The 56,530-nt window shown below is 71.9% G+C and carries 50 protein-coding genes (1 of these 50 cut by a window edge); 22 read left to right on the top strand and 28 right to left on the bottom strand.

Annotation, left to right across the window (positions count from 1 at the left end; genetic code table 11):
- Positions 1 to 879, top strand: partial view of a S66 peptidase family protein gene (locus Pme01_RS23520; RefSeq protein ID WP_168117887.1) — the 3' portion only. The gene continues 96 nt to the left of window position 1, outside the view; only the last 879 of its 975 coding nucleotides appear in the window; the start codon falls outside the window, past its left edge; its stop codon occupies positions 877 to 879.
- A 74-nt stretch (positions 880 to 953) separates the two neighbouring features.
- Here the strand turns inward: Pme01_RS23520 and Pme01_RS23515 are convergent, their stop codons facing one another.
- The 5 genes from Pme01_RS23515 to Pme01_RS23495 all read right to left on the bottom strand — a co-directional run bounded on the left by Pme01_RS23515 (position 954) and on the right by Pme01_RS23495 (position 4,751).
- Positions 954 to 1,361: a hypothetical protein gene (locus Pme01_RS23515; protein ID WP_168117886.1), complete on the bottom strand. Its 408-nt coding sequence runs from the start codon at positions 1,359 to 1,361 to the stop codon at positions 954 to 956.
- Between the two features lie 81 nt (positions 1,362 to 1,442).
- Complete coding sequence (locus Pme01_RS23510) at positions 1,443 to 2,177, bottom strand: class III extradiol ring-cleavage dioxygenase family protein (protein ID WP_168117885.1); 735 nt, start codon at positions 2,175 to 2,177, stop codon at positions 1,443 to 1,445.
- Between the two features lie 28 nt (positions 2,178 to 2,205).
- Positions 2,206 to 3,093 (bottom strand): dihydropteroate synthase, encoded by an 888-nt coding sequence (gene folP, locus Pme01_RS23505; RefSeq protein WP_203935825.1) that lies wholly within the window; start codon positions 3,091 to 3,093, stop codon positions 2,206 to 2,208.
- Positions 3,090 to 4,052, bottom strand: coding sequence for a glucosyl-3-phosphoglycerate synthase (locus tag Pme01_RS23500; protein WP_168117884.1), 963 nt, complete (start codon positions 4,050 to 4,052; stop codon positions 3,090 to 3,092). Before Pme01_RS23500 ends, folP begins: the two co-directional genes overlap by 4 nt.
- Before the next feature lie 186 nt (positions 4,053 to 4,238).
- Positions 4,239 to 4,751, bottom strand: coding sequence for a glycosyltransferase family protein (locus Pme01_RS23495; RefSeq protein ID WP_168117883.1), 513 nt, complete (start codon positions 4,749 to 4,751; stop codon positions 4,239 to 4,241).
- A gap of 42 nt (positions 4,752 to 4,793) precedes the next feature.
- Between Pme01_RS23495 and Pme01_RS23490 the strand changes: the two genes are divergently transcribed.
- From Pme01_RS23490 to Pme01_RS23480, 3 genes are read left to right on the top strand one after another with little or no spacing between them, the layout of a single operon-like run.
- On the top strand, positions 4,794 to 6,722 hold the full coding sequence (locus tag Pme01_RS23490; RefSeq protein WP_203935824.1) for an N-acetylmuramoyl-L-alanine amidase: 1,929 nt from the start codon (positions 4,794 to 4,796) through the stop codon (positions 6,720 to 6,722).
- A gap of 31 nt (positions 6,723 to 6,753) precedes the next feature.
- Positions 6,754 to 8,334 carry an FAD-binding oxidoreductase gene (locus Pme01_RS23485; RefSeq protein ID WP_168117882.1) on the top strand — a complete coding sequence of 527 codons (1,581 nt, stop codon included), beginning with the start codon at positions 6,754 to 6,756 and terminating at the stop codon, positions 8,332 to 8,334.
- A gap of 5 nt (positions 8,335 to 8,339) precedes the next feature.
- Positions 8,340 to 9,332: a hypothetical protein gene (locus Pme01_RS23480; RefSeq protein ID WP_168117881.1), complete on the top strand. Its 993-nt coding sequence runs from the start codon at positions 8,340 to 8,342 to the stop codon at positions 9,330 to 9,332.
- Positions 9,333 to 9,365: 33 nt separating this feature from the next.
- Here the strand turns inward: Pme01_RS23480 and Pme01_RS23475 are convergent, their stop codons facing one another.
- Complete coding sequence (locus tag Pme01_RS23475; protein ID WP_239088413.1) at positions 9,366 to 10,325, bottom strand: M15 family metallopeptidase; 960 nt, start codon at positions 10,323 to 10,325, stop codon at positions 9,366 to 9,368.
- A 165-nt stretch (positions 10,326 to 10,490) separates the two neighbouring features.
- On the opposite strand from Pme01_RS23475, the gene Pme01_RS23470 reads away from it, so the two are divergent.
- Positions 10,491 to 11,741, top strand: coding sequence for an FUSC family protein (locus tag Pme01_RS23470; RefSeq protein ID WP_168117880.1), 1,251 nt, complete (start codon positions 10,491 to 10,493; stop codon positions 11,739 to 11,741).
- A 44-nt stretch (positions 11,742 to 11,785) separates the two neighbouring features.
- On the opposite strand, the gene Pme01_RS23465 is transcribed toward Pme01_RS23470, so the two are convergent.
- The 8 genes from Pme01_RS23465 to Pme01_RS23430 form a co-directional block, all read right to left on the bottom strand.
- Positions 11,786 to 12,883: an MSMEG_0565 family glycosyltransferase gene (locus Pme01_RS23465; RefSeq protein ID WP_239088412.1), complete on the bottom strand. Its 1,098-nt coding sequence runs from the start codon at positions 12,881 to 12,883 to the stop codon at positions 11,786 to 11,788.
- Complete coding sequence (locus Pme01_RS23460) at positions 12,880 to 13,713, bottom strand: carbon-nitrogen hydrolase family protein (RefSeq protein ID WP_168117879.1); 834 nt, start codon at positions 13,711 to 13,713, stop codon at positions 12,880 to 12,882. The genes Pme01_RS23465 and Pme01_RS23460 overlap by 4 nt, the downstream gene beginning before the upstream one ends.
- Before the next feature lie 7 nt (positions 13,714 to 13,720).
- The gene (locus Pme01_RS23455) at positions 13,721 to 14,563 is read right to left on the bottom strand and encodes a carbon-nitrogen hydrolase family protein (RefSeq protein ID WP_168117878.1); all 843 of its coding nucleotides are present in this window, start codon (positions 14,561 to 14,563) and stop codon (positions 13,721 to 13,723) included.
- Positions 14,560 to 15,951 (bottom strand): MSMEG_0567/sll0787 family protein, encoded by a 1,392-nt coding sequence (locus Pme01_RS23450; protein WP_168117877.1) that lies wholly within the window; start codon positions 15,949 to 15,951, stop codon positions 14,560 to 14,562. Before Pme01_RS23450 ends, Pme01_RS23455 begins: the two co-directional genes overlap by 4 nt.
- 5 nt (positions 15,952 to 15,956) lie before the next feature.
- Positions 15,957 to 17,048: an MSMEG_0568 family radical SAM protein gene (locus Pme01_RS23445; RefSeq protein WP_203935823.1), complete on the bottom strand. Its 1,092-nt coding sequence runs from the start codon at positions 17,046 to 17,048 to the stop codon at positions 15,957 to 15,959.
- 11 nt (positions 17,049 to 17,059) lie between these two features.
- A complete protein-coding gene (locus tag Pme01_RS23440) occupies positions 17,060 to 17,572 on the bottom strand; it encodes an MSMEG_0572/Sll0783 family nitrogen starvation response protein (RefSeq protein ID WP_168117876.1) in 513 nt (170 codons plus the stop codon).
- 46 nt (positions 17,573 to 17,618) lie between these two features.
- Complete coding sequence (locus Pme01_RS23435) at positions 17,619 to 18,461, bottom strand: amidohydrolase family protein (protein ID WP_239088411.1); 843 nt, start codon at positions 18,459 to 18,461, stop codon at positions 17,619 to 17,621.
- A gap of 118 nt (positions 18,462 to 18,579) precedes the next feature.
- Entirely contained in the window at positions 18,580 to 19,938 is a 1,359-nt protein-coding gene (locus tag Pme01_RS23430) for an MSMEG_0569 family flavin-dependent oxidoreductase (protein WP_239088410.1), read from the bottom strand.
- Between the two features lie 342 nt (positions 19,939 to 20,280).
- On the opposite strand from Pme01_RS23430, the gene Pme01_RS23425 reads away from it, so the two are divergent.
- The 4 genes from Pme01_RS23425 to Pme01_RS23410 are packed head-to-tail and all read left to right on the top strand — an operon-like array spanning position 20,281 to position 24,922.
- On the top strand, positions 20,281 to 21,126 hold the full coding sequence (locus tag Pme01_RS23425; protein ID WP_168117875.1) for an SCO2525 family SAM-dependent methyltransferase: 846 nt from the start codon (positions 20,281 to 20,283) through the stop codon (positions 21,124 to 21,126).
- Between the two features lie 41 nt (positions 21,127 to 21,167).
- The gene (locus Pme01_RS23420; RefSeq protein WP_168117874.1) at positions 21,168 to 23,006 is read left to right on the top strand and encodes an SCO2524 family protein; all 1,839 of its coding nucleotides are present in this window, start codon (positions 21,168 to 21,170) and stop codon (positions 23,004 to 23,006) included.
- Positions 23,007 to 23,924, top strand: coding sequence for an SCO2523 family variant P-loop protein (locus Pme01_RS23415; protein ID WP_168117873.1), 918 nt, complete (start codon positions 23,007 to 23,009; stop codon positions 23,922 to 23,924).
- A complete protein-coding gene (locus Pme01_RS23410; RefSeq protein WP_239088409.1) occupies positions 23,921 to 24,922 on the top strand; it encodes an SCO2522 family protein in 1,002 nt (333 codons plus the stop codon). Before Pme01_RS23415 ends, Pme01_RS23410 begins: the two co-directional genes overlap by 4 nt.
- Here Pme01_RS23410 and Pme01_RS23405 read toward each other — a convergent pair.
- Together Pme01_RS23405 and Pme01_RS23400 are read right to left on the bottom strand one after the other, a co-directional pair.
- Positions 24,885 to 25,868, bottom strand: a complete 984-nt coding sequence (locus Pme01_RS23405) for a phosphatidylserine/phosphatidylglycerophosphate/cardiolipin synthase family protein (RefSeq protein ID WP_168117872.1) — start codon at positions 25,866 to 25,868, stop codon at positions 24,885 to 24,887. The genes Pme01_RS23410 and Pme01_RS23405 overlap by 38 nt on opposite strands.
- Positions 25,865 to 26,824 (bottom strand): SCO2521 family protein, encoded by a 960-nt coding sequence (locus Pme01_RS23400; protein WP_168117871.1) that lies wholly within the window; start codon positions 26,822 to 26,824, stop codon positions 25,865 to 25,867. The genes Pme01_RS23405 and Pme01_RS23400 overlap by 4 nt, the downstream gene beginning before the upstream one ends.
- Positions 26,825 to 26,934: 110 nt before the next feature.
- Between Pme01_RS23400 and Pme01_RS23395 the strand changes: the two genes are divergently transcribed.
- Together Pme01_RS23395 and Pme01_RS23390 are read left to right on the top strand one after the other, a co-directional pair.
- Positions 26,935 to 27,894 (top strand): FAD-dependent oxidoreductase, encoded by a 960-nt coding sequence (locus Pme01_RS23395; protein WP_168117870.1) that lies wholly within the window; start codon positions 26,935 to 26,937, stop codon positions 27,892 to 27,894.
- 55 nt (positions 27,895 to 27,949) lie between these two features.
- Positions 27,950 to 28,282, top strand: coding sequence for a putative quinol monooxygenase (locus Pme01_RS23390; protein ID WP_168117869.1), 333 nt, complete (start codon positions 27,950 to 27,952; stop codon positions 28,280 to 28,282).
- 10 nt (positions 28,283 to 28,292) lie between these two features.
- Here Pme01_RS23390 and Pme01_RS23385 read toward each other — a convergent pair whose 3' ends face one another.
- The 6 genes from Pme01_RS23385 to Pme01_RS23360 all read right to left on the bottom strand — a co-directional run bounded on the left by Pme01_RS23385 (position 28,293) and on the right by Pme01_RS23360 (position 35,143).
- Positions 28,293 to 29,030 carry a carbonic anhydrase gene (locus tag Pme01_RS23385; RefSeq protein ID WP_168117868.1) on the bottom strand — a complete coding sequence of 246 codons (738 nt, stop codon included), beginning with the start codon at positions 29,028 to 29,030 and terminating at the stop codon, positions 28,293 to 28,295.
- A gap of 121 nt (positions 29,031 to 29,151) precedes the next feature.
- Positions 29,152 to 29,826 carry a class F sortase gene (locus tag Pme01_RS23380; RefSeq protein ID WP_203935822.1) on the bottom strand — a complete coding sequence of 225 codons (675 nt, stop codon included), beginning with the start codon at positions 29,824 to 29,826 and terminating at the stop codon, positions 29,152 to 29,154.
- On the bottom strand, positions 29,816 to 29,968 hold the full coding sequence (locus Pme01_RS23375; RefSeq protein WP_168116469.1) for a hypothetical protein: 153 nt from the start codon (positions 29,966 to 29,968) through the stop codon (positions 29,816 to 29,818). The genes Pme01_RS23380 and Pme01_RS23375 overlap by 11 nt, the downstream gene beginning before the upstream one ends.
- Positions 29,969 to 30,585: 617 nt before the next feature.
- A complete protein-coding gene (locus Pme01_RS23370; RefSeq protein ID WP_168116470.1) occupies positions 30,586 to 32,772 on the bottom strand; it encodes a discoidin domain-containing protein in 2,187 nt (728 codons plus the stop codon).
- A 340-nt stretch (positions 32,773 to 33,112) separates the two neighbouring features.
- Positions 33,113 to 33,979, bottom strand: coding sequence for an alpha/beta hydrolase family protein (locus Pme01_RS23365; protein WP_168116471.1), 867 nt, complete (start codon positions 33,977 to 33,979; stop codon positions 33,113 to 33,115).
- Between the two features lie 195 nt (positions 33,980 to 34,174).
- Positions 34,175 to 35,143, bottom strand: a complete 969-nt coding sequence (locus Pme01_RS23360) for an esterase/lipase family protein (RefSeq protein WP_168116472.1) — start codon at positions 35,141 to 35,143, stop codon at positions 34,175 to 34,177.
- 389 nt (positions 35,144 to 35,532) lie between these two features.
- Here Pme01_RS23360 and Pme01_RS23355 point away from each other — a divergent pair, with 389 nt between their 5' ends.
- On the top strand, positions 35,533 to 36,822 hold the full coding sequence (locus Pme01_RS23355; protein WP_168116473.1) for a helix-turn-helix domain-containing protein: 1,290 nt from the start codon (positions 35,533 to 35,535) through the stop codon (positions 36,820 to 36,822).
- A 16-nt stretch (positions 36,823 to 36,838) separates the two neighbouring features.
- On the opposite strand, the gene Pme01_RS23350 is transcribed toward Pme01_RS23355, so the two are convergent.
- On the bottom strand, positions 36,839 to 38,278 hold the full coding sequence (locus tag Pme01_RS23350) for an aldehyde dehydrogenase family protein (RefSeq protein WP_168116474.1): 1,440 nt from the start codon (positions 38,276 to 38,278) through the stop codon (positions 36,839 to 36,841).
- Between the two features lie 109 nt (positions 38,279 to 38,387).
- On the opposite strand from Pme01_RS23350, the gene Pme01_RS23345 reads away from it, so the two are divergent.
- The 4 genes from Pme01_RS23345 (at position 38,388) to Pme01_RS23330 (ending at position 44,012) form a co-directional block, all read left to right on the top strand.
- The gene (locus Pme01_RS23345) at positions 38,388 to 39,575 is read left to right on the top strand and encodes a thiolase family protein (protein ID WP_168116475.1); all 1,188 of its coding nucleotides are present in this window, start codon (positions 38,388 to 38,390) and stop codon (positions 39,573 to 39,575) included.
- Positions 39,576 to 39,604: 29 nt separating this feature from the next.
- A complete protein-coding gene (gene fabG / locus Pme01_RS23340; protein WP_168116476.1) occupies positions 39,605 to 40,366 on the top strand; it encodes a 3-oxoacyl-ACP reductase FabG in 762 nt (253 codons plus the stop codon).
- 48 nt (positions 40,367 to 40,414) lie between these two features.
- Entirely contained in the window at positions 40,415 to 41,095 is a 681-nt protein-coding gene (locus tag Pme01_RS23335; RefSeq protein WP_308441107.1) for a 4'-phosphopantetheinyl transferase family protein, read from the top strand.
- A gap of 127 nt (positions 41,096 to 41,222) precedes the next feature.
- A complete protein-coding gene (locus Pme01_RS23330; protein ID WP_168116477.1) occupies positions 41,223 to 44,012 on the top strand; it encodes a helix-turn-helix transcriptional regulator in 2,790 nt (929 codons plus the stop codon).
- Positions 44,013 to 44,054: 42 nt separating this feature from the next.
- Here Pme01_RS23330 and Pme01_RS23325 read toward each other — a convergent pair whose 3' ends face one another.
- The 3 genes from Pme01_RS23325 to bluB all read right to left on the bottom strand — a co-directional run bounded on the left by Pme01_RS23325 (position 44,055) and on the right by bluB (position 48,366).
- The gene (locus tag Pme01_RS23325) at positions 44,055 to 44,717 is read right to left on the bottom strand and encodes an esterase/lipase family protein (protein ID WP_168116478.1); all 663 of its coding nucleotides are present in this window, start codon (positions 44,715 to 44,717) and stop codon (positions 44,055 to 44,057) included.
- A gap of 167 nt (positions 44,718 to 44,884) precedes the next feature.
- Complete coding sequence (locus Pme01_RS23320) at positions 44,885 to 46,366, bottom strand: NCS2 family permease (protein ID WP_168116479.1); 1,482 nt, start codon at positions 46,364 to 46,366, stop codon at positions 44,885 to 44,887.
- Between the two features lie 251 nt (positions 46,367 to 46,617).
- Positions 46,618 to 48,366 carry a 5,6-dimethylbenzimidazole synthase gene (gene bluB, locus Pme01_RS23315; RefSeq protein WP_203935821.1) on the bottom strand — a complete coding sequence of 583 codons (1,749 nt, stop codon included), beginning with the start codon at positions 48,364 to 48,366 and terminating at the stop codon, positions 46,618 to 46,620.
- Between the two features lie 142 nt (positions 48,367 to 48,508).
- Between bluB and Pme01_RS23310 the strand changes: the two genes are divergently transcribed.
- From Pme01_RS23310 to Pme01_RS23295, 4 genes are read left to right on the top strand one after another with little or no spacing between them, the layout of a single operon-like run.
- Positions 48,509 to 49,438 (top strand): ABC transporter ATP-binding protein, encoded by a 930-nt coding sequence (locus Pme01_RS23310; RefSeq protein WP_239088416.1) that lies wholly within the window; start codon positions 48,509 to 48,511, stop codon positions 49,436 to 49,438.
- 43 nt (positions 49,439 to 49,481) lie between these two features.
- Positions 49,482 to 50,330, top strand: a complete 849-nt coding sequence (locus tag Pme01_RS23305; RefSeq protein ID WP_373315514.1) for an ABC transporter permease subunit — start codon at positions 49,482 to 49,484, stop codon at positions 50,328 to 50,330.
- Positions 50,327 to 51,292 (top strand): ABC transporter ATP-binding protein, encoded by a 966-nt coding sequence (locus Pme01_RS23300; protein ID WP_168116481.1) that lies wholly within the window; start codon positions 50,327 to 50,329, stop codon positions 51,290 to 51,292. The genes Pme01_RS23305 and Pme01_RS23300 overlap by 4 nt, the downstream gene beginning before the upstream one ends.
- On the top strand, positions 51,289 to 52,005 hold the full coding sequence (locus Pme01_RS23295) for an ABC transporter permease subunit (protein ID WP_168116482.1): 717 nt from the start codon (positions 51,289 to 51,291) through the stop codon (positions 52,003 to 52,005). The genes Pme01_RS23300 and Pme01_RS23295 overlap by 4 nt, the downstream gene beginning before the upstream one ends.
- A gap of 16 nt (positions 52,006 to 52,021) precedes the next feature.
- Here Pme01_RS23295 and Pme01_RS23290 read toward each other — a convergent pair whose 3' ends face one another.
- Positions 52,022 to 53,083 (bottom strand): YihY/virulence factor BrkB family protein, encoded by a 1,062-nt coding sequence (locus tag Pme01_RS23290; protein ID WP_168116483.1) that lies wholly within the window; start codon positions 53,081 to 53,083, stop codon positions 52,022 to 52,024.
- 262 nt (positions 53,084 to 53,345) lie between these two features.
- Here Pme01_RS23290 and Pme01_RS23285 point away from each other — a divergent pair, with 262 nt between their 5' ends.
- Positions 53,346 to 54,314 carry an acetylxylan esterase gene (locus tag Pme01_RS23285; RefSeq protein ID WP_168116484.1) on the top strand — a complete coding sequence of 323 codons (969 nt, stop codon included), beginning with the start codon at positions 53,346 to 53,348 and terminating at the stop codon, positions 54,312 to 54,314.
- A 3-nt stretch (positions 54,315 to 54,317) separates the two neighbouring features.
- Here the strand turns inward: Pme01_RS23285 and Pme01_RS23280 are convergent, their stop codons facing one another.
- Entirely contained in the window at positions 54,318 to 55,607 is a 1,290-nt protein-coding gene (locus Pme01_RS23280; protein WP_168116485.1) for a sulfite oxidase, read from the bottom strand.
- Positions 55,608 to 55,776: 169 nt separating this feature from the next.
- Between Pme01_RS23280 and Pme01_RS23275 the strand changes: the two genes are divergently transcribed.
- Positions 55,777 to 56,013, top strand: coding sequence for a hypothetical protein (locus Pme01_RS23275; RefSeq protein ID WP_168116486.1), 237 nt, complete (start codon positions 55,777 to 55,779; stop codon positions 56,011 to 56,013).
- Positions 56,014 to 56,530: the final 517 nt, after the last annotated feature.

The raw sequence follows: 56,530 nt of genomic DNA, 5'->3' as shown, positions 1-56,530 counted from the left end.
GCCAACCCGGACCGGCTGCCCGACGGCCTGGAGGCGCTGCGCTTCGCCGGGCTCGAACCGGTGGTGTACCCGTCGTCCTACGACCGGGGCAGCGTCCGCCACTACCTCGCGGGAAGCGACGAGCTCCGGGCGGCGGAGCTGCGCTCGGCGCTGCTCGACGAGTCCATTGCCGGGATCATCTTCGCCAGGGGCGGCTACGGGGCCCAGCGCACCCTGGAGGCGATGGACTGGAGCGGGCTGGAGCGCGTACCACCGAAGATCCTGGCGGGCTACTCCGACGTCACCGCCATCCTCGAGGCCGTACAGGTCAAGCTGGGCTGGTCGTCACTGATGAGCGCGATGGTGTCCTGCGCGGAGTTCGCCGAGTCGTACACCTTCGCCTCGATGCTGCGCTGTCTCATGTGGCCGGAGCGGGTGCGGGAGTTGCACTACCCCGAGGCGGTGACGGTGGCGGGCGGGGTCGCGCGGGGCGTGACGCTCGGCGGCAACCTGACGCTGCTGTCCTCCTCGCTGGGCACCGACACCTGCGTGCCGGCCCGGGGCGGGATCCTGCTGGTCGAGGACGAGCAGGAGGAGGACTACAAGGTCGACCGGATGCTCACCCAGCTGCGGCGCTCCGGCTATCTGGACGGGGTCGCCGCCGTCATCGCCGGTACCTGGAACAACTGCGGCACGGTCGAGCAGATCCATCCGGTACTCACCGACCGGCTCGGTGACCTGGGAGTGCCGGTGATCGCGTGGGCGAACATCGGGCACGGCGGCCGCTTCCAGAGCTTCCCGATCGGGGTACGGGCCGAGCTGGACGCCGACGCCCGGACGCTGCGGTTCGAGGAGCCCCCGCTGGTGCCGTCCGCTGCGGAGCCGCTCAGCAGGCCTTGACCCAGGAGCACTCCCGTCGAGCCCCGGGCACGCAGTATCACCGTCAGGCCGGAGGACGCTGACCGGTAACCGCGCTAGCTGTTCGTCGGGGCCGGCGTGTCCGGAGTGGCCGGCGAGCCCGTATCGGGTGGGGCCTGCGACTCCGTTGGGTTCGTCGGGGGCGGCGGCGTGTCCTGGCCGGTCGGCGTGTCCGTCGGAGCCGTCGTGTCCGGAGCTGACTGGGCGTCGGACGGGGCGTCCGACGGCTGGGGCGGCAGCGGCAGCAACGGCCCCGCGGGCGGGTAGGCGGGCGCCGGGGGCGTCGTCGGGCTCGCGCTACCCGTGATGGGCGTACGGTTCGGGTCCTGCTGGGTGGCCGCGCGCACCATCATGGTGCCGGCGCCGGTGAGGGCAACGACCAGGACGATCCCGATGATCGAGTTCTTGGGCGTCCAGGCGGCCCGCAGGGCAGCCATCCGGCGGTGGTACGGGGAAGTCACCATCGGGCCCCCTCGTCGACGGCCGCGCATCGGAGGCCTCGTGCCCCCGGGCACCCGACCGGAGTCTGCCCGCGTCAGCGCCGCTTAACCCCGCAGGATCTTGGGCACCTGGTGGGCCTGTCGCCCCGCTACCCGCCCAAGATCGCCGACCGTCGCGACGAGGTACCCCACGCCGAACGGGGCGTCGGCGTACCGGACCTTCGTACTCATCCGGCGGTCGCCGAACGCCGCGCCGAGAACCTGGAGCGCGGGCCAGCCGGTCGCCATCAACTCCCGGGCCAGGGCCCGGTCCAGTGCCTGCAGCGTGGCCAGGTCGCCGGTGGAGACCGCGCGTTGGATCTCGGCGTCGAACGGGGCGGCGCGCTCGTCGAGGTACCCCGGCGCCCTGAGGGTTCGGCGCGCGGTGCCGTCGGCCATGACGAGCAGGCCGACCCGCGGCGCGGCCGCGTCGATCTCGGCCGCGACCCGGTGATAGCCGGACAGCGGCTCGTCGGGGCCGACCGAGCGCAGCAGGCGTGGCCCGCGGTAGCCGACCTCGTCGAGCAGCAGCGCGCCCATTCCGACCGCGAGCGGGGCCGGCCGCGCGACCCCCGGCCCGGGCGGTCCGCCGTACCCGGAGAGGTCCAGCCGGGCGTCGGTGGGCCAGGTCTCGGTACGGTCAGCGGCTCCGACCACCGCGATCACGTCGGGCGCGCTCGCCGTCAGCATCGCCACCGCCGCCGAACAGGCCTCGCGTAGCTCGGCGGCCGCCGGGTCGGCGCCGGACAGCTCACGGACCAGGAGCGGGGGGCTCGGGCACAGGGCGGCGGAAAGGATCATCGAGTCAGGCTCCGTTGCGGTACGGGGTTCACGCCAGCCCGCGGACGGTGCGGGCCGGCGGGCTCTCCTGGCGGATGGCCGAGACCATGTCCAGGGTCTGGCGGGTCTCGCGGACGTGGTGGACCCGGAACACCCGGGCGCCGAGCCAGGCGCAGACGGACGTCGCCGCCAGCGTTCCGACGAGTCGCTCGCCGAGCGGGGCGTCGAGGGTCTCGCCCACGAAGTCCTTGTTGGACAACGAGACGAGCACCGGCCAGTTGGTCGCCACCATCTCGTCGAGGCGACGGGTGACCTCGAGCGAGTGCCAGGTGTTCTTGCCGAAGTCGTGGGCAGGGTCGATCAGGATCCGGGACGGGTCGACCCCCGCGGCGACGGCGCGGCGGGCCAGGGCGAGCGTCCGGTCGAGCACGTCGGCCATCACGTCGTCGTACGCCACCCGGAACGGCCGGGTACGGGGCGGCAGGCCACCGGCGTGGGCGCACAGCAGCGCCGCCCCGTACTCGGCCGCTACCTCCGCCAGCCGGTCGTCCCAACCGCCCCAGGTGTCGTTGAGCAGGTCCGCACCGACGGCGCAGACCTCCCGGGCGACCTCGTGCCGCCAGGTGTCCACGCTGATGACAATGTCGGGGTACGCCTCCCGGACGGCCGCCACGAACGGAACCGTCCGGCGGATCTCCTCGGCGACGTCGACCTCGGCGCCCGGAGCGGCCGGCACCCCACCGATGTCGAGGATGTCGGCGCCGTCGGCCACGACCGCGTGTACGCGCTCCATCGCCGCGTCCTCGCGCCAGGTCGCGCCGCGGTCGTAGAACGAGTCCGGCGTGCGGTTGACGATCGCCATGACCAGGCGCCGGTGCACGTCGAACGAGTGGCGGCCGAGTCGGAGCACGCCCGGCTCGCGGGGGCCATCGCTCATTCGGGTTTCCCATCCTCAGCACGCGCGATGCCGACGGCCGGCGGTCGCTCGGACACCGGTACGGGACGGGCCTGCGGCGTCACCCAGTCCCCGTCCTGGCGGAACTGCTGGAGCTGCGGGGCGGTCAGCGCGGCACCGGGCCGGTCCCGCCGGGACTCCGCCACGGCCAGCACCTCGGCGGCCGTGAGCGCGAGATCGTGGTCGCTGCGGTGTCGGTGGGCGCGGGCGCCGAGGTGGACCTGCGCGATCGCGTCGAGACCGTACCCGGAAGCGGTGTCCACCAACGTGGACAGCTCGACCCCGTAGCCGACCGGGATGCTCAGCGACTCCATCAGGCTGCGCCGGGCCGCCCACTCCCCGGCGAGCGGCTGGACCACTCCGGTCAGCTCCGGCCAGTACAGGCTCAGCAGCGGGCGGGCGACGAGCTCGGTCACCCGGCCGCCGTCCGGTGAGGTGGTGCCGTCGCTGCCGGTACGGAGCCGGGTGTAGGCGGCCCGGACCAGCAGCGTCCCGGGGTCGGTGAGTAGCGGCCCGAGCAGGCCGGTGACGAAGTGCGGACCCCAGCCGGTGAGGTCGGCGTCGACGAAGACCAGCAGGTCACCGCTGGTGACGAAGAGCGACTTCCAGAGCGCCTCGCCCTTGCCGTGATGGTTGCCCTGCTCCGGTGCGATGTCGCCGGCCCGGTACACGGTCGCGCCGGCCTGCTCGGCGAGGGTCGCCGTGGCGTCGCTGGAGTTCGAGTCGATGACGACAAGCTCGTCGAGCAGGGGCGCGTCTTTCACGAGTGCCGTACGCAGCGTGCCGACAATTTCCGAAATCGTGGCGGCCTCATCCCGGGCGGGAATGACAAGACTAATTCGAGAATCCTGACGGAATTTCAATTCGAGAAGCCGGTCCAGCGGCCATTCTTTCCAATTCGAGCTTCGCTTGTGAAACCACGCTGATGCCCGCTCGTGCACGTGTCAGTCCTCGCAGTTGTTCAACAGGATCATCGCCACCGACCTTCCGCCGCCGGTCCGGGCGAGCCGGGACCAAGGCCAGCTCAGGGGCGAATCGGCCGTCTCGGACCATGGATTGTGCGGGTCGATCGGGCCACCTCGTTTCGCAGCCGCTGGGTATCGGTTTCGTGCATATGATACATCTCATTATTTGCCGCAAAAAGACTGGCCGGCGACGTGATCGGGCCCGCCGGCCTCATGCGAATATGCGAAATGGTTCGAGGGCGCCACCCGCAGGCTCATGGGAGTCGAACGGATCTGCCCGCTGCGATGACGTCGGCCAGGGCTCTGCTCGTACACCACGAGGTCCGGCCGCAGCTCCGCCAGCAGAGGTACGAGATCGGCCAAGGTGCGGCGGGCCAGTACGTCCCCGAACATGGTGAGAATGAGCTCCAGCGGGTCGGCGTCGCCGAGCTGGCGGCGCGCCTGCGCCTCCGCCTCCGAGACCGCTATGCCGACCGGGTACGCCTCGAAGTCGAGCCGCCGCAGCCGGGGCACGAATGCGGCGCCCGTACCGAAGACCACCCGGTGCCCGGCCTCGCGCGCCGCCATCGCCAGCGGGATCAGCGGGTACACGTGCCCGAGCGCCGGGCGGCAGGAGAAGAGGATCCGCATCCGTCGATCCGAGAAGTTACCAATCACCAGTTCATTGACTAGCATCGTTATTTATTTTCGGCACCACCGGGGTACGCAGGAGGACCCATGCGTGTCATGTCCAGCTTCCGCCGTCCGGCGCTCGCCCTCGCCGTCACCGCCGCCGTCACCGTCGGCCTCGGTGGCGCTCTCCGGCCGTCGCCGGCAGCCGCCGCCGACGGCGACCGGCAGCGGGCCTTCGCCGCGGCCTCCGCGGAGTTCGGCGTGCCCGAAGACGTGCTGCTCGCCGTCTCGTACCTGCAGTCCCGCTGGGACACCAACGGTGGCCAGCCGTCCCGCGCCGCCGGGTACGGGCCGATGCACCTGACCGACGCCGTACCGTTCCTGACCGGCTCGGACCACCACGACGGCGCGGAGGACCCCCGGGGCGACACCGCGCGTCCGCTCGCCCCGCGCCGCACCGAGGCCGGGCAGGTCGCGGCCGCGCTGCGTACCGTCGACCTGGCCAAGGGGCTGACCGGCCTCGACCCGGTCGCCATCAAGGCCGACCCGGGCGCCAACATCCGCGCCGGGGCGGCGGTGCTGCGCCGGTACCAGAGTGAGCTCGGCGCGCCCGTCGTGGGCGATCCGGCCGCGTGGTACGGGGCGGTCGCGCGCTACTCCGGCGCGGACGACGCCGACGGGGCCCGGAGCTTCGCCGACCAGGTGTACGCCACGATCCGCGACGGCGCGCAGCGGACCACCGACGACGGCCAGCGCGTCACCCTGCCGGCCCGGGCGGTCAGGCCGGAGACGACGTGGCTCGACCGGCTGGGGCTGCGCGCGTCCAGTCGCGCCGAGACCGAGTGCCCGCCCACCCTCGCCTGCGAGTGGATCCCCGCGCCGTACCAGAAGCTCTCGGCGGATCCGGGTGACTACGGCAACCACGACAAGGCCGACCGCCCCGCCAGCCAGCGCATCGAGTACATCGTCATCCACGACACCGAAGAGGACTACGCCACCACGCTGCGGCTGGTGCAGGACCCGACGTACGTCTCCTGGAACTTCACGCTGCGCTCCTCCGACGGGCACATCGCCCAGCACGTGAAGAGCCGGGACGTGGCGTGGCACGCCGGCAACTGGTACGTCAACGCCAAGGCCATCGGCCTGGAGCACGAGGGCTTCGCGGCGCAGGGTACGTGGTACACCGAGGCGATGTACCGCAGTTCGGCGACGCTGGTGCGCCACCTCGCGCTCCGGTACGGGATCCCGCTGGACCGGCACCACATCCTCGGCCACGACACCGTCCAGGGAACGATCCCGTCCACGATCCCCGGCATGCACGCCGACCCCGGCCCGTACTGGGACTGGGCGCACTACTTCGACCTGCTCGGCGCGCCGCTGCGCCCGAGCGGCGGCGCTCAGAGCGGCCTGGTCACGATCGCCCCCGACTTCCAGTCCAACCGGCCCGCGTACACCGGCTGCGACCGGCCCGGCTCCGGCAACCCGTGCCCGTCGCGCCCCTCGGCCTCGGTCGTCCTGCGTACCGAGCCGCGTGACGACGCGCCGCTGCTGCTCGACGTCGGCCGCCACGTACCCACCGGACAGTCCACGATGGACGTACTGGACCACGGCAGCCGGGTCTCCACCGGCCAGCGGTACGCCGTCGCCGAGCGCGGTGGTGAGTGGACCGCGGTCTGGTACCTCGGGCAGAAGGGCTGGCTGCGTAGCGCCCAGACGATGCCCGCGACCGGGCTGGTCGCCACGCCCAGGGCCGGCCGCGCCAGCGTGCCGGTGTACGGCAGGGCCTACCCGGAGGCGCGGGCGTACCCGTCGAACGTCCCCGTCCAGTCGGTGGTGCCGCTGCCGTACACGCTGCCCGCCGGCCAGCGCTATGCGGTCGGTCTGGTGCTGCGGCCGGAGTACTACTACGCCACCACCTTCGACACGGCCGATCACCTGGTCGTACGCGGCAACGACGTCTACTATCAGGTGCAATTCGGGCACCGGGTGGCGTACCTGCGCGCCGCCGACGTGGACCTGTTGCCGTCATCGTAGGGAGCCGCCCGCTGACCACCCTGGCCGACCGATGACCGCCGGCGTCGACCCGACCACGCGCCAACGGTCCTGGTGGGGCTGGGGTTGGTCGGACCAGGCACTGCCGGACGACGAGTGCGTCGCGCTCGCCGCCCTGGTGCCCGGCCTGCCGGACCGGCCGCTGCCCACACCGGCGATCGGCGAACTCGCGCCCCCGCGGGTGCGGCCACCGGCCTCACTCGCGGACCGGATCTCGACCACGCCGCCGGACCGCGCGGCGCACACGTACGGCAAGGCCTATCGCGACGTGCTCCGCGCGCTGCACGGCGACCTCACGGCCGCGCCGGACCTCGTCGCGTTCCCGCGCTCCGAGTCCGACGTCGTGGACCTGCTCGACTGGGCCGGGCGTCACGGCGTCGCGGTCGTCCCGTACGGCGCCGGCAGTTCGGTGGTCGGGGGAGTGGAGTACCGCGGCGACGGGCACGCCGCAGTGCTCAGCCTCGACCTGTCCGCCATGGACCGGGTGCTCGAGGTGGACACCGTCAGCCGGGCCGCGCGGATCCAGGCGGGCGCGCTCGGGCCTATGCTGGAGGACCAACTGCGACCGTACGGGTACACGCTGCGCCACTTCCCGCAGAGCTTCGAGTTCTCCACGCTGGGCGGCTGGCTCGCCACCCGCTCCGGCGGCCACTACGCCACGCTGTACACGCACATCGACGATCTGACCGAGTCGCTGCGGGTGGTGACCCCGGTCGGGGTCAGCGAGTCGTGGCGGCTACCCGGCTCCGGCGCGGGCCCGTCGCCCGACCGTCTCTTCCTGGGCTCGGAGGGGACGCTCGGCGTGATCACCGAGGCCTGGATGCGGGTGCAGCAGCGGCCTCGCCACAAGGCGTCGACGACCGTGACCTTCACCGACGTCACCGACGCGATGGACGCGGTCCGCGCCGTCTCCCAGGCCGGCCTGTACCCGGCCAACTGCCGGCTGCTCGATCCCGGTGAGGCGGCGTTCTCCGGCCTGGCCGGGGGCGGTCAGAGCGTGCTGCTGCTGGGCGTGGAGTCCGCGGACCGTCCGGTCGACGGGCGGCTGGCCGAACTCGTGGACCTCGCCCGCGACCACGGCGGGACGGCCCGTGCCCATGGGGGTGACCAGGCCGCCGACGCGTGGCGGTCGTCGTTCCTGCGCATGCCGTACCTGCGGGACGGGCTCGCCCGGATGAGCGCGATCGTCGAGACGTTCGAGACCGCCTGCACCTGGGACCGGGTCCATGAGCTGTACCGGGCGGTGTACGCCGAGGTCGGTGCCGCCATCAATGAGATCACCGGCTCGCCCGGCGTCATCACCTGCCGGATCACGCACGTCTACCCCGATGGCCCGGCGCCGTACTTCACGGTGATCGCCGCCGGCCGCCGTGGCCGGGAGGTCGCGATGTGGGACGAGATCAAGGCGGCGGCGATGGAGGTTCTCGGCCGGCACCGGGCCACCGTCACTCACCACCATGCGGTCGGCCGGGACCACCGTCCCGGGTACGACCGGCAGCGGCCGGAGCCGTTCGCGGTCGCGCTGCGCGCCGCCAAGGCCGCGCTCGACCCGTACGGGGTCCTCAACCCCGGCGTGCTCGTCGGCCCGAGTTGACCGGTATGTCCTTAGGTGAATCCATCCGGGACGCCGGCCGGTCGGCCGCGATGTCGGTACTCGCGGGGTTCGACCGGTGGCCGCTGCGGTCGATGGCCCGGTCGGTGGCCGAGTCGGCGGCCAGCGTGCTGGATTCCCGCCATGCCGTCCGGCTGCGGAGCGGACGCCGACGGTACGCCGAGCTTCCCGGACGATTGCGGGCCGGCAGTTCGATCGTCGTGGTGGGTTCACCGTCCGGGGGCCGGTACACGGTGGCGGCGATGGTCGCTCTCGCGCTCGCCCGCTTCCACGGGCCGAATGTCCTGGCCGTCGACGTCGGCGAGGACGGCGGGCTGTACCGCCGACTGGCCGCGCGGGCTGACGGCTCCGCCGACCCGGTGTTGGCCGGGCTCGGTATCCGGGGCGCGGCGCCCGGCGGGTCGGGGAGGTCCACGACCGGACAGCGCTGGCTGCGCCAGCATCTCGCACTGACCGACGACGTCCTGCTGACCGACGACGTCCTGCTCCTCGCGCGGGATCCGGCGTCCGGCGAACCGGCGATCCGAGCCGAGGAGTACCTCGCCGCCGTGCCGGTACTCGGTCGTTACGCCTCCGCCGTCGTCACCGACGCACCGCGGCTGTCCGAGGATTCGATCGCCGCGACGGTCATCGGGACCGCCGACCGGGTGATCCTCGTCGGCCCCGACGACGAGGCGGGCCACGCCTGGCTGGAGGCCTGTGTGCCGTGGGTCGAGTCGATCCTGCGCCGGCCGGCGGCGACGGCTGTGGTCGCGGCACTGGTGCCGACGCCGGCGTCGAGCCCGGACGACCGTCACGTGGGGGCCGGCGACCTCGGAGTGGTGTCGTTGCGCCTGCCCGACGACCCGGTACTGCACGGCTCGCGGCCGCTGCGCTGGCAGCGGCTGGCACCGCGTACCCGCCGTGCGGTCGTGGCCCTGGTCGCGGCGGTCGTCCGGGGCCTGGAGGCCGACGGTGGGGAGTCTCAGCCGAGCTCGTAGTCGAACCGGAGCCGCTGTGTCCCGTCGGACCGGTCAGTCGTGGCTCACAGCGGCGCGTGACACCGGGAAGTCGAAGTACGTGTGCGGGTACGGCTCGGTGGTGAGCGAGTAGTGCCACCACTCCTTGGGGTAGTTGGTGAAGCCGGCGTCCGCCATCAGGCGCTTGAGCAGCAGGCGGTGGTCCATGGCCTGGCCGGTCACCCGGGGATCGAGGGTGTGGGCGAGCGAGTCGAAGCAGTCGAAGCCGGTACCCATGTCCACGGTGTTGTCCGGGAACCGCTGCGCCTGCGGCGCGGTGCAGGACGTCAGCCTCTCACCGGCGACGTACGGGCGCTGGTCGCGCGCCGGCAGGGCGACCATGGTGAGGTCCATCGTGCTGCCCCGGCTGTGGGCCGTCGGTCCCGCGATGTACCCCTCGTTGAACAGCACGGACTTGTCCAGCTGCGGGTAGAACTCGGCCTTGGTCCGCTGGTCGTCGAGGCGCGGTCCCCAGCGCTGGAAGTCGTCGACCGCCCGCTGCGGCCGGTAGCAGTCGTAGACCTTGAGGCTGTACCCGTGGGCGCGCGCGGCGGTCTGGACGCGGTGCAGGCCCTCGGCGGCCTCGCGGGTGAGGATGCAGATCGGGTCGCGGTAGCCGTCGATCGGCCGCCCGACGAAGTTGTGGTCGGTGTCGTACCGGATGTCCTGCAGAATCGTCGGATCCACATCGGACAGAGCGACGAACCCGGCCGGGGCGCGCTCGGGTACGTTCGCTCCGGCGGACGGGGCGGGCTTCGTCGGTGTGGCCGGGGCGCTGGTCGGTACGGCTGCGCCGGTCGGCACGGCGCTGGCCGGGGTGGCGCTGGCCGGGGTGGGGGCAGGGTGCATCGTCGCCGTGGCGCAGCCGGCCGCGGCTGCCAGGGTCGCCACCGTGGTCGCGAACAGGGCGAGGGTGCGCCCGGTGCGGGTCTGACCCGGGTGGGTACGCCCCGGGATCCGGCGAAAGACCGACATGCGCCATGTCTAGCACGCTTTGTTCTCAAACCGACACGCTGAGTTTAATGTCCCTTCTCACGTCCTTGCCGGCGCCGTCACCCGCCGGCCGGGCGTTGTGACCGCCGTGACACGTGGGAGGGGCACAATGCGAGGAGTCGATGCCGGCATCGAGTCTGGACCATCATGCGCCTACCGTCGTGGCTGACCTTCGGCCTCGGTCGCCCGCTGCCCGCCGTCCTGCTCCGGGAGGGTCAGATCCCCGGGCTGCGGACGGCCAAGACGACGCTGGCCGCCGTGGTGTCCTTCATCGTGGCCGACGCGCTGGGTACGAGTGCGCAGCCGGTACTCGCGCCCCTGACCGCGCTGCTCGTGGTGCAGGTGACGATGTACGACACCGTCACCCAGGGCCTTCAGCGGGTGGCCAGCGTGCTGGCCGGCGTACTGGTGGCGCTCGGCGTCGCGACGTTCGCCGGGCTCACCTGGTGGAGCCTCGGCGCCGTGGTGGCCATGTCGCTCGTCCTGGGGATGCTGCTGCGGCTGGGGCCGCACCTGCTGGAGGTCCCGATCAGCGCGATGCTGATCCTCGCCGTCGGGGGCGCCGAGGCCGCGGCCGTCGGGCGGGTGTACGAGACCCTCATCGGCGCCGGGATAGGCGTGCTCGTCAACCTCGCGATCGCGCCGCCGCTGTACGTCCGCCCGGCCGGCGACGCGATCGGCGACCTGGCGGACCGGATGGCGCGGGTGCTGCGTGGGCTCGCCGGTGACGTGCGCTCCGGCTGGTCGCGGGACGTCGCCGACCACTGGCTCACCGAGGCGCGCGCGCTCGGCGCCGAGGTGGCGCGGGCCGACCGGTCCCTGGAGCGCGCCGAGCACAGCGCCCGCCTCAACCCGCGCGCCGCCAGCATCCGGAACGCGCAGCCGCTGCTGCGTACCGCCCTGACCGGGCTCGAACACTGCTACGTGTCGCTGCGCAACCTGTGCCGGGCGCTCTTCGACCGTACGTACTTCATACCGGTGGAGGAGCAGGCCGGTGCGTACGACGAGGAGGAGCGCGCGGCCCTGGCCGACGTACTGGAGTGCGCGGCCGCGGCGCTGGCGGGTGTGGCTCCGCTGGCCTCGGGCAGCGCGCCGGCCGACGCCGCGCGGGGGACGGTGGAATCTCATCTGATCGAACTGCATCGCCGCCGAGACCGGCTGAGCCAGCTGCTGATCGTCGACCCGCACGCCGACCAGGCCGCCTGGCAGCAGCACGGCGCGCTGCTGGCGGCCGTCGACCGGCTCCGCGTCGAGGTGGAGGCGACCGTCCGGCCGTCGGACGCGTCCTGGCGACCGCCACTGATCACGGAGCGGCAGCGCCAGGCGATCCGCCGGCTCAGGGGCGCCGCGGCGCAGGCCGCGAACGGGCTGCAGCCACGCCGACCTCCCGAGTCATGATCACCGAGAGCGCGCGGTGCCATGACACCGCCGGCTCTCGGTGATCACACGGGAAGGGAGCGGTAGAGGTCGAGATGGCGGGCGGCCGCGGCCCGCCAGGTGTAACGGGCGGCCAGGGACCGTCCCGCCGCACGGCGCGCGTCCGGGTCGGACAGCGCGGCGCCCAGCGCGTCGGTGAACCCGCGGGTACCGGACGCGAAGGCGACAGCGCCGTCGAAGATCTCGCGCAGCACGGGTAGGTCACTGGCCACGACGGGTACCCCGGCTGCCAGCGCCTCCATCGCCGCCAGCCCGAACCCCTCCTTCGTGGACGGGAACGCGAACACGCTCGCCGCCGCGACCAGCGACGGCAGGGCGTCGTGGCCGACCGTACCGAGGACCACCGGCTCGACGCCGAGCTCGGCCGCGCGCCGCTCCCAGCGGGCCCGGTAGTCGCGGTAGTCGAACAGCGTCTCGCCACCGGCGATCACCAGGCGTACGTCCGGAGCCGGGCGACGGAGCAGGGCGTAGGCCTCCAGCAGCGCCAGCGATCCCTTGCGCGGCTCGATACCGCCGACCGCGAGCACGTACCGGCCGAGCCCCTTCCACTGTTCCCGGGCGGCGACCGCGGTCGGGCCCGGGCCGGCGGCCGCGGCGAACCGGTCGGCGTCGACGCCGTTGGGGATGACGGCCGCCTCGATGCCCCAGCCCTGCCGCAGCTCGGCCGCCACGGCCGAGGACACGCAGACGTGCGCGTACGGCGTCACGATGGCCCGCTCGTGGCAGGCGGCCAGCTCGGGCGTGGTGAACTGGTCGAGGTGGTGCACGGTACGCACGCAGCGGCCCACGGCGTTGGCGCTGATGCAGTCCTGCGCGTGCACGACGTCGTACCCTCGCGGGTTGAACGCCGCCCGCAGCGCGGCGATCGACCGCAGGATCCGCTCGCCCACGCCCTCGCCCGGCCGCTCCGGGAACGGCACGACCTCCTGACGTACCCGATGATCGACCGGGCGGAAGAACCCGGCGTCGTCGCCGCGGCCCAGTGTCCAGACGGTCACCCGCTGGCCGAGGTCGGCGAGCGCCTCGGCCAGCGCGAGGGTGTGCACCACGCCGCCGCGTGGCTTGGTGGAGTAGGTCAGCAGCGCGATGGACAGCGGTCTCACGAGCCGCTTCCATAGGCCGTGGGCTTACGCTCCTTGAGGTGGCTGAGGACCCGCCGGGCGTTGGCGATCTCGGCCGCCGGGTCGATCTCGGCCACCGCGATGCCGGCCTTGGACCAGGTACGGGCCAGGATCTCCCCGCCGGGGCCGACGACCTTCGCCTGCCCGAGGAAGCGCATCCCACCGATGGCTCCGGTCTGGTTGGAGGAGACGAGGACGACCTGGTTCTCGGCCGCCCGCGCGCGGTCGTACAGGTCGAACAGCCGCGACTGCCGGTCGTGGGTCATCCGCGGCGCACGGTTGGTGATGCTGGCCGGCCACGCGGACAGGCACGCCAGGATCTCGGCGCCGTCGAGCGCGAGCCGACGGGCCGACTCGGGGAACGTCTTGTCGTAGTCGATCAGCATGCCGAGCCGGCCGACGGGGGTGTCGAAGGCGGTGAAGCGCTCGCCGGCGGCGTAGACGACCGACTCGCCGGCGGGCTGGTGGACCTTGCGGTGCCGGCCGAGCACACCGTCGCCGGTCACGCAGACCGCGCTGTTGTACCGGCGCTCCCCGTCGGCCTCGCAGTAGCCGACGCACACGACCATGTCCCGGGCCAGCGCCGCGACGTGCCGGATGTGGCCGCCGTCCGGATCGAGGGCGGGCGGCAGCGCGGCGGGATCGGGGTGGCGCAGGTCGGCCAGGTACCCGCCGAGGGCGGCGTCCGGCAGCACGAGCAGACCCACGCCCGAGCCGCGGGCCTGGCCGACGAGCGCCGCGATGCGCTGGACCGCGTGGTCCAGGGAACGGCCGAAGTGCGCCGAGACGGCACCGATGCGGATCATCCCCATGCGCGGCTCAACCCGCCATGGACAGGTCCGGCACCCGGTACGTGTCCGGCCTGCGGTCGCGTAGGTGCCCCATGGCGCGGCGGGCGTCCTCGAGGGTCCGCGCCACGTCCAGTTCGGCCACGGCCATGCCGGCGCCCACCCCGGTGTCGGCGAGCACCTCGCCACCGGGGTCCACCACCTTCGCGCTGCCGACCAGGCGCAGGGAGCCGAAGGTGCCGGACTGGTTCGCCGACAGCCACACCACCTGGTTCTCCAGTGCCCGGGCCCGGTCGAACAGGTCGAAGCGGCGCTTCCACCGGTCATGGGCGAGGTTCGCGGTCTGGTTGGTACGGCTGCCGGGCCAGGCCGACATGCACACGATGATCTCGGCGCCGTCGAGCGCCAGGGCGCGGGCCGACTCCGGGAAGGCCTTGTCGTAGCAGATCATCATGCCGATCCGGCCGACCGGGGTGTCGAACGCCGCGAACCCGTCGCCCGCGCCGTAGCTCGCGCCCTCGCCGAGCGGCTGGTGGACCTTGCGATGGGTACCGAGCACCCCGTCCCCGGTCACGCACACCGCGCTGTTGAAACGGCCGGAACCGGCGCGTTCGCAGTACCCCGCGGTCACCACGAGATCGCCGGCGAGGGCCGCGAGCCGGCGGATCTCCGGCCCGTCGAGGTCCAGGGCGGGTGGCGCCTCGGCCGGACCGTCCAGAGAGGACAGGTAACCGCCCAGGCACGCCTCGGGCAGCGCCAGCAGCCGTACGCCGCCGGCCCGCGCCTCGGTGATCAGCCGCTCGATCCGGGCGAAGTCCGCCTCGAGGTCGCGGTCGAACGGCGCCGCGACAGCGGCCATCCGAAGTGTGCTCACGCCTGCCCCAATCCGGTGACGTCGTGGGATATGACAGTGGTCAGTTCGCCGTCCGGCCAGCGCAGCGCCACTCCGCTGCCCGCGACGAGCTCGCCGCACTCGGCGCTCACGGCCGGACCCGCCGGTGGCGGGGGAGCGCCGGGCGTGTCGGCGGTGAGCATCGCGAAGCCGGGGAAGCACGTCAGCCAGTCACCGACCGTCGTGCCCGACGGTCGAGGTACGGCCGCGACGTCGAGCACCGCGCCGCAGCCGCTGGCCTCGGCCAGCATGCCGAGCGTGCCCGCGATCCCGGCCATCGACACGTCCTTGGCCGCCGCCGGTCGGGCGGCCGCCACCGACGTGAGCATCGCGCGCAGTTCCGTGGTCGTACGCGTGGACGTGGAGTCCCACTGGCGCCCGAGGTACCCGGGGCGCCAGCCCCCACCGGTGTCCACGGTCAGGCGTACCCGGTGCCCCGGCACGCCGCCTCCGCCGCGTACCGGGTCGGCGGCGCGGCCGAGGGCGGTGACCGACAGCGCGGCCGGCACGCCGAGCTGGGTGTGGCCGCCCAGCACCGGTACGCCGTACGCGGCCGCCGCCCGCCGCAGCCCGGACAGGATCCGGCTGGCGAAGGAGCGGTCGCGCGCCGCGACGGCGTCGAGCAGGCCCACCGGTTCGGCGCCCATCGCGGCGAGGTCGTTGACGTTGACCAGGACCGAGCACCAGCCGGCCCACTCCGGGTCGCGCTCCACCATCGACGGCAGGATGGCATCACAGGCGGCGACGAGGTCGGTACCGGGGACCGGCGCGCCGTCGTCGCCGACGAAGCCCGGCCCGCCCGGCGCGACGCCTCGCAACAGCCGCCCGAGGTCCCGCTTGGTGGCCGCCGCCGCGGCGATCCGGCCGACCGGCCACCGCATCAGTACGTGCGGGACCCCGGCCACGGTCACGGTCCGCACCGCCGTCCACCCCAGCCGGCTGAACATCGGCTCGTTGCGCAACTGCACCGTCGCCTCGAAGCGCAGCACGCCCGCGTTCTCGGCGTACGCGCACGCGGCCCGGACCAGGGCCGGACCGACCCCGGCGACGCCCCGGCTGGCCGGTACGACGGCGAGCCGGCCGCCGCGCCACCACCCGAGGTCGGGGCCGTCGCCGGCCGGGTGCAGCCGCACCCCGCCGATCACCTCGCCCCGGTTGTCGCGGGCGACCAGGACGACGGTGCGCTCGTCGGCGTCGTAGGAGTCCAGGTCGTGGCGGGTGAACAGGCCCTGCTCGGTCACGAAGACCTCGGTGCGCAGCGCCCGGTAGGCCTCCAGGCAGGCCGGGTCGTCGGCGCGCTCGACGGAGAAGGCCGGGCGCGGTGCGGCGCGGCGCTCGCCGAGCAGCGCGACCACCTCGAACGTGCTCATGCCGCTCATCCGCCGGCCGCCGGCAGTACGCTGCAGGCACCGCAGGCACCGCAGGCGGCGCAGCCGGCCTTCTGCTCGGCCCCGGTCATCCCGGCCGCGCGGAGCAGCGCGGCGACCCGTTCCGTCACCTCGCGGACGAGCTCAACGGGCGGTGCCGGGACCCCGTCGCGCCGGGCCAGGGTGCCCGGCATGGGCCGGAACGGTACGACGAACGGGTACACGCCCCGCGCGATCAGCCGGGCCGCCCCGGAGACCAGGTCGTCGGGGTCCTCGCCGAGCCCGACCAGCAGGTACGTGGAGACCTGGTTGCGGCCGAACACCCGAACCGCTTCGTCCCAGGCCGCCTCGTACTCGCTCAGCGGCACCGTCGACTTGCCCGGCATCCAGCGCCGGCGGACCTCGTCGTCGAGCGACTCGACGTGGATGCCGATCGAGGTGGCGCCCGCGGTGTACAGGTCGGCCAGTACCGACAGGTCGGCCGGTGGCTCGATCTGCACCTGGATCGGCAGGCCGGGTACCGCCTCCAGCACGGCCCGCACGCACCGCACCAGGTTACGGGCGCCCCGGTCGGGGCCGGTGGTGGTCCCGGTGGTCATCACCATCTGCCGGACCCCGTCGAGGCGTACCGCTGCCGCGGCGACCTCGGCCAGTTGAGCCGGGGTCTTCGCGGCCACGGTCTCGCCGGCCCGCAGCGACTCCTCGATGGTGCAGAACCGGCAGCGCTGGTCCTCGCCGTACCGGATGCAGGTCTGCACCACGGTGGTGGCGAGGACGTCCGCGCCGTGCAGGCGGGCGATCTTCTCGTACGGGACCCCGTCGGCCGTGGTCAGGTCGTAGAACTTCGGCCGGCGCACGACCGTGAGCGACAGGCCGGTGTCGACCGCGCCGTGGAAGACCCGGCCGTCCCGGACGTCGAAGGGGCTGTCGGGGTTGTTGGGCAGTGCCGCGTTGGCACCGTCGACGAGCACATGGCCGTCGTCGCTGGGGCCTGCTCCCTGCGGACGGCGTACGGGTGCCCGCAGGCGTACGCCGTGTACCGCGAGGGCCGCACGTACCTCCACTGTGGATGTGTCCGGACCGTCGGTGCCAACGCGCACAGCAACCACCTCTAGAACATGTACGTGGAGTTGATGATCGCGCCCTTGCGCGCGTAATGGATCAACGCGTCCTGGACGTCGAGCGGGTGGGCGGGGATGACGCCCTCGATCAGGTCCTCCTCCCGGGCGCCGTGCAGCGACAGGCCGAACCGGCAGCAGTACACCTTGCCGCCCTCGGCCATGAACGTCTTGAGCTGGTTGTTGATGTTCATCTCGCCGGGGAACGCGGCGTTGCCGGTGGTGGGGAACCCGCGGGTCGCCAGGCAGTTCAGCGAACCGGGGCCGTAGAAGTAGATCGCGGTCTCGAAGCCCTTCCGCAGCGCCCGCGTCGCCTGCAGGATCGCCACGAAGCTGACCGACGACTCGTGGGCGATGCCGTGCACCAGCGTGAAGTACGCCTCGCCGTTCTCGGCCTGGTAGTCGGGGAAGATCTTCGTGGTGCCGTACAGGCTGGAGCCCTCGGGAAGGGACGGGTGGGGGATCTCGTCGAGGCTCTGCTTCTCGAGTTCGGCCAGGTCGGCCATGGTGTGCTCCTTCGGTTGTGTGGCTACTTCGGTTGAGCGGCTACGGCTATCCGTAGAGCTTGTGGAACGTTTCGCGGAACACGAGGTCCGCGAGGTCAGCGCCGCCCACGGCGGCTTTCATGCGGGCGTACTCGCCGGGCTGGTCGCCCCAGGGTTCGTCACTGGCGAACAGGATCCGGTCGTGGCCGACCCCGCGCCGCTCCACCTCGGTGAACAGCCACCGCGGCGCGAAGCCGATCGCCCACGACAGGTCGGTGTAGACCCGTTTCCCGGCCTCGACCCAGTCGAGGAACCGGGAGCCGGCCAGCTTGATGTGGCCGCTCATGCCGCCGCCGAAGTGCACCAGGTGCACCGCGACCCGGTCGCCGTACCACTCGACCAGGTGGCCGACCTCGTCGATGTCCGAGGCGGCGCCCGGTGACGTGTGGACGTGCACGACCAGGTCGTGCTGTTCGGCGGCGGCGAAGATGCGGTCCAGTCCGGGCCGGCAGGTGGGGTCGGTCGGTCGGCCGCCGAGCAGGAAGCTCAGCTTGAGCGCGCGTACCCCGCGCTCACCCGCCAGCGCCAGCGCGGCCTCGGTACGCGCGGCGTCGGCCGGCAGCGGCGAGACCCACAGCCCGGCGGCGATCCGGTCGTCCGTGGCCGCCGCCTCGACGCACAGTTCGTTGAACGAGAACGCCACTTGCGGATCCGGTACCCCGTAGTTGGGGATGACCAGGGCCCGTTCGGTCCCTTCCGCGTCCAGGTCCGCGATCAGCTCCCGGATCGTCGCCCGTGACCGCACCGCCGGCATGACCGGCGGACCCCCATAGAACGGATAGGACGGCAGGACACCGAGGTGCCGGTGCGCGTCGAAGACCGGACGACTGCCCATGGCGACGATTCCCATGGCGACGATGACACTCTCCGATCGCGTCGGCGTCGTTCCATCCGGAACAACGCGTCGTTACGGTGGATTTCGCCCGCGTAAAACGCGGTGGATCTGCCGCGTCAGCCACGGGCCCGGTTCACGCCACGGTGCGCGCCGGCGTGAATTCGTCGTCGCCGGGGCACGTGTTCCACGGCGTACCGGCGATCCACCGCACGTCGGACAGCCGCCGGGCGCCGCGCGCCGCGACGATCCGGTCGGCCAGGTGCTCGGCGTCCGCTCCGACGCCGCTGAGCCGTCCCGAGCCCCAGGTGTACTGCCAGGGCAGTCCCAGGAAGTACAGACCCGGGCAGTTGGTGACGCCGCGGGTGTGGCGGGGACGACCGTGCCCGTCGAACACCGGTTCGTCGATCCACCGGTCGTCGCGGCCGAACCCGGTAGCCCAGATCACCGCGGCGATCCCGGCGGGGTCGAGCTCCGACGCCTGTTCCTCGCCGGGTACCCACACCGGCGTGTACCGCGCCTCGGCCAGCGCGATCACCCCGGTCGCCGCGATGTAGGAGTCGATGGAGTCCTTGATGCTCTCCGACACCGCGTCGGCGTGGTCGAGATTGCGTTTCAGGTCCTGGGCGAAGCGCAACCTGCCGCTGTCGACGCCCGTCAGGCGCCCGTGCAGCCGCATGCCGTCGCGCGCGAACGCGCGCAGGTCGATGTCGCGCCCGCCGTCGCGGCCGGTCACGTAGTGGTTGGCCCGCAGGCGTACGGCGTCGGCGTCGTCGAACTCGTCGATCGTCCGGCGGTAGTAGCCCATGTCGGAAAGCCACGCCACCACGTCCCGGCCACGGTAGAACCGGGCGACCCGGGGTGCGCTGCCGACGGCGAGGTGCACCCGACGGCCGGCCAGGTGCAGGTCCTCGGCGATCTGGGCGCCGGACTGGCCGCTGCCGACGACGAGCACGTCACCCGCTGGCAGCTGCGCGCTGTTGCGGTACTGCGACGAGTGCAGTTGGAGGATCTTCTCCGGCAGCCGCTCCGCCATCCGGGGAATCAGCGGCACCTGGTACGGGCCGGTGGCGACGACGACGTGGTCGGCGGTGACGGCGCCCGCCGTCGTGGCCAGGTGGAAGACTCCGCCCCGGTCACGCCGCAGACCGGTGGCGCGGACCCCGGTCACCACGGGCGGGCCGAACGACCGCGCGAAGTCCTCGACGTACCGCGCGATCTCGTCGCGGACCATGAAACCGTTCGGATCGTCGCCGGGGTAGGGGAAGCCGGGCAGGTTGCACTGCCAGTTCGGCGTCACCAGGCAGAACGAGTCCCAGCGGCGGTCGCGCCACTCGCCGCCGACCCGGTCGCGCTCCAGGACCAGATGGTCGACGCGGCGTCCGGTCAGGCACTTGCTCATCGCCAGACCGGCCTGGCCGCCACCCACGACGACGACCGTGCGGTGTTCACCGTCCAGCTCAGGGGCGCCGGCGCCGCCCGACAGATGTATCACTCGCGATGCTTCAGACACGTGCCCCAGTACAGTCAGGGATCATGTCGGCGGCGTTGCATCCGGAATGCCCCGCCGTTACGACTCGCCCCGACTCCGAACCTTGCGGGATCAATCCCAGGCCAGGCGGATTACTCGTAGTGAGCGAAAAAGGGCGGCCTTCCACGTTGGCCATCGACAACGTACGATCCGATCTTCGGTGGCGTCGGCATCCGACGTCCGCATCGGTCGTTAACGCGGAGTTACGCTGTGGGTACAACCTTCAGGTACTCGCGAAGCAGCACGGTCTGTCGAGTAGGCGGAAATTGGTCCAGCTCAGGCACGACCGATGAGCGAGGAGCGGATATGACTGGCAGCCGCAACCCCCGGCGTGGGACGACGGCTATCCCGCGCGTGCCGGATCACCGGGTCGACCCGGGTGATTCCACCGGTCGCACCGGCAGTGCCGGCTCCGCCGGCAACGCCGGTTACGACTGGGACCGCTTCAACCCCGACTGGTACGTACAGCACAACTATGCGGAGTTGCGCGACGACGACCGCCGCATCCTGCAGCTGGTCCGCGACTTCTTCGCCACGGTGCTCGACACCGACCGGCCGGTCGGCCGCGGAATCGACGTCGGTTCGGGCGCGAACCTCTATCCGGCCCTGGCCATGCAGCCGTACTGCCGATACATCGAGCAGCGCGAGCGCGGTGGTCAGAACGTCCGCTGGCTGGAGCGCCAACGACCGTGGTATTCGGAGCTGTGGGACCAGTACTGGACGCTGCTCACCCGGCTCCCGGCGTATCAGCGGATGGAGAAACCGCGCGAGGACTTCGCCGCCAAGGTGCGGGTGCGCTGCGGCAACCTGTTCGAACTCGGGCCACGGCAATGGGACGCGGGGACGATGTTCTTCGTGGCCGAGTCTATTTCGGACCAGGAGCGCGAGTTCAAGAGCGCGGTGGAGCGGTTCGTCGGTTCACTCAAGCCGGGTGCGCCCTTCGCAGCGGCCTTCATGCAGGAGTCGGCGGGGTACTATGTCGACGGGATTCGCTTTCCCGCCGTGGCGGTCACCAAAGCGGATGTGGAGCATTGCCTGGAGCCCCTCGCACGTGATGTGGAGACTCACCGGGTTCATTCCGCCAAATCACTGCGTGAGGGTTACAAGGGGATGATTCTCGCCGTCGGGAGGGCGCGCAGACTGCCGGGCTGACGACGGGCTGCCGGGCTGATGAAGGGCTGTGGTCGGTAGCGATGAGGATCCAACCGCGCCAACAACTGATGGAAGTGTGGCAGGCCGTCGCCCGATCGTCATTCTCGGACGGCAGGTGGGTCTGGGGTGGCCGCCACGGGCGCAACTCGATCAGCGACGCCGAGCAACTGATGTGCATCATGGGTCCGGCCACCGAGATCAGCATCTTCAAACTGGACCTTCCCGACGAGACTGCCGAGGACGCCCTCGACGCGCTCAGCATGCTCGGTGACAGCATCGAGATCCCCAAGCTGCTGATCGACGTCATCATCGAATTCCTCACCACGTACACCGACAAGGACGGCACGCCCACCTTCGGGGGCGGCACCTACTTCACCGGCAAGGGCGGAGCCGAGCCGCTTCCGGTCCAGCACGATCTGGACGTCGTCGACTCCTTCTCGGTATCCGTACGGCTGTCCCTGGCCACGATCGGGTTCGCCCGGGTGTTCCGCCGCATCGTCACCCGGCAGGCGCTGCGCGAGAAGGTGGACCTGCTCGAGGAGTTGGCCGGCAAGCGGCTCACCGCGGCCATGGTCGGGCTGCTGCGCAGCTTCAGCGTCAACGTGTTCGACGTGCACTCGCCCGAGGGCCAGTTCCTCTGTCGGATGCTCAACCACGACCGGTCGCCGACCGGCCAGATGATCGACGAACTCCGCGAGCAACTCCGCCAGATCAACGCCGGCCTGCGTGACATCACACTGGGCAGTGGCCAGGTGAGCGACCTCGACAACGACAACAAGCTGTTCGAGTGCGGCTGGTCGTGGGGGATCGTGAAGGGCGCCCCGAAGGTGGAGACGAGCGCCGACGCCGGAACCCAGCGTGACGGCACCGCCCAGCACGCGCCCTACCTGTACTTCACCGTCGTCGCCCTGGACGGCATCGAGGATCTGTTCTCGGAGCGGACGCGCATGCTGAACCTGCTCACCGAGGAGCAGCAGCGGCTGTCCCGATCGCTTCAGCTGAGGTGGGACCTCACCCAGTCCTACTGGTCGAAGATCGGCCGGTTCGGGCGCGGGCGCTGGCCGCTGGAGGACATGCCGTGGCGGACCACCGATGGCGCCGAGGGCGACTACCTCACGCTGCTGGTGTCGTCCATCATGGTGAAGGAGCTGTCCAACCGGCAGGCGTCCGGCCAGGACTTCGCCCGGGTCGCCAGCATCCTGGAGGAGCTGGCCGGCCGGGTCCGCATCACCCGCCGGGCGCTCACCGGCGACCAGGCGGTCTCGCTGCACCACCCGGGCTTCGCCGTCGACCTGCTGGGCAGCGAGGATCTCGGCGGGCCGCAGCTGACCTGGCTGCTCAACGACTTCTCGCCGCAACTGCTCAGGCAGACGCTGCGGGTGGCGGGTCAGCTGCGTGACACCACACTGCGGACCGATGCGGTGGCGCTGGCCGACCGGGTCTGGGAAGGGCACCTGATCAAACGCCGGCTGAGCGGTGGCAAGACCGGCCAGCTGTGGGACCAGCCGAGCGAGGTGTACCCGGAGCTCGAGCCCGGCAAGCCACTGCCGTCCTGGTACTACACCGAGCGCGTGGTCAGCTGCCTGGTCAGCGCCGCCCAGTTCCTCGGCAAACCACCACAGCCCAGCAGCGGACTGACCGAGGTCGCCACCGACCTGCTCGCCGAGGTCGACCACCTGTTCGACCAGGAGATGCTGAGCGTGGCCGCCGAGGCGGGGCCGACCATGCGTACGACCCTTCAGGGCCTGCGGTCGGCCCTGAACCGGGCCCACGAGGTGCTGGACGAGCGTCCGGGCACCGCCTCGGCGCTCGCCTCGTACGTGCTGATCGAACTCGACCGTCTGAAGGCGGCCCGGGACAAGGCTGTGGGGGCCGGCTGAATGCTCGTCTTCGCGGCTTCCGACAAGGGCGGCACCGGGCGCACGGTGACCAGCAGCAACATCGTCTACCGGCGGGCGCTGCAGGGCGGCGACGTCTGCTACCTCGACTTCGACTTCGGCTCACCCACGGCGGGCGCGGTGTTCCAGATCGCCAGCGTCACCCGGGGGACCGTCCAGGGCGGGCTCCACGCGTACCTGCACGGGGACCTCGCGGAGCCGCACGTGGTCGACGTGTGGACCGAGTCCGAGCGCGACGCCCTGCGTAGCCAGCCGCCGGGTGCGGGGCGGCTCATGCTCTACCCCGGCGACAGCGGTGGGGGAGAGTTCGTCACCGGCCCGGAGACGGTACGCCGCTGCGTCGACCTCTTCCTGCGCTTGGAGGAGGAGTACGACCTGTGCCTGATCGACCTGAGCGCCGGCCGGTCGTACGCGGTCGACGTGGTGCTGGCAGCGACCGCCCAGCCCGAGCTGGCGGCGATCGCCAGCCGGTGGCTGGTGTTTCACCGCTGGACCCGTCAGCACATCTACGCCGCGGCCGACCTCCTCTTCGGACAGCGCGGGATCATCGACGCCGGGGTCGCCCGGGGCCACGACCGGGAGCAGTTGACGAGATCGATCCGGCTCGTCCGGACCGCCGTGGTCGACCCCAACGCCGACGACCTGGCGGGGCTGCGTGCTGCTCAGGTCGCGTGGCTGCGCGACTGCAACTACAGCCTGCAGCGGCTGGCCAGGGAGAACCGGATCGGTCGGACGATGGTGCTCGGCACGGTGCCGCTCGACCCGATGCTGCAGTGGCGCGAGCAGCTCGTCTCCGACGACGACGTGGTACTGACCCAGGTCGCGAACTCCGCGACGGTGGAGGCGTTCGACAGCCTCGCCCAGCGGCTGACCGACGACTCCGCCTGGGAGGGACTGTGAGCCGGTCGGAGGTCGACGTCACCGAGGCGCTGGCCGAGCGGCCGATGCGCGCGCTGCCCCTGGCCCACCTGTCGCTGGAGGTGGGCCACCTGTACTTCGAGGACCTCCTCACCGGCGTGGAGGGCGTGAGCGCGTACTTCCAGGGGGTGGCCCGGTGGGCCGACACGGTACGCGCCGCGGCGACCTCCGCGCAGGGCCGGCCGCGGATCAGCACCTGCTTCCTGATCGACGACTACTTCGGGCCGCAGCGGCCGCCCGATGAGGTCATCCCGATGCTGCTGCAGGCGTCCCGGGTCGCCGGGCTGGAGATCGACTATCTGGTACGGGAGTCGGCCTGCGCCGAGGCCGAGGGCGTACCGCTGGCCGCGCTGGTGGAGGAGCGCATCGTCGCCGAGCCGCCGCCGCACACCAACGGCTCGCGCCCGCCCGTGAACGAGACCGGGTGGCTGTGCAACGGGCAGCGCTCGCCGGTCGCACCCGTGGTCGCGGCGATGCAGGCCGCGGTGTCCTGGGCCCCGCCGGTCGAGACCGCCGCCACCCGGCACTCCGTCTTCGTCGATGTGGAGCTGTGGAACGAGGGCGCACGGGGGCGGGTGTGGTCGTGCGCGTACCTCGCCGCGGTATGGCAACTGCTGCGCCTCGGTGCGCTGCGGTACGACGGGGAGCCGGTCGCCGTGCCGCGGCCGGTGGACGGCGGCTACCCCGACGAGTGGAGCAGCCTCCCGGCCGTGATCCAGCTCAACCCCGCCGCGGCTCCGTTCGCCGCGTACCGCGCCGTGTCGGTGCTGCCCCGCCGCTTCCTCCTCACCGAGCAGGCGGTGCGTACGATCCTCAGCCAGATCGCGGTCGACCGGGCGGTCATCGAACAGACCCGGGCGCGGGCGCACGCCGAGGGCATCGAGCTGCCGCCCGACGTCACGGACCGGATCGACTACGTCTTCGCCGGCGACCCGCCAGCGGTCAGTCGAGGTCCCGGGCCGACTCCCACAGGTCCTTGAACCGCTGCATCCGGTCGCGTACCCGCGCCGGCCGCAGTTCGAGGCGGGTGGTCAGGATCGACGGCGCGATGGCGCCCTCGACTCGCGACGCGGGGGTCACCTCGTAGCTGATGCCCTCGTCGAACAGGATGAAGTCGAACAGCGAACTGCGGCGCAGGCCGGGAATCGCCGACGAGTCGAGGATCCGGACGTGGATGCCGATCTCCCGCTGCAGTCGGCAGACGCCGAGGAAGTCCTCGTCGGCCAGGTCGGGCTTGTCCAGGATGAACACCCGGCGGATGTGGACCCCCCGCTGGATCGCGTCCCGCTGGCAGTCGAGGTACCGCTGCCCGAGGTCGCTGGACCACAGGCCGCCGTCGACGAAGCCGTCGCCACCGGCGTCCACAGTGGTCAGGCTCGTGGCGTCGATGCTCGTCTCCACGGTCCTGGTCAGCGACAGCATCCAGTCGCGGTCCTCGCCCTCGTAGATGACGTTTCCGCCGTCGCCGAGTTCCTTGAGGAACTCCGACATCCGGCTGATCTCGGCCTGGGCGAACCGGAAGACGAGCGGCGGCGCCGCGGCGTCGATCTGGGTCGAGTGCCGGACGAGTTGGATCAGCCCCTCGGTCGCCAGTGCGGAGTCCTCCACCAGGCCGAAGAGCTTGGTGGCTTCGTTGATCGTGGAGAAGCCCGTCTTCACCCGCTGCTCGATCTCGCGGGCGTGCCGCTCCTGTCCCAGCTCGACCTTTGCCAGCCGTTTCTCGAAGTCGCCCAGCAGTTGGGTGATGAGGACGACGCCACCGATGAAGACCGAGATGGTGATACTCCAGATCTGGAGCGCCTCGGAGGCGTCCGCGACAACGTTCGTGATGAAGTAGGCGAGGCCGCCGACGCCGAGCGAGAGGGCGATCTTTCGCGGTACGTCCGTTCGGAACGCGCGCTCGTGCCAGTGCCCCGTGCCGTTCATGCTCGCCCCCCGCTTCCGCCCAGTAAGGCCTCCAGCAGTCCGATGGTGGCCAGGGCCATGTGGTCGCGGATGCGCTCGACCGACACCTGCCATTGCCGATTGAGGCCTGGCCGGCGTTCCAGTCGCTGCCACAGCCCCGCCGAGACCTCGGTGCCCCGGGCACCCGGCATCCACAGATGCAACAGGTGATCCACGGCAGGGCGCAGGGCGCGCACGGCGTCGGGGCCGGCGCTGACCCCGATCCGGCTGCGCTCCAGCGTTCGCAGCAGCGTCGTCAGCAACCAGTCGTGGAGGGCGAAGTCCTCGCAGAACTCCACCACGCTCGCGACCTCCGCCCGGCTGCACGACAGCAGCGCGGTGCGCAGCGTCGGGTTCTCCATGCGGAACCGGATGACGTCGGCGGACGGGTGGTCGGCGAGGATCGCGGCCCATCGCAGGCGGGTACGCGCGGCGCGAAGCGGTGGCCTGCGATCGAGCCGGCGCGAGGCCTGCACCGCGTCGACGGCTCGGGCGCTGATGGCGCGGACGTCCAGTGCCGTGGCGGGGTGCTCGGGGTGGACGAACTGCTCGGCCAGTTCGGGGATGTCGACCTTGCCGATCACCTCGACGCGCCCCGGCCTGGCGAGGTAGTGCGACCACGGCAGTCGGTGCGTGACGGCGCTCGGCGTGAGCCGTACCAGCGCGGAGCCCTGCAGGATCTGACCGCCGGTGATGGACGTCCGGCACGCCACCGTGCCGACGGCGCGGGCGCGGCTGGCGGGTACCGGAAGGCCACAGTCGACACCCGTGAGCGTCTCCGGTGAGACCGCGTGGGCGATCGGGCGCTCGAAGCGGCGTACCCGTTCGCTGCGCGACAGGGCAAGGACCTCTTCACATGATGACGGGGACAGCGCGGTCGAATGCTGCAACAGCCCGGTGTGTACTTCGCCGAAGATCAGCGTGGATCCATCGGTCATAGAGATCCTCCCCGACGCGGAGCACGCGTGAGTTTGATTCCATCCCATGGCCCACTGCCAATGCAACTGTTGGTATTCACATCGTGACGCAGTCGCCTTAGTCTCGAATGATGCGCCCCAAGCCGGAGGTTCTGGTCATCGGCGCGGGCGTGTCCGGTCTGACGACGGCGTTGCTTCTCGCAAAAAACAATCTCCGCGTCCGGATCTGGACGCGTGACGCTCTGCTCCGGACCACCTCCTGCGCCGCCGGTGCGCTCTGGGGACCGTACCTGGTCAGCGACCAGAGGGTACTGCCGTGGGCCACGCAGACCCGGCTGGAACTGGAGCGGCTCGCGGTGCGGGATCGCTCGTGCGGGGTCCGGGTCGTGTACGGCCACGAGGCCGCCCGTACCGCCGCGCCGCCGCCCGGCTGGGCGACCGAGCTGCCCGGTTTCCGGACCAGCCGACCGGACGAACTGCCCGCCGGATTCACCACCGGATGGTGGTATCGGGCGCCCATTGTCGACATGCCGACATACCTGCGGTACCTGTACGACCGGTTCACCGACTGCGGCGGAAAGCTCGACCAGCGCGCGGTGGGCTCGCTCGCCGAGGCCGTCGCCGAGGCGCCCGTCGTCGTCAACTGCGCCGGGTACGACGCGCGCAACCTGGTCCCCGACGCGTCGCTGCGCCCCACCCGCGGCCAGATCGTGGTCGTGGACGACCCCGGGATCGAGGAGTTCTTCGCCGAGCACGACGAGTCCGAGGAGCCGACCTACATCCTGCCCCAGCACGACCACGGTCGGGTGGTCCTCGGCGGGAGCGTGGAGCCGGGCCGGACCGACCGGGTCCCCGACGAACGGATCTCCACCGCCATCCGGCGGCGCTGCGCCGAGGTGATGCCCGCGCTGCGCGACGCCAGGGTGGTGGAGGTACGGGTGGGGCTGCGCCCGACCCGGTCGCGGGTACGCCTGGAACGGACCGCCGTCGACGGAGGCCACGTCATCCACAACTACGGGCACGGCGGCGGCGGGGTCACCCTGTCATGGGGGTGCGCCCACGACGTGCTGTCGCTGATCAACGCGATCTAGAATCCTGAGAGCGAGATCGGCTCGCGCTCCTGTCCAGCCCGTTGAGAGAGTTCCGATGATCTTCATTACCGCCAAGTTCCGGGTACTTCCCCAGCACGCCGACCGGTGGCCCGAGATCGCCGACGAGTTCACCCAGGCGACCCGAGCAGAGCCGGGCTGCCTGTGGTTCGACTGGTCCCGCAGCCTCGACGACCCGAACGAGTACGTCCTGGTCGAGGCGTTCCGCGACGGGGACGCCGGTGCCGCGCACGTGCAGTCCGAGCACTTCAAGACCGCCCAGCGGACGCTGCCCCCGCACCTCGCCGAGACGCCCCGCATCGTGAACTTCGCGGTTCCGCAGGACGACTGGTCGCAGCTCGGCGAGATGGCGGTACCCGAGCGCGGCTGAGCGGTACCCGTCAGGCGACGAGCTCGACGCGCCCGCTGTCGAGGTCGTACCGGCCGCCGACCACGACCAGCGCCCCGGCGCGGGCGCGGTCGGCGAGCTGGTCGTCGGCCTTCAACCGGGCGACGGTCAGGGCGGTCTGCGCCCGCACCGTGTTGTCGACGACGTCTCCGGGCTGCCGGACGGCGATCTCGTAGGCCGGGCGCAGGGCGTCGACGACGGCCTGGATGTGCCCCGGAGCCCGGCCCGCGTGGTCCTCGACGGCCTCGATGGTGGCGGCCACGGCCCCGCACCGCGTGTGGCCGAGAACCATGATCAGCCCGGTGTCGAACTCGGCTGGTCCGAACTCGATGCTGCCCAGCACCACGTCGTCCACGCTCTGCCCGCCGGTACGGACCACGAAGAGGTCGCCGAGCCCGCGGTCGAAGACCAGTTCGGGCGGTACCCGGGAGTCGATGCACGAGAAGACGACGGCGAACGGCGACTGGCCCGCCGCGACCGCCTCGCGCCGGGCGATCGACTGGTGGGGGTGCCGGGGACATCCGCTCACCCAGCGCCGGTTGCCCTCGAGGAGGAGGGCCAGCGCGTCGCGGGGGCCGGCCGGCCAGGGTTCGGTGATCGTTTCGGTCGCGGCAGTTGTGCTGGTCGCCGGGGTCGCGGCGGCCGGCGGGGTGAGCGCGGCCGCGAGGCCGGCGCCGCCGGAGAGGCCGGCCAGGCGGAGGAGACGGCGACGGGACAGGGTTCGGTACATGACGAGTCCTGGTGCGGAAAGCAGGTCTCCCCATTGTTTCGCCCACCGGACCGGCCCGTTCCGGTGGGTCAGCGCGGGGGGATGGCGCTCAGGGCGCGTCGGTGCCGGTCGCGGCACGCGATCAGGACGCCCCGGTGAGCGCGGCGAAGACGATGATGTTGTCGAGGTAGTTGCCGGTTTGTCGGTCGAAGGTGCCGCCGCAGGTGATGAGGCGGAGTTCGGGTCGGGTGGTGGGGCCGTAGACCTTGGTGGTGGGGAAGTTGGTTTTGGGTGCCTGTTCGGTGCGGTAGACGGTGAAGCGGGTGGTGGTGGCGTCTTTGCGGGTGATGAGGATGGGGTCGCCGGGGTGTAGGTCGCGCAGGTGGTAGAAGATTCCGGGTTCGTCGTAGCCGTCGACGTGGCCGAGGATGACGCTGGCGCCGGTTTCGCCGGGGGTGGGTCCGGGGGCGTACCAGCCGGCTTGTGCGGGGTTGGTCAGGGGTGGGACCTGGACGGTGTGGTCGGGGTTGAGGTTGAGCGGGATGAGGGTGGACTGGGCGTCGATGGTGGGGATGGACAGTCGTACCGGTACCGACCTCGGCAGCGCCGTCCGGCTGGGCTGAGGGGACGGCGTCCGGGCCGGCCATCCCGCCGATCCTCCAGGAGCGATCGGCGGGATGGCCACGGCGGTCCGGGACGGTTCGGGTGTGATCGGCGTCCGCGCGGGCTGGAGCAGGGGAGGAGGGAGCGCGGCCAGGACGACCAGGACACCGATCACGCCGGCGCCGCGAACCGGTCGTGGGGTGTCACTGCTCATGCCTGACCCGCCGCCGGCGCGTCAGGGCGATGCCGACCGGAGTGAGGATCACGGCACCGGCCAGCGCGAGCGAGATCGTGGCGTCGGTCCCGGCGGTACCGCCACCACCCGTCACGGGCGCGCCGGTGGGCGTCGGGGCCACGGTGGACTGGCTCGGCGTCGGGCACGGGCTCGGCGCCGTGGGGCACTGGGTCGGCGATGGCGACGCGGTTGCTGTCGCTGTTGCCGTTGCTGTCGCTGTTGCGGTCGCCGCCGCAGGCGCCGACGGCGACGGGCTCTCCTGGGCCGAGACGGCCCCAGCGGTACCGCCCAGCGCCATCACCGTGAGCGACACCACCGTCAACAGCCGCGGCCACACTCTGCCGCGTCGACGGGCCGGACGCCTCGATGCGTCATCGATCGTTTTGGGCACCACTACCCCCTTGAGATCACAGGTGAACTACTGGGGTTCCGCCTTCGCCATTTCGTGCGACATGCGACCACGCGTGGTGCGAACTGAGCCGGCGGTGCAAGGCGGCCGGACAACGGAGCTACACCATTGGGGTTAGGCCGCCTGCGGTAGATGTGCTACCCGGATAGTGCGGCCCTATCCGCCCAAGCCGTCAGCCTTGCGGAGATCTTTCAGAGTTCGGCTCGGCTCCGATGTGGGCGCCCAACTGCCCGCAGCACTCCGGCAGCACTCTCGGGCTGACGGCGAAGAAGGAGCAGGGCGTGACGGCTGCGCGAGCTGCGCGCATCCATCACACCCTGCTACCGAACCTAGGGGTAGCTGACGACGTTGACCGGGGTCGTGGCGGTACCCGTCGCCGGGCCGCCGACGTCGTTGATGACGTGGGCGATCGTGCCCATGCCGCCGAGGGACACGGTGAGCAGGTCGTGGAACCGTACCCCGGCCCGGTTGGGTGTCTCGAAGCCGTGCTCGGCCACGATCGAGGGGTCGGCGGTGAAGTTGCAGTAGCTGCCCAGGCCCCACGCCTCGTGGCTGGTCACCGAGTCCGCGACCTTGTAGGCCGCGTACCCCCTCGCACCGGTACGCCAGGCGGACTGGCTCGGCGGGTCGTACGGCATCTCGTTCTGCAGGAAGATGGTCCGGCCGCCCTGACCGTTCCAGACGACCTCGTCCTTCTGGTAGTGCTCGACGAACAGGCCGAGCGCCGTCACGTTGGCGCCGTTGACGATCAGCCCGGTGTCGGCGGTGTTCACCGTCCAGCCCACGCCCGTACCGTGGTCGGCGCGCCAGGCCCAGATGTGGTCGATGATGGTGTTGGCGCTGTTGACCACGAGGCTGGTGGTCGCCTTGCCGGCGCCCGCGCCGCCGATGCGGAAGAAGGCGTCCTGGATCGAGATGGGGTTGCCGGCGTGGCCGGCCGTCGCACCGGCCGGGCCGACCTGAAGCAGGACCGGCGAGTTCACCGGGCCGGCGTCGAAGAGCAGGCCGGCGAGCTTGACCCCGTCGACGTCGGCGACGCTCATCGGTACGACGCCGTTGTCCGGGATCAGCGTCGCATAGCCCAGGCCGAGTACGACCGTGTTCGCCCGGGTGACGTTGACGGTCTGGTTCAGGTGGTAGATCCCCGGTGTGAAAAGCAGGTTCAGGCCCTGGGCGAGCGCGGCGTTCAGGGTCGCGGCGCTGTCGCCGGGCTTGGCGACGTAGAACTGGGACAGCGGGAGGGACGAGCCGGGCGTCGACCCGCCGCTCCACGTCGTGCCCTGCGAGTTGGTCCGCAGCGACGGTACGAACACGTTGTAGTTTCCGCTGCCGTCGAGGTACAGGTACGGCTTCTCCCGGCTCACCGGGGTCTGCGGTACCACCGTGTACGGCGGGTTCGGGAAGCTCTGCGCCGGGGCGCCGGCCACGCCGGAGAACGTCATGTTCCACACGCCGTTGGTCCAGCCGCCGATCTGGCTGTCCCGGGTGAACCACTGCTGCTGGGAGTACGGTCCGACGGTACCGTCGACCTTGCTGTCGGAGATGTAGCCGCCGCTGGCCCAGCCGTAGCCGTTCGGCGCGAGGTTCAGCCCGCCCCGGATGTGCACCCGCCGCATCGGCGCGGCCTGCGCGACCGCCCAGCGGTCGGTCCCGTTGGAGGGGACCACGGCCAGGTTCTCCACCGAGCGCCAGAAGTTCTGGGTGGCGTTGCCGTTGAACCAGCCGGCGTCGACGGTGACGTCGCCGTTGATCGTGACGTCGTCAGGGTTGCGGCCCAGCCCCGCGATCGAGGTGTAGAAGCCGATCTGGGCGTTCAGGCCACTGTACGTGCCGGGCTTGAACAGCAGCGCGTACCGCTGCGTGCCGAACTGGTTGCTCTCCTGCTGGCGGAACACCGAGTCCAGTTGGGACTGGATGCTCGCACTCGACATCGCCGGGTCGAAGACCAGCACGTTGGGGCCGAGGGAGCCACCGCCGGGCAGCGGGGGTGGCGTGCCGCCCCCGCCCAGGCTGCCGTACACCTGGAACTCCCACAGCGAGTAGCCGTAGCCGGTGGCCCGGGCGGTGCCGTACATCCGCACGTACCGGCCGGTGCCGCCGACGGTGAGGGTCTCGGTGCCGCCCTTGCCGGTGGTGGTGGAGTAGATGCTGGTCCAGGTGGTGGCGTCGGCGGAGACCTGGATCTGGTACGCGGTGGCGTAGGCGGCCTCCCATTGCAGGACCACCTGGTCGACGGTGGCGGTGGCGCCGAGGTCGACCTGGAGCCACTGCGGGTCGGAGAAGGCGCTGGACCAGCGGGTGCCGGTGTTGCCGTCGGCCGCCGCCGAGGCGGGCGTGCCGGAGTTCTCCACCGACGACGCTGTCACCGGCTTGCCCTGGGACAGCAGCGTCCCGGCGGCGTTGGCCGGCGGCGTGGCCAGCATGACGGAGCCAACGACCAGTGACAGTGCCGCCGCGACGACGGCGGCGAGACGGGCGGACCTTCTGCGGGCCGCCGGCGCGGAACCGAGTTGCATGGGCGTCTCCCTGATAGGGGTGTGCGCGCCGGAACGCGGCCGCCGGGGTGCACACGAGCCGCGCGGGCGTGCGGGAGGGCGCCGGACCCAGGCGTCGGATCTGGAGTGTCGGACCGCTGCCCAGGTTCGGAGTCCGGGCTGAGAAAGCGCTCTCTTCCCTAGAGACTCGTACACCTTTGTTTAACTGTCAAGATAAGTCTGACCGCAGGTCGCGGCGGTGATGTTATTGCTGCATGTCAATACCTGGCGCCCGGCCGTCCGGGCGCGGCCACGCGACGGGACGGGCCCCGGTGGAACGTTCCACCGGGGCCCGTCAGCGGATTGTCCGCGACCGTGGAGGTCAGACCGGGCAGGTGCTTCGGACCTGCGAGTACGCGCTGCCGGTCCAGTCACAGGCGAACGGGCTGAACCGGGTGTCGTCATCCAGGAACCGCTTGAACCACGACACCAACGCCTTCGAGACGTCGGGGTTGGAGCTGTTGGGGAAGTTGTGCCCCGCCCCGGCCAGTTCGACGTACTCCTTCTCGCTGGACGCCACGCCGTTGTACATCGGGATCGCGTGCTGGGAGGGAGGTGCGATCGTGTCGTTCTGGCCGCCCATGATCAGGACCGGGTTCTTGACCCCCGGCCAGGACGTGGTGGTGTGCCACGGGGCCAGGGGCACCCCGGCGCGTACGGACGGGCGCTGGTTCATGGCCGACAGCGTGCCGCCGCCGCCCATCGAGTGCCCGGCGACGCCCTGCCGCGTGGAGTCGACCCGGTCGCGGACCGCGGCCGGCGCGGAACTTCCGGCCCAGTCCAGCGCCTTCAGCAGTTGGGTGCCGCGGCTGTCGGGCTGGTCCAGGGTGGAGTTGGTCTCGATGCCGACGACCACGAAGCCCCAGGACGCCAGGCGCGGCCCCATCCAGGCGAACGGCGCCCAGCGTTCGGTGTACCCGGGCGAGATCGCCACCACCGGGAACTTCTCGTTGGCGGTCGGGTAGTACACCATGCCCCCGCCGAATCCACTCTGGCCGGTGATGCTCGCCGAGGTGACGCTGTAGCTGCCGTTGCCGGTGATGTTCGAGGCGGTCGGGGCGAGCCCTCGCTCGGTCGCCCACGCGTTCGGCGCGAGCACGCCGACGCCGGCGAGGGCCAGCGCGACGACCGCGGTGGCGGCGGTTACGACCCGGCGCAGCCGCCGGGGGAGGTGATCCTGTCGCTGCACTTCTGCTCCCTGGGGGTAGGGGGAGTTGGTAGCGATCAGGATGAGGTGCGCCAACTGCGGCGCGAACCGGTGATTTCACCAGTCATGCGGCGCTGTCGCCCGGGCGGGGGACAGGACCGGCTACGGGCCGGTCACCGCTGCGTCGGCGCCGCGGAGTCCGGGCGGTTCCCCGAGGGGTTGTGGTTGCCCGAGGGGCTACAGCAGGCCGGCGATCGGCAGGATCGACAGCCGGCAGGGGACCGGCCCGGGGTGGGCCGGGTCGAGGGCGTTGAGCACGTCGGTCAGCGCGACCGGGTCGTACGGGGTCCCGAGGTGGTCGGGGTTGGACAGTCGGCACTGGTCCTGCACGGTGAGGTTGGTGACGTTGGCCGCCGGGGCCAGGAAGGCCGAGCTGTACGGGGTGACGACCTCGTCCGCCTTCGTTGTGATCACCGTGTAACTGATGCCGGGTACCGTCTCGCCGCCGGAGTTGAGCGCGGTGATGAACGGCGACCCCACCTCCTGCTCCACGCAGGACTGGCAGGGGATGCCGAGGAGGGAGTTGGTCGGGTCGAGGGTGCCGATCCGGCGGCCGAGCTCGGTGAGGCCGGCGATGGTGGTCCCGTGGTTGCTGGGGTTCAGGGCCACCAGCTTGCTGATCTTCCGCGCACCACCGAGGTGCTTGATGTAGTAACGGGGCATCATGCCACCCTGCGAGTGGCCCACGATGTCCACCGTCGAGGCGCCGGTGGCGGCCAGTACGCGGTCGATGAACGTGGCCAGCTGCGCGGCGCTGTCCGCGATCGGGCCGGTGCCTTGGCCCGGCGCGTAGGGAGACGATCCGCCGTAGTTCAGCGCGAAGACGCAGTACCCGTTGTCGACCAGCAGTGGGGCGGCGGCACCCCAGTTGTCGTTCATGTTCTCGAAGGTGCCGTGGACCAGGACGACCGGACGCGGGTGACGCGCGGGGGGCTTGCAGGACCAGTCGTTGGCGCCGGCCGGCGGCTGGGAGCCGAGCAGGAACCCGGTGGTGAAGCCGACCGGGAAACTGTTGGTGAGCGGGAGGCGGTTGGTGAGCGGGAGGCGTACCTCGGCCGTGGCCGGCTGAGCGCTGGTCACCACGAACCCCAGCAGCACGGCGCAGCCGAGCGCCAAGACGCCCAGCAGAGTCCCGCGTCTTCTCATCGCTGTACCGGCTTCCATTGAGGACGACAGAGGTGGTGCGGGACCTTAACAGCGCGGTCAGGGGGCGTCAACGAATGGAAATGCGCTGGTCAGGAAGTAGGTCCCCGGATGCCAGGATTCTCGGCGACGCCGGCCGCGTTCCTGTCACCGGCGTGAGTGTTTTCTGGTCCCGTTCCGCCCGTCGCTGTCCGTCGGCGCAGTGAGCACGTTGGGTACGCGGCGTTGACAGTCCGGTAAGGCCTCTCGATACTCGTCGGTAACTTCCGGTCGTGCCCCGCTGCCGGCACCATGACCGGTGCGTATGCCTTGGACATGCGTATGCCTTGGACATGCGTATGCCTTAGACAGTTGCCAGCCGCGACCGAGCCGGCACCGCCGGCCGGAGGAGGATGACGGAGTTGCCGGGACGGCAGGCGGCCGATGCGACCAGCGGACTCGACGAGCCGTGGCTGGCGCTGCCCCGAGACTTCGCCGAGAAGGTGCGCGCCGAGCGGGCCGGCCTCGCCGCGGAGATAGTACGGGAGATCCGGCGCCAGGTCCCCGCGTACAACCGGCCGCTCTCCGGCCGCTTCGGCACCGGGATCCAGCGCGGTGTGGAGACCGCGCTCCAGGAGTTCACCGACCTCGTCGAGGGCGGCGGGCCGATCCTGGCCGAGCGGGCCAGGGTGTACCGCGCCCTCGGTCGCGGCGAGTTCCGCGAGGGGCGCAGCCTGGACACGCTGCAGGCGGCGTACCGCCTGGGCGCCCGGGTGGCGTGGCGACGCTACGCGCGGATCGCGCGGCGGATCGGCCTGGAGCCCGAGCTGATGATCGTCCTCGCCGAGGCGGTCTTCGCGCACATCGACCAGATCGCCGCCGCCTCGGTCGCCGGGTACGCGCAGGCCAAGGCCGACGCGGCCGGTTCGATCGACCGCCAGCGCCGTCGCCTGCTGGACCTGCTCCTGCGCGGCACCGCGCCGGCCGGGGATGCCGTTCCGGCCGGTGATGCCGTTCCGGCCGGCGGTGGCGCGCCGGCCGAACTTGCCCAGGCGGCCGCCGACGCCCGGTGGCCGCTTCCCGAGCGGCTCGCCTGTGCGGTGCTGACCCGGCCGGATGCCAGGAACGGTGGCTCTCCTCCCGGACGTCCGACGCGGTGGCCGGAGGAGGTCCTGACCGACCTCGACCGCCCCGATCCCTACGTGCTCCTGCCCGATCCGGCCGCCCGGTTGGACGACCCGGAGCTGCGCCGGGCGCTGCGGTCCTGGTCGGCCGTTGTTGGCCCGACCGTACCGGTGGCGATGGCGGCGGACTCGCTGCGCTGGGCGCGGCGGCTCCGCGACAAGCTGGCGCGCGAGGGCTCGGCGCTCGATGCGCCCGTCCTGTCCGACCGGCGCCTGGCCGACCTGCTACTGCTCGCCGACGAGCCGCTGGTCGGCCTGCTCGGCGAGCGGCGGCTGGCGCCACTGGCCGACCTGACCGTCAAGCAGCGCCGCCGGTTGGAGTCGACCCTGCTGGCCTGGCTGACCACCGGCCGGGGTACCGCCGCCGAGGTCGCAGCCCGGCTGGGCGTACACCCGCAGACCGCGCGCCAGCGGATGCGCCGGGTCCACGCGCTGTTCGGCGACGCGCTGGCCGAGCCGGAGGTCCGCTTCGAGCTGGAGGTCGCGCTGCGCGGCTGGGCGCTGCCGGACGGGATCTAGTCGGAGCCCGTCGCGCTCACCGCTGGATCGACTTCACCTCGAGGAACTCTGCCAGCCCGTGCGCGCCAAGCTCACGGCCGACCCCCGACTGCTTGTACCCGCCGAACGGCGCGAGCGGGTTGAACGCGCCCCCGTTGACGTCGACGGCGCCGGTACGCAGGCGCCGGGCGACCGCGACGGCCCGGTCCTGATCGCCGGACCACACGGCGCCGGCGAGGCCGTACTTCGAGTTGTTGGCGATGGCCACGGCGTGGTCGTCGTCGTCGAACGGGATGACCGCGAGGACCGGTCCGAAGATCTCCTCCTGCGCCACGGTGCTGTCGGGGTCCACGTCGGCCAGTACGGTCGGTGCGACGAAGTACCCGGTGTCGGGTACCGGGGCGTCGAGCCCTCCGGTCACCAGCCGGGCGCCCTCGGCGAGCCCGCGCTCGACGTACCCGCGTACCCGTTCCCGCTGCCCCGCCGAGACCAGCGGGCCGAGCCGGGTCGCGGGGTCGAACGGGTCGCCGAGCCGGTACCCGCCGGCCGCCTTGCCGGCCAGGTCGACCGCCTCGTCGTACCGGCTGCGGTGCACCAGCATCCGGGTCCAGGCGGTACAGGTCTGGCCGGAGTTGAGGAAGGCGTTGCCGACGCCGACCTTGACCGCGCCCGCGAGGTCGGCGTCCTCGAAGATGATGTTGGCCGACTTGCCGCCCAGTTCCAGGGAGACCCGGGCGATCCGGTCGGCGGCCAGCCGGCTGATCTGCGTACCGGTCGCGGTGGAGCCGGTGAACGAGACCATGTCCACGCCCGGGTGCGCGGCGAGCGCGGCGCCGGCGACCGGGCCGGTCCCGGTGACCAGGTTGACCACGCCCGGCGGCAGGCCCGCCTCGTCGACAGCGTCGAACAGCAGGTACGCCACGAGCGGGGTCAGCTCGGCGGGCTTGAGCACGACAGTGCAGCCGGCGGCCAACGCGGGCGCCACCTTCGCCACCACCTGGTGCAGTGGGTAGTTCCAGGGGGTGATCGCACCGACGACGCCGACCGGCTCGCGTACCACGAGCGAGTTGCCGACCGTCTCCTCCTCCGGGGGCGACGCGGCGAGCGTGACGTAGCTGTCCAGTACGGTCAGCGGCAGGCCGGCCTGTACCCGGGCGGCGATCTTCAGCGGCGTACCGAGTTCGCACGCGACGGTGTGGGCGATCTCCCCGGCGCGGGCGGTGAGGCGGCGGTGCAGGCGTTCGAGGTGGGCGGCGCGCTCGGTCGGCGCCAAGGCGGCCCAGCCGGGGAACGCCGCGCGGGCGGCGGCGACAGCCCGGTCGACGTCGGCGGCGGTGCCGGCGGGGACCCGGCCGATGACCTGTTCGGTGGCCGGATTCTCCACGCTGATCTCGTCGGTACCGAGCGGCGACACCCATCGTCCGCCGATATGGAAGCCGGTGCGGTAGGTCGGCGCGGGCTCTGCTGCGGAGTTCATGGAGGCCCCTCGGCTCGGATGGCTGACCGGATTCGCTCCGGTGAAACTAGCACTGCTAGTTTCGGACGGATAGTCCGGCAGTTCACGCCTGACCACTTAAAGGAGCGTCATGCGTCCCGTCTATTTCGTCGCCGCCCGCCGCACCCCGATCGGCCGGCTGCGCGGCGCCCTGTCGACCGTACGCCCGGACGACCTCGCCGCCGAGGTGGTCCGCGGCCTGCTCGCCGACGTGCCCGATCTGGACCCGGCCCGCATCGACGACGTGTACTGGGGCGCGGCCAACCAGGCCGGCGAGGACAACCGCAACGTCGCGCGGATGGCCGTCCTGCTCGCCGGCCTGCCCGACAGCGTCCCCGGCGCCACCGTCAACCGGCTGTGCGCCTCCGGGCTGGAGGCGGTCACCAGCGCCGCCCGGGCGGTCGCCGCGGGCGACGCCGACATCGTGGTCGCGGGCGGCTCCGAGTCGATGAGCCGGGCCCCGTTCGTGATGCCCCGGCCCGACGACCGGCTGCCGCACAAGATGGAGCTGGCCGACACCCGGCTCGGCTGGCGGCTGGTCAACCCGCGCATGCGCGACCTGCACGGCGTACTGGCGATGGGGGAGACCGCGGAGGAGGTGGCCCAGCGGTACGGCGTCAGCCGGGAGCGGCAGGACGAGTTCGCCCTGCGCAGCCACCAGCGCGCCGCCGCGGCCCGCGATGCCGGCTGGTTCGCCGACGAGCTCCTGCCGGTGACCCTCCCGGACGGCGGCACCGTCACCACCGACGAGGGCATCCGCGCCGACACCTCCCTGGAGAAGCTGGCCGGGCTGAAGCCGGTGTTCCGCTCCGGCGGTACCGTCACCGCCGGCAACTCCTCGCCGATGAACGACGGCGCCGCCGGGCTGGTACTGGTCAGCGAGGAGGTCCTGCGGGAGCTGGGCCTGGAGCCGCTGGGCCGGTACGTGGCCGGCGCCAGCGCCGGGGTGCACCCGGACGTGATGGGCATCGGCCCGGTCCCGGCCACCCGCAAGGTGCTCGACCGTACCGGTTGGAAGCTCGCCGACGTGGCCGAGGCTGAGCTCAACGAGGCATTCGCCGCCCAGGCCATCGCGGTCGTGGACGAGCTGGGCATCGACCCGGAGATCGTCAACCCCGACGGCGGTGCGATCGCCCTGGGCCACCCACTCGGCTGCTCCGGCGCCCGCATCCTCACCACCCTGCTGCACCGGATGCGCCGTACCGGCGGCCGCCGCGGGCTGGCCACCATGTGTGTCGGCGTCGGACAGGGCACCGCTGTCCTCGTCGAACGCGACTGACCGTACCCACCCACCACTCAAGGAGAGACATGAGCAGCAGATTCGCCGGTCGCGTCGCCATCGTCACCGGGGCCGCGCAGGGCATCGGAGCCGCCACCGCCCGGCTGCTGGCGTCCGAGGGCGCGAGTGTCGCGGTCGTGGACCTGTCCGCCGAGGCCGCGCAGGCCGTCGTCGACGAGATCACCGGCAAGGGCGGTACCGCCGCGGCCTTCGGCTGCGACGTGGCCGACCAGGCGGCGGTCGAGGCGATGACCGGCGAGGTGGTCGGCCGCTTCGGCAAGCTCGACATCCTGGTCAACAACGCCGGCATCACCCGTGACAACCTGCTCTTCAAGATGTCGGCCGCCGACTGGAACGCCGTCCTGACGGTCAACCTGACCAGCATGTTCTACTGCGTCCAGGCGGCGCAGAAGCACATGGTGAAGGCGAAGTACGGCAAGATCGTCAGCCTGAGCAGCCGCTCCGCGCTCGGCAACCGGGGCCAGGCCAACTACGCCGCCGCCAAGGCCGGCGTCCAGGGCCTGACCGCCACCCTCGCCATCGAACTCGGCCCGTTCAACATCAACGTCAACGCGGTCGCGCCGGGCTACATCGCCACCGCGATGACCGCGGCGACGGCCACCCGGGTCGGCGCGACGCCCGAGGAGCACCAGGAGCTCGCCTCGCAGCGCACCCCGCTGGGCCGGGTCGGCCAGCCCGAGGAGGTCGCCGCGGTGATCGCCTTCCTGGCCAGCGACGAGGCGTCCTACGTCAGCGGGCAGACCCTGTACGTCAACGGCGGCGCCCGCTAGCTGATCGCCGTCTCGCGAGTGGACGGTGCCGGCCCGTAGCCTGGGCCGGTGCCGTCGCGAACCGGATCCGAGGCGTCGAGCCGCCCACTGATCGCGGACGTGTTACCGCCGCAGGTCGTCGCGGTCGAGTCCTTCGTGGACACCGGCGAGGACGTTCTGTACCCGGAGGAGCGGGCGGTGATCGCGCGTGCGGTGGACAGGCGCCGGCGGGAGTTCGCGACGGTACGGGCGTGTGCGCGAACGGCGCTGGCGCGCCTCGGGGTGCCGCCGGCGCCGATCCTGCCCGGCACCCGCGGCGCGCCCGGCTGGCCGGCCGGGGTGGTGGGCAGCATGACGCACTGCGATGGCTACCGGGCGGCCGCCGTCGCCCGCGCCGCCCACGTACGGTCCCTCGGTGTCGACGCGGAGCCCGACGAGCCCCTGCCCGACGGGGTGCTGGACCTGGTCTCCCTGGACGAGGAGCGCGCCCGGCTGGCGGGGCTGGCGGCCCGCCACCCGGCGGTGTGCTGGGACCGGTTGCTGTTCTGCGCCAAGGAGTCCGTGTACAAGGCGTGGTACCCGCTGGCCGGGCGCTGGCTCGGCTTTGACGAGGTGGCGGTGACCGTGGACGCCGACGCGGGGACCTTCGCCGCCCGGCTGCTGGTCGGCGGCCCGCTGCCCGCGTTCGCCGGCCGCTGGCTGGTACGCGACGGCATCATCCTGACCGCCGTAACCGTCCCCGCCCCCTGATCGCGGGCGGGCAGCGGCCGCTTCCGTAACGTCACGCGTACGCGTCGTGAACATCCTCTTCCGAACTTGTTACCGACGCGTAACACTGAGGAACATGATTGCCGGTTCTTCGGAACAACGGGCTGTCGTGTTGGACCGTGCGACCGAGCGTCGCGCGATCCGCGCGCTGCTCACCGGCGCGGCCACCGGTACGGGTGGCGCGCTGCTGCTGCACGGGGAGCCGGGAATCGGCAAGAGCGCCCTGCTGCGTCACGCCGCCGCAGAGGCGACCTCCATCGCTGCCGGGTTCGACGTCGTCACCCTGGATGGCAGCGCCAGCGAGGCGAGGCTGCCCCTCGCCGGCCTCCACCGCCTGCTCCACCTGCTGCTGCACCACCTGGACGGGCCGGCCCGGGACGAGCCGGCGCGGCTGATCCGGGCGATCGAGGCGGGCTGCCGCAACGACGAGCGGTTCGACCTGTCGGCCGGAACGCTCCGGTCGATCCGCGCGGCGTCCGGTCCCCGCCCGCTGCTGTGCTGTGTGGACGACGCGCACTGGCTGGACCGCGAGACCCTCGACGTCCTGGGGTTCGTGGCCCGCCGGCTGGCCGGCGAACGGGTCGGGTTGATCCTGGCCGGCTGTGACTTCTCCGGCGGTCGTGACGGCGCTGCCGTTCCCGCGCTGCCCGGGGTGCCCGCCTACCGGCTCGCCCCCCTCGACGACACCACCGCCCGCACGCTGATCGAGGACCGGGTACCCGCCGACGACGTGGCCGGCGCGCTGGTCACGGTCGCGCGGGGCAATCCGCGCGCGCTGCTGGACCTGGCCGGCTGCCTGTCGCCGGAGCAGCGGTCGGGCGACGCGCCGCCGCCGACCGGCCTGCCGCCGGAGAGTGCGCTGCGCCGCGCCTACCAGGCCCGGCTGGCCCGGATGCCGGACCCCACCCGGTGGCTGCTGCTGCTCATCGCCGCCGACGGCGAGCTTGCCGGCGGCGGGTTCGCCGCCGACGGTGAACTCGCCGGGGACGGCCTCGGCGTCGGCGAGCTGGTCCGCGCCGCCGCCGCGTCCGGTACCGACCTGTCCGCGCTGGAACCGGCCGAGGCCGCCGGCCTGGTCGACGTCATCGGCTCCATCGTGGAGTACCGGCAGCCGCTGATGCGCTCGGTGATGTACCACGACGCGCCGCTGGCCCGGCGCCGCGCCGCGCATCTGCTGCTGGCCCGGACGCTCGACCCGGCCACCCGGGCGCTGCGCCACCACCTGCACCGGGCGGCGGCCCGGTACGGGCCGGACGACCAGCTCGCCGCCGACCTCGAGCGCGCGGCGGCCCGGCACGGCGGGCGCCGGGGTACCGCGTCGCTCGCCCTGGAGCGGGCGGCGCAGCTGTCCGGCGACGCCGACCGCCGGGGGACGCGGCTGGTCGCCGCGGCCCGGTACGCCTGGCTGGCCGGCGAGCCGTACCGGGCCCGGATCCTGCTGCGCCGGGCGCGGGCCGGCGCCGCTGGCGCGTACGTGCTCGCCCGGTCGCGGCTGCTGCGGGGGGAGATCGAACTGAAGACCGGCGCGGCCGCCGACGCCCAGCGGTCGCTGCTCACCGCCGCCGGCGAGCTGGTCGCGCACGACCGGCACCTGGCCATCGCCGCGCTGGTACGGGCCGGCGAGGCGCTGTGCCTGTCCGGCGATTACGACCGGTACCCCGCCGTGGCCCGGCAGGCGCTGGCGCTGCGCCGCGACGAGGAGCCGCCCCACGTCGAGTTGATGCTCGAACAGATGGCCGGCCTGTCGGCGATGTTCCGGGCCGACTACGACGCTGCGGCCGCGCCGCTGCGCCGAGTCGTCGAACTCGCCCAGACGCTCGAGGACCCGGACGCGCTGGGGCAGGCGAGCCTGGCGGCCTTCCTGCTCGGCGACGGTACCCAGGCCCACCGTCTCGGCCGCAGGCTGGCCGAGGTGGCGCGGACCAACGGCGACGCGGCGGCGGTTCCGCACGCCATGCAGCTCATGGCCATGGCCGACTTCGCCCGCGGCCGGTACGACGCGGCCATGGCCTCCTACCACGAGGGCGTGCTGCTGGCGCGCCGCAGCGGCCAGGAGAACCTGGTGAGCAACGACCTGGCCACCCTCGCGGTGCTCGCCGCCGTGATGGGCGACCGGCAGACGTGCGTGCTCCGGGTACGCGAGGCGCGAACCCGGGCCGCGGCGCAGGGCGCCAGCCGGCCCCGGGCCACCAGCGAGTGGGCGCTGGCCGCCCTGGACCTGGTCGAGGGGCGGGCCGCGGACGCCGTGGCCCGGCTGCGCTCGGTGATGCGGGGCCAGCCCGGGCACGGCCACGTCATCGTCAAGGTCGCCGCCACGCCGCACCTGGTCGAGGCCGCCGCGCACTCCGGTGACCGCGAGGTCGCGGTCGAGGTGCTGACCGCGTACGGGCCGTGGATGGAGCAGACCGGCAATCCCGGCTGGCTCGCGCTCTCCGCCCGGTGCCGGGCGTTGGTCGCCGGTACCGACGGCGAGGCCGACGAGTACTTCCGGGAGGCGCTGCGGCAGCACGCGGTGGGCGACTCCGACTTCGACCGGGCCCGTACCGAGCTGCTGTACGGCCAGTGGCTGCGTCGCCGCCGGCGGCCGGGAGCCGCGCGCGAGCACCTGCGCAGCGCCCTGGAGACGTTCGAGCGGTTCGATGCCCGGCCGTGGGCCGGCCACGCCAGCGCCGAGCTGCGGGCGGCCGGTCACCACGTCGAGCCCAAGCCGGTACGGGTGGCGGAGTCCCTGACCCCGCAGCAGCAGCAGATCGCCCGGTTGGTGGCGGACGGCGCCACCAACCGGGAGGTCGCCGCGCACCTGTTCCTCAGCCGGCGGACCGTCGACTACCACCTGCGCAACATCTTCACCAAGCTCGGCGTCCGGTCGCGGGTGGAGCTGACCCGGCTCATGTCGTGACCGGCCGGTGATGTCACCGGCCGGTCAGCGTAGCGGGGCGGGTCAGGCCATGAAGCCGCGTACCTGGGACAGGATCGTCGTGTTGCTCAGGAACCCGAGGTGGTCCTCACAGGCGACGTAGTTGTTGGTCGCGCCGCCCAGCACCGTGCTGGTGTACGGGATGATGATGCCGTCGCAGGGCGAGTACCAGGTGGCGTACCGGACGCTGCCGGGCGTCTCGTCACCGCTGGCCAGGGTCTGGAGGAACGACGACCCCGGGTACATCTGCTGGCACGTCGTGAAGGCGATGCAGGCGCCGGCCCAGGTGGTGCCGTGGTTGGCGCCGGCCAGCGAGGCCAGGCGCCGGACGTACGCGGTGCCGCCGAGCTGCTTGACGTACCACAGGCTGACCATGCCGCCCATGGAGTGGTTGACGATGTCGACCTTGGCCGCGCCGGTGCGGCTGCGGACCTGGTTCACGTAGGTGGCCAGACCCCGGGCGTTGGCGACGTTGTCGCCGTAGGAGTTGTACTCGTAGGCGTACAGGTCGTTGTCGGTGTAGCCGGCCGCGCGGAAGACGTCCGCGGCGGTGGTCCAGTTCCACGCGCCACCGCCGAAGCCGTGTACGAACACGACCGGGGTCCGTGTCGCCGCGTGGGCGACGCCTGCCGGGGAGATAACGGCGAGCACCAGGGCGGCGGCTACCATGCCAATGAGTCGACGCATCGAGCCTCCTCTATGAGAGTTGGCTCGAAGTGTCGACTCGGAGCAGGTCCCGGGGTATCGGTGCAATGACCGGTCCGGGTACCGGCGAGGGTCCGGACGCGGGTTGAATACGACTGCGCCGCTGCCGTCACGGGTGACGACAGCGGCGCAGGCCGGGATGGTGCGGGTCAGGCGGCCCCGGTGACCGTCTTCACCAGGTTGATGCCGAAGTAGACCAGGAACGCCAGCGAGACGCCCCACATCAGCGGGTGGATCTGCCGGGCCTTGCCCTGCATGGTCCGGATCACGACCCAGCTGATGAAGCCGGCGCCGATGCCGTCCGTGATCGAGTACGTGAACGGCATCAGGACCATGGTCAGGAACGCGGGGATCGCGACCCCGAGATCGGTCCAGTCGATGTCGCGCACCTGGGCGATCATCATCGTGCCCACGATGACCAGCGCCGGACCGGCCGCCTCGCTCGGCACCAGCGACACCAGCGGGGTCAGCAGCAGCGCGCCGAGGAACATCACGCCGGTGACGACGCTGGCCAGACCGGTACGGGCGCCGTCCCCGATGCCGGACGAGGACTCCACGTACGTGGTCGCCGAGGACGCGCTGGTGACGCCGCCGCCCACCGCGGCGAGACCGTCGACGAACAGCACCCGGCCCAGCCGGGGCATGTCGTTGCCGTCCGTCGTGGTCAGCCCGGCCTGCTTGGCCAGGCCGACGGTCGTACCCATGACGTCGAAGAAGTCGGTGAGCACGAGCGTGAAGACCAGCAGCAGGGCGGTGACCACCCCGACGTGCGCGAACGCCGTGAACGACACGTTGCCGACCAGGTGCAGGTCGGGCGCCTTGAGCAGCGGGTCCGGCAGCGTCGGCACGTTGAGCTGCCAGCCGGTGGGGTTGGGCTTGCCGTCGACCAGCCCCGGCCCCGGCTTCGCGATCTTGTCGACGATCACCGCGAGGACGGTGGACGCGACGATGCCGATCAGGATGCCGCCCCGGACCTTGCGGGCGACCAGGATCCCGGTCAGCAGCAGGCCGAAGATGAAGACGGCCGTCGGCCAGCCGTGGAGGGTACCGTCGCTGCCGAGCTGGACGGGTGGCCCGGACTGGGTCCGGCGCACGAGGCCGCCGTCGACGAAGCCGATCAGGGCGATGAACAGGCCGATACCGGCGGCGATGGCCGCCTTGAGCTCCTTCGGGATCGCCCGGAACACGGCCGTCCGGAACCCGGTGAGCACCAGCGCGGTGATGATCAGGCCCTCGATCACGACGAGGCCCATCGCCTCCGCCCAGCTCATCTTCGACGCGACGCCGAAGGCGACGATGGCGTTGAGGCCGAGCCCGGTGGCGATGGCGAACGGCACCCGGCCGATGACGCCCATCAGGATGGTCATGATGGCGGCGAGCAGCGCGGTGACGCCGGCGACCGGGGCGATGCCGAGCAGGTCGCCGTTCTTGTCCGGCGCGGTGCCGATGATCAACGGGTTGAGGACGACGATGTAGGCCATCGTGGCGAAGGTGGTCAGTCCACCGATGACCTCGCGCTTGACGGTCGAGCCGCGCTGGGTGATCTCGAAGAAGCGGTCCAGCGCGGTTCTGCTCCCGGCGGGCTTGCCGGTTTCGGCGGGGGACGAGGAATCCTGGGTAGTCACGCTCATGGCGTGGCCTTCTCCGTTCCGGGTTGGCCCGCCGGTCCTGGCCGGTCGGGCGGGTGGGGGGTCAGCCGTACCGATGCGGTTTGCCCGGAGAACGTCGGAACGGCCCGTGCCGCCGGCGATTGCGGGCGACACATGCGAAGCCGCCCTGGTCGAGGGCGGCGGTGCACGCCACCACCTTACCGGCGGGGAACGCCCAGCTGACCTGGCCTGACGGCCATGATCGACGGTGATCTTGGTAACTGGCAGGTTGCCTAGTAGTTAACGCGGGCCGTCGTGGCACGGATCGCCAGCGCCTGACGCAGGACCGTGGTGGCCAGGCAGGCGCCGACCCCCTCGCCGGCGCGGATCCGCAGATCGAGCAGGGGTTCGCAGCCGAGCTGGGTGAGCACCAGCTCGTGGGCGCGTTCCCGGCTACGCTGCCCGGCGACCAGGCACGCGGCGACGGCTGGCTCGATCTCCACCGCGACGAGCGCGGCCAGTGAGGTGACCAGGCCGTCGAGGACCACCACCGACCGGGCGGCCGCGGCGCCGAGGACCACGCCGGCCAGGACCGCGACCTCCGGGCCGCCGAGCGCGGCCAGGGCGACCATGGGGTCGCGGAGCGTACCGCCGTGGGTGCGCCGGGCTCGCCGCAGCGCCTCGTCCACCACCGCGCGCTTGCGCTCCAGGATGGCGCTGTCCGCGCCTGCCCCCAGCCCCACCACGGCGTGGGGCTCCACCTCGAGCAGGGCGGCGGCCAGCGCGGCCGCGACCGTGGTGTTGGCGACGCCGACCTCGCCGAGCGCCACCGGGCCCCGCACGCCTAGGTTTCCGCCCAGCTCCCGGCCGGCCGCCATCAGGTACTCGGTGTCGCGGACCGACATCGCGTCCGCGCCGGCGAGATCGCCGCGCGGATCCTGACAGGTCAGCCGGGTGACGCCGGCGACCGACGGCCCGGACACCCCGGCGTCGACGAGCTCGAGCGCCAGCCCGGCGGCGCGGGCGGCGGTGGCACCCATCGCCTCGCCGGCCGCGGCGGCCGCCAGGATCTCCCGGGTGACCTCGGTCGGGTACGCGGAGACGCCCAGCCCGGCGACCGGGTGGTCGGCGGCGGCCAGGACGAGGGTGCCCGGCGCCAGCTCACGGTGGCCCAGCGCCACCACCTTGTCGACGGTCCGGTCCAGTACGCCCAGCGACGACGGCGGGGTGAGTAGCCGGTCGGCCGCGTCCCGGGCGGTGACCACGGCAGCCTGGTCGGGTGCGCGAAGGTGCGACACCGGCGCGGATGGCGCCTCGGCCGCCGGCCACCGATCCTCCACGACCACCTCGGACAGGGGCAGCCGGCGCGACCAGCCGGCCCGCTGCAACCCCGGCTCGGGCGGGCGCTCGTCCGGCCAGCCCAGGCAGAGCCAGCCGAGGGTGACCACGCCGTCGGGCAGGCCGAGCAGCTCCGCCAGCTCCGCCGGATCGAACAGGGTCACCCAGCCGAGGCCGAGCCCCTCGGCGCGGGCGGCCAGCCAGAGGTTCTGGATCGCGCAGGCGCAGCTCCACAGGTCGGCGTCGGGGAAGGTGGCCCGGCCCAGGACGCCCGCGGCCGCGGTACGCCGGTCGCAGCAGACCACCACGCCGTACGGCGCCTCCCGGATCCCCTCCAGCTGCAGGTCCAGCAGCCTGCGGGCGGCGTCCGGCGCCAGCTTCGCGGCCTGCCGCAACCGCTCGCGATCGGCCATCAGCGCCGCCCGCTCCCGCGCGGCTGCGTCGCGGACCACCACGAACCGCCACGGCTGGCTGTGCCCGACCGACGGGGCGCGGTGCGCCGCCGTCAGCACCCGCTCGAGCACCTCGGCGGGTACCGGATCCGGGCGGAACCGGCGCACGTCCCGGCGGGCGTCCATCACCGCGTACAGCGCCTCACGCTGCTCCGGCGGGAACGCCCACCCCTGCGGGTCGGCGGCGCGCTGCGACGCCGCGCTCACATCGCCGACCAGCGGTACCGGACGCTGCCACATCACGGCGCTCACCCTATGCGAACCGATCGTGGCCGCGGCCGACGGCCGTGGGCGCCGAGGCGGAGGGCGACCCCGAGGTCGGCTCAGGGGCCGGTCCGGGTAGCTCCGGATGCCGGTACCGCGCCGGAGTTCGTAACGTGACCCTGTGACCCAGATCGCAAGGGAGTCAATCGCCACGGAGCTCATCGCTACCGAGGCACTCACGAAGCGGTACCCCAACGGTGTCACGGCCCTGTCCGCACTGACCGTGGACGTCGAGCCGGGCATCGTGGGGCTGGTCGGTGCCAACGGCGCCGGCAAGTCCACTTTGATCAAAATTCTGTTGGGTCTGCTGCCGCCGACGAGCGGTCAGGTCCGGGTGCTCGGCCTCGACCCGGTGGCCGACGGCGAGCGGGTACGCGGCCGGGTGGGCTACATGCCCGAGCACGACTGCCTGCCGCCGGATCTCGTCGCGGCGGAGTTCGTCACGCACATGGCCCGCATGAGCGGCCTGCCGCGCGCGACCGCACGGGAGCGCGCGTCGGAGGCGCTGCGCCACGTCGGCCTCTACGAGGAGCGGTACCGGCAGATCGGCGGCTACTCGACCGGTATGAAGCAGCGGGTCAAGCTGGCTCAGGCGCTCGTACACGATCCTGACCTGCTCCTGCTGGACGAGCCGACCAACGGCCTCGACCCCGCCGGCCGGGACGCCATGCTGGCGCTGGTGCACCGCATCGGTACCGAGTTCGGCATCTCCGTCGTCGTCTGCTCGCACCTGCTCGGCGAGGTGGAGCGGATCTGCGACTCGCTGGTCGCGATCGACGGTGGCAAGCTGCTGCGCTCCGACCGGATCTCGGCCATGACCACCACGACCGACGTGCTCGCCGTGGAGGTAGGCGAGGGTACGCAGGAGCTCGCGGCCCGCCTCGCTTCGCTCGGCTTCTGCCCTCGGATTGAGGGGCGCGGCTTGGTGTTGCCGATCGCCGGGGACGCGATGTACGACATCGTGCTCGACGCGATCGCCGACCTGGAGTTGCCGCTGCACCGGCTGGACCAGCGCCGGCACCGGGTCGCCGACCTGTTCCGGGAGGCCGCCAATGTCTGAGGGTGCCAGGTTGTCTGAGGGTGCCAGGTTGTCTGAGGGTGTCATGTCCAGCGGAGTCATTCACGACATCGGGTACCAGCGCTACACCGGCCCGCGGCTGGGGCGCGGGTACGTGACCCGCTCGCTGTACCTGCACGGCCTGCGTACCGTGTTCGGGCTGGGGCGCAGCGCGAAGGCGAAGATCTTCCCGTGGGTGGCGGTGGGCATCGTCGCCGTCGTCGCCACGGTTCTCACGGCCGTCCGCGCGCAGACCGGGAGGCCGGTGCTGAGCTACGCCGACTTCCCCGGCGCGGTGGCCGTCCTGACGACCCTGTTCTGCGCGACGGCCGCGCCCGAACTGGTCTCGCGCGACCTGCGCGGCGGCGTCCTGCCGCTGTACTTCTCCCGGCCGCTGCGCCGCGCCGACTATCCGCTCGCCAAGCTCGCGGCGCTGGTCAGCGCGGTGTGGCTGATGCTCGCCGGCCCGCTGACGCTCATGTTCGTCGGCGGAGCGTTCTCGGTACACGGCCCGGGGGCGGTCCGGGACGAGTTCCTCGACCTGCTCCCGGGGCTGGTCCAGTCGGTGATCTACGCCGCCGTGTACTCGTCGTTGGCACTGCTGGTGGCGTCGTTCGCCGGGCGGCGCGCCGTCGCCGCCGCGCTGGTCGTCGCGGTCTTCCTGGTGACCACGCCGATCGTCGGGGTGATCGGCGTGTCCGGCGGTCAGGCCGCGCAGCAGCTCGCCTTCCTGGCCAGCCCCACCACGCTGGTGCAGGGCGTGGGCGGCTGGCTGTTCGACGTGTCAGGCAGCGACGTGGGGCCGTACGGGCCGGTGTACGGCCTGGCGGTCGCCGGGTTGGTCGCGGCCTGTGTCCTGCTCCTACTGGTCCGATACCGGAGGGTGGCCCGATGAGTACCGCGAGCACGGTAAGCGCGACGCCCCCGGCCGCTCCGCCGCGTGCGCAGGCATCGGTCGAGCTGCGCGGCGTCTCCCGCTGGTACGGCAACGTGGTCGCGGTCAACGACGTGACGATGACCCTGAACGCCGGGGTGACCGGGCTGCTCGGTCCGAACGGTGCCGGCAAGACGACGCTGCTGCACATGATGGCCGGGTTCCTCGCGCCGTCGCGCGGCGAGGTGCTCGTCGGTGACGCTCCGGCCTGGCGGAACCCGTCGGTGTACCGGCACCTCGGGCTGGTCAGCGAGCGGGAGGCGGTGCACAGCTTCCTCACCGGCTGGGAGTTCGTCCTGGCGAGCGCCAAGCTGCACCGGCTGCCGCAGCCCGAGGCGGCGGCGCGGCGGGCGATCGGCCTGGTCGAGATGGCCGACGCCCAGCACCGCCGGATCGCCACGTACTCCAAGGGCATGCGCCAGCGCACCCGGGTCGCCGCGGCCCTCGTACATGATCCGCAGGTGCTGCTGCTGGACGAGCCGTTCAACGGCATGGACCCGCGTCAGCGTCTGCACATGATGGACCTGCTGCACGTCATGGGAGCTGCCGGCCGGACGATCCTGTTCAGCTCGCACATCCTCGAAGAGGTGGAGCAGGTCTCCGGTACCGTCCAGGTCATCGTGGCGGGCCGGCTGGCCGCCTCCGGCGACTATCGCCACATCCGGCGGCTGATGACGGGCCGCCCGCACGTGTTCACGGTGTCGTCCAGCGACGACCGCGCCCTCGCCGTCGCGCTGATGGGCCAGCCGTCGGTGACCGGGGTGGAGCTGGACGGAGGCGGGCTGACGGTGCGCGCCGGTGACTACGGCGCCTTCACCCGGGCCCTGCCCATGATCGTCCGTCGGTCCGGCATCCGGCTGCACCGCCTGCTGCCCGCCGACGAGTCCCTGGAAAGCGTCTTCTCCTACCTGGTGGAGTCATGATCAATATAACCGTCGCACGGATCACGATCCGTGGCCTCTTCGGACGTCGACGCTTCCTGCTCCTGCTGCCCCTGCCGGTGCTGCTGATCGGGCTGGCGCTGCTCGCCGACGGGTTCGGCGCGCGGCCCGCGGACTGGGCCAACCCGGTACTGGTCGGGCTCGGGTTCGGGGCCGTCCTGCCGGTGATCGCGCTCATCGTGGGTACCGGCGTCCTCGGTTCCGAGATCGACGACGGGACCCTGGTACACGTCCTGGCCAAGCCGCTGCCCCGCCGCGACATCATCCTGACCAAGCTGGCGGTCGCCGTCGTCGTGACCGCGGTGACCGTGGGGGTGCCGATGTTCGTCGCCGGGCTGGTCGCCGGCTCGGCGCGGCTGGGGGCGGGCCTCGCCGCCGGCTGTGCCGTCGGTGCGTTCGCGTACTCGGCACTGTTCCTCGCGCTCAGCCTCGTCACCCGGCGGCCGGTCCTGGTAGGACTGCTCTACGTTCTGATCTGGGAGGGCCTGCTCGGCAACCTGCTGGGCGGTACCCGGATCCTGGCGATCCAGCAGTACGCGTCCGCGGTCGCGGCCCGGGTGGGCGACACCGACCTGCTCATCGGTCGGGTCTCGGTGCCGGTCTCGGTGACGATGGCGGTGCTCTTCACCGTCGGCGGTACGCTGCTCGCGATCGACCGGCTGCGCTCGTTCACCGTGGCGGGCGAGACGAGTTGACGGCGATGCGGGCCCGTTACTCCTGGTCTTTGATCTTGCGGGTGTCGCGCAGTTCGACGTACGGCTCCTTCTCGGGCGGATGGCCGGCCCTGATGGCGCGAGTGCGTTGAAGCTCGGCGTCGAACTCGGCGCCGAGCAGGATCGCGATATTGGAGATCCACAACCAGACCAGGAAGATGATGATCCCGGCGAGACTGCCGTAGATCTTGTTGTACGAGGCGAAGTTGGCCACGTAGATGGCGAAACCGCCGGAGGCGATGAGCCAGACGAGGACGGCCAGCAGGCCACCGGGGCTGACCCAGCGGAACCCGCCGGGGCGCGCGTTGGGTGAGGCCCAGTACAGAAGGGCGAACACGAAGCTGACCATGATCACCATGACCGGCCACTTGACGATGTCCCACACCCGGACCACGCCGGTGCCGAGCCCGATCAGCCTTCCCAGCTGAGCGGCGAAGCCGCCGGTGAAGACCACGGACAGCGCGATCACGAACAGGAGGACGACGACGAGCAGGGTGACGCCGACGCGGATGGGCAGCTTCTTCCACGCCGGGCGGCCCTCCGGCACATCGTAGATCGCGTTGCTGGCGCGCATGAACGCCCCGATGTACCCCGACGCCGACCAGAGCGCACCGGCCAGGCCGACGATCGCGAACACGCCCGCGGTGCCCTGCTGCCCACGCTGGAGATCCGTCGTTGCCTTGATGATCAGTTGGCGTACCGCCCCGGGGGCCATCGCACTGAGGTTGTTGATCACCGCCTGCGTGGTGTGCGGGCCGGTCAGGCGCAGCGCGGAGATGAGCAGCAGCATCCCGGGGAACATCGACAGGATGCCGTAGTACGTCAGGGCGGCGGCCCAGTCGGAGAGGTTGTCGTTCTGGAACTCCTTCACGGTGCGTTTGAGCGTCGCCCACCACGACTGCTTGGGCAGTTCGGTGGGTTCGCGCGGCCCCTGCTGGGCGGTCGGCCGCTCGGGCAGCCCTTCCTCGCCCGTACCGCCGGGTGGCTGTGACTCACCGCGGGGTCGCGGGGTGCGGTGCCGGTTGTCCGTCGTGGGTCGGTGGGGCTTCTTGCCGGTCATGACGTGCTCTCTTTTGCCCTGGTCGATCTTGCCCTGTTTGATCACGGCGGCCGGGCCGTTGCGCGGGTGGAGCGCCCCGCCGTTCGTCGGTACGTCGTCCTACGCTGGGTGCTTCCCAGGTGGCGGCGGGTGAACCGCCCGGCCGACGTGGAACCCTACCCGCGACGCCATCGCGATTCATTTGGTCCTCATCGATGGCTGTGCGGCGTCATGGCACCGTAAACTCTCGCTGATCATGAGTCGGTCTCGGTAAGGGGTTTCCTTGGCACAGTTCGACCTGCCCCTGGAGCGGTTGCGTGAGTACCGGCCCGATCTCACGAGCCCGGACGACCTCGACGCGTTCTGGTCGGACACCCTCGCCGACGCCCGGGCGCACGACGTCGCCGCCACGTTCGACCGGGTCGACAACGCTCTGACCGTCATCGAGACCTTCGACGTCCGGTACGCCGGCTTCGGTGGCCACGAGATCCGGGGCTGGCTGCACCTTCCGGCGCACCGGTCGGGGCGGCTGCCGGCCGTCGTGGAGTACGTCGGGTACGGGGGAGGGCGTGGCCTTCCGCACGAGCGCACCCTGTTCGCCGCCGCCGGGTACGCCCACTTCGTGATGGACACCCGGGGCCAGGGCTCGGGGTGGAGCACCGGCGACACGCCTGACGCCGGCGCCGGCGGCGCGCCGCAGCAGCCCGGCTTCATGACCCGGGGCGTGCTCGACCCGAGCGAGTACTACTACCGCCGGGTCTTCACCGACGGGGTACGGGCGGTTGACGCGGTGCGCTCCCACCCCGAGGTCGACGGCTCCCGCGTCGCGGTCACCGGCTCCAGCCAGGGTGGCGGCATCTCGATCGCGGTCGCCGGGCTGGTCGACGACCTGGTCGCGGTCGCGCCCGACGTGCCGTTCCTGTGCGACTTCCCGCGCGCGACGACGCTCGTCGACTCCAACCCGTACGGTGAGATCGCCCGGTACCTCAAGTCGCACCGCGACCACATCGACCGGGTGTACGACACGCTCGCCTACTTCGACGGCGCCATCCTCGGCCGCCGCGCGACGGCGCCGGCGCTGTTCTCGGTCGCGTTGATGGACCCGATCTGCCCGCCGTCGACCGTGTTCGCCGCCTACAACCATTACGGGGCGGGCAAGGAGATCACGGTGTACCCGTTCAACGAGCACGAGGGCGGCGAGCGGTTCCACGACGTGGCGAAACTGCGCTGGCTCGCCCGGCACCTGCGTTAGCGCTCACGTCACCGTGACCGGGTGGGCGACGACCGCGCCGAACAGGTACCCGAGGGTGTTGTACGGCGTCCGGGCGGGCTGGGTGGCGCCGGTGACGTCGGTGGCCCGGGCGCGGAGGGTGTAAGGGCCCGGTGTGGGCGGTCGCCACGGGAACTCCCAGCGCTGCCAGGCCCGGTCGGTTCCGGCGCTGATCGGGCGGGCGAGCCGCCAGGAGGTGCCGCCGTCGGTGCTCACCTCGACGTGCCGGATCCGGCCGTCGCCCGACCAGGACCGGCCTCGCAGCAGGTGCGTCCGACCCGACGCCAGGCGCGCGTTCCAGGCAAGCTCGAACGCGCTCTTGACGACCTGGCGGATCACCGGCGCGCCGTCGGCCGGGTACTCGGGGCCGAAGAGGCGGTAGAACTGGGTGTTCCACGGCGAGAAGAGCGGGGTGGCGGAGACCTCGATCTGTCCGACCCACTTGATCGAGGAGATGCCCACCCAGGAGGGCACGATCAGGCGTACCGGGAAGCCATGGTCGGGTGGGAGTGGCCGGCCGTTCATCTCGTACGCCAGCAGCACGTCGTGCAGCGCCTTGGCGACCGGGAGCGGTCGGCGGACCGGGCCGAGGTTCACCCCGCCGCTGACGAAGTCGGGATCGAGGCCCTGGGGCAGTACGTCCACGGCGCTGCGGGTCAGCCCGGCCCGCTCCAGTACGGTGGCCAGCCGCACCCCGCGCCAGTGGGCGACGCCGACCGCGCCCAGCCGCCAGGCGGTACCCGACACCTGGTCCTGCTGCTGCTCGGTGAAGAAGCTCCGACCGTTGCCGGCGCACTCGATGAACGCGGTGAGCGACTCGGCGGGGAGACCGAGCAGGTCGGAGTAGCTGAACTCGATCGGGGCCTGGGCGGTGGGGCTGCCGTGCAGGCCGGTACCGAACAGTCGCAGCCGCCAGGTGTCGGCGTCCAGTACGGGCGTTCGGGTGTGGTTGCGTACGAAGAAGCGGTCCGCCGGTACGAGAAGGCCCTGGTCGGCCATTGACTCCCAGCGCATCTCCGCGTTCGAGCCGTACACGGTGAACAGTTCGGGTGGCAGCGGCTTCAGGATCGGCCCGGCTGGAGGCTCGGCCCGGGCCGGGGCGGCGGTCACCCCGGTGGTCGCGACCGTCAGCCCGGCGGCCGCGGCGGTCACGCGCGCCGCCAATTGGGCGAAGTCGCGACGGGAGAGCACCGTGTCGCGCGCCTGCCGGGCCCGCCATCGCGCCAGCCGAGCGCGGTCGTAGTCGAACTCGTCCAGCGGATCGTGGCGGTCCATGGTCGCTCCGTTCACCGACGGGCCGTGTCGAGAAATCTGTAACTCCCATCAATTTAATAGGATTTCGCGCCGTTTTCCAAGGGGTCGAGGTTGCTGTCGCGTGGCCTGATCCGTTTGCCACTACCTCGGCCAGGTAGGCCGCACGGTTGGACCCGATCTGGAAGCGGTCATGATGTCGCTGCCGCAGAACCTGGAGCAGATGAAGACCGGCGAGGTGGCCCGGATAACACGAGAGCGCGACATACCCAACGTCGACAAGATGGACAAGCAGGAGATGATCGAGGCGTTGAACCGCCAGGCCGGTCGTGGGCCGATCGCCAGCCGCGCCGGCGGCCAGGGCAAGGATCCGCGTCCTCCGGGTACGAGTCCGGAGGAGTGGAAGAACATCCCCGGCAACCAGTCCTGACGGCAGCGGCGCGAGTATTTCAGGCGGCGCTGTGTCCGACGCGTCGCGGCCGGGTGTCTTCCCTCGGGATCTTGGAGCGCTCCTAATCGCTGGCGCGCTCTCCATTGAGCGTCATCGTTGGTACTTAGCGGAAGGGGCCACCTGGGGGGCACCTGGGTACGGACTGCAGTGGACCGAAGTCCCGGTGCACCGTCAGGCGCGTTGGAGTCGTCCGTGTTCGGTCAGCAGGGCGGCGTCGGCCGGGCCGTCAAGGTAGGCGCTCCTTCCGCCTTCTTCCCGCGCTTCTCCCCGCGCGAGGCGCGTTGCTCATCCGGTGGCCCCTCCGGCGGTGGGTTGTCGGCCCCGTGACTGCCGTCGACCAACGCTCCAGTTGCGGACTGGCCACACTCGAGTCCCTCACCGGGATGATCTACCTCTGCCTCGGCGGAATCATCACCCCGCTCCCCCTAGTGCCGAGAGTAGTCGCACAGACGTTCGATGAACTGTCGTACCCGGCGTCTAGTTTGGACGCGTGGAT

Source organism: Planosporangium mesophilum (assembly GCF_016863255.1).
Taxonomy (GTDB): domain Bacteria; phylum Actinomycetota; class Actinomycetes; order Mycobacteriales; family Micromonosporaceae; genus Planosporangium; species Planosporangium mesophilum.
This window is presented reverse-complemented; position numbering and strand designations above follow the sequence as displayed.

Coding starts and splice junctions, on each gene's coding strand:
- folP (WP_203935825.1), bottom strand. CDS start 3,093: ATGAGCGATGGCCCCCGCGAGCCGGGCGTGCTCCGACTCGGCCGCCAC.
- Pme01_RS23280 (WP_168116485.1), bottom strand. CDS start 55,607: ATGGACCGCCACGATCCGCTGGACGAGTTCGACTACGACCGCGCTCGG.
- Pme01_RS23385 (WP_168117868.1), bottom strand. CDS start 29,030: ATGTACCGAACCCTGTCCCGTCGCCGTCTCCTCCGCCTGGCCGGCCTC.
- Pme01_RS23300 (WP_168116481.1), top strand. CDS start 50,327: ATGAGTACCGCGAGCACGGTAAGCGCGACGCCCCCGGCCGCTCCGCCG.
- Pme01_RS23495 (WP_168117883.1), bottom strand. CDS start 4,751: ATGCTAGTCAATGAACTGGTGATTGGTAACTTCTCGGATCGACGGATG.
- Pme01_RS23400 (WP_168117871.1), bottom strand. CDS start 26,824: ATGACCGATGGATCCACGCTGATCTTCGGCGAAGTACACACCGGGCTG.
- Pme01_RS23485 (WP_168117882.1), top strand. CDS start 6,754: ATGACCGCCGGCGTCGACCCGACCACGCGCCAACGGTCCTGGTGGGGC.
- Pme01_RS23290 (WP_168116483.1), bottom strand. CDS start 53,083: ATGACCGGCAAGAAGCCCCACCGACCCACGACGGACAACCGGCACCGC.
- Pme01_RS23450 (WP_168117877.1), bottom strand. CDS start 15,951: ATGAGCACGTTCGAGGTGGTCGCGCTGCTCGGCGAGCGCCGCGCCGCA.
- Pme01_RS23345 (WP_168116475.1), top strand. CDS start 38,388: ATGCGTCCCGTCTATTTCGTCGCCGCCCGCCGCACCCCGATCGGCCGG.
- Pme01_RS23320 (WP_168116479.1), bottom strand. CDS start 46,366: ATGAGCGTGACTACCCAGGATTCCTCGTCCCCCGCCGAAACCGGCAAG.
- Pme01_RS23415 (WP_168117873.1), top strand. CDS start 23,007: ATGCTCGTCTTCGCGGCTTCCGACAAGGGCGGCACCGGGCGCACGGTG.
- Pme01_RS23395 (WP_168117870.1), top strand. CDS start 26,935: ATGCGCCCCAAGCCGGAGGTTCTGGTCATCGGCGCGGGCGTGTCCGGT.
- Pme01_RS23510 (WP_168117885.1), bottom strand. CDS start 2,177: ATGATCCTTTCCGCCGCCCTGTGCCCGAGCCCCCCGCTCCTGGTCCGT.
- Pme01_RS23425 (WP_168117875.1), top strand. CDS start 20,281: ATGACTGGCAGCCGCAACCCCCGGCGTGGGACGACGGCTATCCCGCGC.
- Pme01_RS23435 (WP_239088411.1), bottom strand. CDS start 18,461: ATGGGAATCGTCGCCATGGGCAGTCGTCCGGTCTTCGACGCGCACCGG.
- Pme01_RS23515 (WP_168117886.1), bottom strand. CDS start 1,361: ATGGTGACTTCCCCGTACCACCGCCGGATGGCTGCCCTGCGGGCCGCC.
- Pme01_RS23440 (WP_168117876.1), bottom strand. CDS start 17,572: ATGGCCGACCTGGCCGAACTCGAGAAGCAGAGCCTCGACGAGATCCCC.
- Pme01_RS23405 (WP_168117872.1), bottom strand. CDS start 25,868: ATGAACGGCACGGGGCACTGGCACGAGCGCGCGTTCCGAACGGACGTA.
- Pme01_RS23460 (WP_168117879.1), bottom strand. CDS start 13,713: ATGGGGATGATCCGCATCGGTGCCGTCTCGGCGCACTTCGGCCGTTCC.
- Pme01_RS23420 (WP_168117874.1), top strand. CDS start 21,168: ATGAGGATCCAACCGCGCCAACAACTGATGGAAGTGTGGCAGGCCGTC.
- Pme01_RS23370 (WP_168116470.1), bottom strand. CDS start 32,772: ATGCAACTCGGTTCCGCGCCGGCGGCCCGCAGAAGGTCCGCCCGTCTC.
- Pme01_RS23480 (WP_168117881.1), top strand. CDS start 8,340: ATGTCCTTAGGTGAATCCATCCGGGACGCCGGCCGGTCGGCCGCGATG.
- Pme01_RS23295 (WP_168116482.1), top strand. CDS start 51,289: ATGATCAATATAACCGTCGCACGGATCACGATCCGTGGCCTCTTCGGA.
- Pme01_RS23390 (WP_168117869.1), top strand. CDS start 27,950: ATGATCTTCATTACCGCCAAGTTCCGGGTACTTCCCCAGCACGCCGAC.
- fabG (WP_168116476.1), top strand. CDS start 39,605: ATGAGCAGCAGATTCGCCGGTCGCGTCGCCATCGTCACCGGGGCCGCG.
- Pme01_RS23355 (WP_168116473.1), top strand. CDS start 35,533: ATGACGGAGTTGCCGGGACGGCAGGCGGCCGATGCGACCAGCGGACTC.
- Pme01_RS23350 (WP_168116474.1), bottom strand. CDS start 38,278: ATGAACTCCGCAGCAGAGCCCGCGCCGACCTACCGCACCGGCTTCCAT.
- Pme01_RS23475 (WP_239088413.1), bottom strand. CDS start 10,325: ATGTCGGTCTTTCGCCGGATCCCGGGGCGTACCCACCCGGGTCAGACC.
- Pme01_RS23325 (WP_168116478.1), bottom strand. CDS start 44,717: ATGCGTCGACTCATTGGCATGGTAGCCGCCGCCCTGGTGCTCGCCGTT.
- Pme01_RS23305 (WP_373315514.1), top strand. CDS start 49,482: ATGTCCAGCGGAGTCATTCACGACATCGGGTACCAGCGCTACACCGGC.
- Pme01_RS23490 (WP_203935824.1), top strand. CDS start 4,794: ATGCGTGTCATGTCCAGCTTCCGCCGTCCGGCGCTCGCCCTCGCCGTC.
- Pme01_RS23360 (WP_168116472.1), bottom strand. CDS start 35,143: ATGAGAAGACGCGGGACTCTGCTGGGCGTCTTGGCGCTCGGCTGCGCC.
- Pme01_RS23470 (WP_168117880.1), top strand. CDS start 10,491: ATGCGCCTACCGTCGTGGCTGACCTTCGGCCTCGGTCGCCCGCTGCCC.
- Pme01_RS23275 (WP_168116486.1), top strand. CDS start 55,777: ATGATGTCGCTGCCGCAGAACCTGGAGCAGATGAAGACCGGCGAGGTG.
- Pme01_RS23380 (WP_203935822.1), bottom strand. CDS start 29,826: ATGAGCAGTGACACCCCACGACCGGTTCGCGGCGCCGGCGTGATCGGT.